Annotated in this window: 41 protein-coding genes and 6 tRNA genes (2 of these 47 cut by a window edge); 19 read left to right on the forward strand and 28 right to left on the reverse strand. The window is 34.4% G+C overall.

Annotated features, from left to right (window positions below):
- On the reverse strand, nucleotides 1–821 hold the 5' end (the start) of the coding sequence (locus IPO86_11655; GenBank protein MBK9728765.1) for a TonB-dependent receptor. It extends 1621 nt beyond the left edge of the window; the window shows 821 of its 2442 coding nt (coding positions 1–821); it begins with the start codon at nucleotides 819–821; its stop codon lies beyond the left edge, outside the window.
- Nucleotides 822–931: 110 nt separating this feature from the next.
- On the reverse strand, nucleotides 932–1465 hold the full coding sequence (locus tag IPO86_11660; protein MBK9728766.1) for an ATP-binding protein: 534 nt from the start codon (nucleotides 1463–1465) through the stop codon (nucleotides 932–934).
- Nucleotides 1466–1503: 38 nt separating this feature from the next.
- On the opposite strand from IPO86_11660, the gene IPO86_11665 reads away from it, so the two are divergent.
- Genes IPO86_11665 through IPO86_11695 form a run of 7 tightly spaced genes read left to right on the forward strand, consistent with a single transcriptional unit; the run spans nucleotide 1504 to nucleotide 9010 of the window.
- Nucleotides 1504–2061, forward strand: a complete 558-nt coding sequence (locus IPO86_11665; protein ID MBK9728767.1) for a hypothetical protein — start codon at nucleotides 1504–1506, stop codon at nucleotides 2059–2061.
- A gap of 4 nt (nucleotides 2062–2065) precedes the next feature.
- Entirely contained in the window at nucleotides 2066–2968 is a 903-nt protein-coding gene (era, locus tag IPO86_11670) for a GTPase Era (protein ID MBK9728768.1), read from the forward strand.
- The gene (gene der / locus IPO86_11675) at nucleotides 2965–4266 is read left to right on the forward strand and encodes a ribosome biogenesis GTPase Der (protein MBK9728769.1); all 1302 of its coding nucleotides are present in this window, start codon (nucleotides 2965–2967) and stop codon (nucleotides 4264–4266) included. Before era ends, der begins: the two co-directional genes overlap by 4 nt.
- A gap of 2 nt (nucleotides 4267–4268) precedes the next feature.
- Complete coding sequence (gene rfbC / locus IPO86_11680; protein ID MBK9728770.1) at nucleotides 4269–4814, forward strand: dTDP-4-dehydrorhamnose 3,5-epimerase; 546 nt, start codon at nucleotides 4269–4271, stop codon at nucleotides 4812–4814.
- A gap of 3 nt (nucleotides 4815–4817) precedes the next feature.
- Nucleotides 4818–5696 carry a dTDP-4-dehydrorhamnose reductase gene (rfbD, locus tag IPO86_11685; GenBank protein MBK9728771.1) on the forward strand — a complete coding sequence of 293 codons (879 nt, stop codon included), beginning with the start codon at nucleotides 4818–4820 and terminating at the stop codon, nucleotides 5694–5696.
- Between the two features lie 8 nt (nucleotides 5697–5704).
- Entirely contained in the window at nucleotides 5705–8419 is a 2715-nt protein-coding gene (locus IPO86_11690) for a gliding motility-associated C-terminal domain-containing protein (protein MBK9728772.1), read from the forward strand.
- 3 nt (nucleotides 8420–8422) lie between these two features.
- Nucleotides 8423–9010: a riboflavin synthase gene (locus tag IPO86_11695; GenBank protein MBK9728773.1), complete on the forward strand. Its 588-nt coding sequence runs from the start codon at nucleotides 8423–8425 to the stop codon at nucleotides 9008–9010.
- A 203-nt stretch (nucleotides 9011–9213) separates the two neighbouring features.
- Here IPO86_11695 and rpoC read toward each other — a convergent pair whose 3' ends face one another.
- The 22 genes from rpoC to IPO86_11805 all read right to left on the reverse strand — a co-directional run bounded on the left by rpoC (nucleotide 9214) and on the right by IPO86_11805 (nucleotide 31103).
- Nucleotides 9214–13485 (reverse strand): DNA-directed RNA polymerase subunit beta', encoded by a 4272-nt coding sequence (rpoC, locus tag IPO86_11700; GenBank protein MBK9728774.1) that lies wholly within the window; start codon nucleotides 13483–13485, stop codon nucleotides 9214–9216.
- 21 nt (nucleotides 13486–13506) lie between these two features.
- Nucleotides 13507–17325 carry a DNA-directed RNA polymerase subunit beta gene (gene rpoB, locus IPO86_11705; GenBank protein ID MBK9728775.1) on the reverse strand — a complete coding sequence of 1273 codons (3819 nt, stop codon included), beginning with the start codon at nucleotides 17323–17325 and terminating at the stop codon, nucleotides 13507–13509.
- Between the two features lie 147 nt (nucleotides 17326–17472).
- Nucleotides 17473–17844, reverse strand: a complete 372-nt coding sequence (gene rplL / locus IPO86_11710; GenBank protein ID MBK9728776.1) for a 50S ribosomal protein L7/L12 — start codon at nucleotides 17842–17844, stop codon at nucleotides 17473–17475.
- Between the two features lie 64 nt (nucleotides 17845–17908).
- Nucleotides 17909–18439 carry a 50S ribosomal protein L10 gene (locus IPO86_11715; GenBank protein ID MBK9728777.1) on the reverse strand — a complete coding sequence of 177 codons (531 nt, stop codon included), beginning with the start codon at nucleotides 18437–18439 and terminating at the stop codon, nucleotides 17909–17911.
- Between the two features lie 19 nt (nucleotides 18440–18458).
- Nucleotides 18459–19151, reverse strand: a complete 693-nt coding sequence (locus IPO86_11720) for a 50S ribosomal protein L1 (GenBank protein MBK9728778.1) — start codon at nucleotides 19149–19151, stop codon at nucleotides 18459–18461.
- A 59-nt stretch (nucleotides 19152–19210) separates the two neighbouring features.
- Nucleotides 19211–19654: a 50S ribosomal protein L11 gene (gene rplK, locus IPO86_11725; GenBank protein MBK9728779.1), complete on the reverse strand. Its 444-nt coding sequence runs from the start codon at nucleotides 19652–19654 to the stop codon at nucleotides 19211–19213.
- A gap of 10 nt (nucleotides 19655–19664) precedes the next feature.
- Entirely contained in the window at nucleotides 19665–20213 is a 549-nt protein-coding gene (gene nusG / locus IPO86_11730) for a transcription termination/antitermination factor NusG (GenBank protein MBK9728780.1), read from the reverse strand.
- Between the two features lie 10 nt (nucleotides 20214–20223).
- Nucleotides 20224–20412, reverse strand: coding sequence for a preprotein translocase subunit SecE (secE, locus tag IPO86_11735; protein MBK9728781.1), 189 nt, complete (start codon nucleotides 20410–20412; stop codon nucleotides 20224–20226).
- A gap of 19 nt (nucleotides 20413–20431) precedes the next feature.
- A tRNA-Trp gene (locus IPO86_11740) sits at nucleotides 20432–20504 on the reverse strand.
- Between the two features lie 62 nt (nucleotides 20505–20566).
- On the reverse strand, nucleotides 20567–21760 hold the full coding sequence (tuf, locus tag IPO86_11745; protein MBK9728782.1) for an elongation factor Tu: 1194 nt from the start codon (nucleotides 21758–21760) through the stop codon (nucleotides 20567–20569).
- Between the two features lie 49 nt (nucleotides 21761–21809).
- A tRNA-Thr gene (locus IPO86_11750) sits at nucleotides 21810–21881 on the reverse strand.
- 130 nt (nucleotides 21882–22011) lie between these two features.
- Nucleotides 22012–22084 (reverse strand) — tRNA-Gly (locus tag IPO86_11755).
- A gap of 193 nt (nucleotides 22085–22277) precedes the next feature.
- A tRNA-Tyr gene (locus tag IPO86_11760) sits at nucleotides 22278–22360 on the reverse strand.
- Nucleotides 22361–22374: 14 nt separating this feature from the next.
- Nucleotides 22375–22447, reverse strand: a tRNA-Thr gene (locus tag IPO86_11765).
- Between the two features lie 170 nt (nucleotides 22448–22617).
- Nucleotides 22618–22941, reverse strand: a complete 324-nt coding sequence (gene raiA / locus IPO86_11770; protein MBK9728783.1) for a ribosome-associated translation inhibitor RaiA — start codon at nucleotides 22939–22941, stop codon at nucleotides 22618–22620.
- Nucleotides 22942–22970: 29 nt separating this feature from the next.
- Complete coding sequence (locus tag IPO86_11775; GenBank protein MBK9728784.1) at nucleotides 22971–23903, reverse strand: tyrosine-type recombinase/integrase; 933 nt, start codon at nucleotides 23901–23903, stop codon at nucleotides 22971–22973.
- 57 nt (nucleotides 23904–23960) lie between these two features.
- A complete protein-coding gene (locus IPO86_11780) occupies nucleotides 23961–24152 on the reverse strand; it encodes a 30S ribosomal protein S21 (protein MBK9728785.1) in 192 nt (63 codons plus the stop codon).
- Nucleotides 24153–24244: 92 nt separating this feature from the next.
- Nucleotides 24245–24883, reverse strand: a complete 639-nt coding sequence (locus IPO86_11785) for a hypothetical protein (protein ID MBK9728786.1) — start codon at nucleotides 24881–24883, stop codon at nucleotides 24245–24247.
- Nucleotides 24884–24894: 11 nt separating this feature from the next.
- Nucleotides 24895–25530, reverse strand: a complete 636-nt coding sequence (locus IPO86_11790; GenBank protein ID MBK9728787.1) for a DUF5011 domain-containing protein — start codon at nucleotides 25528–25530, stop codon at nucleotides 24895–24897.
- Nucleotides 25531–25555: 25 nt separating this feature from the next.
- On the reverse strand, nucleotides 25556–27040 hold the full coding sequence (locus IPO86_11795; protein ID MBK9728788.1) for a SusD/RagB family nutrient-binding outer membrane lipoprotein: 1485 nt from the start codon (nucleotides 27038–27040) through the stop codon (nucleotides 25556–25558).
- Nucleotides 27041–27059: 19 nt separating this feature from the next.
- Nucleotides 27060–30188, reverse strand: coding sequence for a SusC/RagA family TonB-linked outer membrane protein (locus IPO86_11800; protein MBK9728789.1), 3129 nt, complete (start codon nucleotides 30186–30188; stop codon nucleotides 27060–27062).
- A 201-nt stretch (nucleotides 30189–30389) separates the two neighbouring features.
- Nucleotides 30390–31103 carry a pyridoxine 5'-phosphate synthase gene (locus IPO86_11805; GenBank protein MBK9728790.1) on the reverse strand — a complete coding sequence of 238 codons (714 nt, stop codon included), beginning with the start codon at nucleotides 31101–31103 and terminating at the stop codon, nucleotides 30390–30392.
- 23 nt (nucleotides 31104–31126) lie between these two features.
- Here IPO86_11805 and IPO86_11810 point away from each other — a divergent pair, with 23 nt between their 5' ends.
- From IPO86_11810 to IPO86_11820, 3 genes are read left to right on the forward strand one after another with little or no spacing between them, the layout of a single operon-like run.
- On the forward strand, nucleotides 31127–31999 hold the full coding sequence (locus tag IPO86_11810; protein MBK9728791.1) for a CPBP family intramembrane metalloprotease: 873 nt from the start codon (nucleotides 31127–31129) through the stop codon (nucleotides 31997–31999).
- Nucleotides 31992–32804 (forward strand): phosphatidate cytidylyltransferase, encoded by an 813-nt coding sequence (locus tag IPO86_11815; protein MBK9728792.1) that lies wholly within the window; start codon nucleotides 31992–31994, stop codon nucleotides 32802–32804. Before IPO86_11810 ends, IPO86_11815 begins: the two co-directional genes overlap by 8 nt.
- Nucleotides 32805–32816: 12 nt before the next feature.
- Complete coding sequence (locus IPO86_11820; protein MBK9728793.1) at nucleotides 32817–33467, forward strand: phosphatidylserine decarboxylase family protein; 651 nt, start codon at nucleotides 32817–32819, stop codon at nucleotides 33465–33467.
- A 135-nt stretch (nucleotides 33468–33602) separates the two neighbouring features.
- Here the strand turns inward: IPO86_11820 and lysS are convergent, their stop codons facing one another.
- Nucleotides 33603–35114: a lysine--tRNA ligase gene (lysS, locus tag IPO86_11825; GenBank protein ID MBK9728794.1), complete on the reverse strand. Its 1512-nt coding sequence runs from the start codon at nucleotides 35112–35114 to the stop codon at nucleotides 33603–33605.
- A gap of 715 nt (nucleotides 35115–35829) precedes the next feature.
- Between lysS and IPO86_11830 the strand changes: the two genes are divergently transcribed.
- Genes IPO86_11830 through IPO86_11840 form a run of 3 tightly spaced genes read left to right on the forward strand, consistent with a single transcriptional unit; the run spans nucleotide 35830 to nucleotide 41249 of the window.
- Nucleotides 35830–36897, forward strand: coding sequence for an efflux RND transporter periplasmic adaptor subunit (locus tag IPO86_11830; GenBank protein ID MBK9728795.1), 1068 nt, complete (start codon nucleotides 35830–35832; stop codon nucleotides 36895–36897).
- The gene (locus IPO86_11835; protein MBK9728796.1) at nucleotides 36890–39967 is read left to right on the forward strand and encodes an efflux RND transporter permease subunit; all 3078 of its coding nucleotides are present in this window, start codon (nucleotides 36890–36892) and stop codon (nucleotides 39965–39967) included. The genes IPO86_11830 and IPO86_11835 overlap by 8 nt, the downstream gene beginning before the upstream one ends.
- Nucleotides 39948–41249: a TolC family protein gene (locus tag IPO86_11840; protein MBK9728797.1), complete on the forward strand. Its 1302-nt coding sequence runs from the start codon at nucleotides 39948–39950 to the stop codon at nucleotides 41247–41249. Before IPO86_11835 ends, IPO86_11840 begins: the two co-directional genes overlap by 20 nt.
- Nucleotides 41250–41325: 76 nt before the next feature.
- Here the strand turns inward: IPO86_11840 and IPO86_11845 are convergent, their stop codons facing one another.
- Nucleotides 41326–43572, reverse strand: a complete 2247-nt coding sequence (locus IPO86_11845; GenBank protein MBK9728798.1) for a hypothetical protein — start codon at nucleotides 43570–43572, stop codon at nucleotides 41326–41328.
- 300 nt (nucleotides 43573–43872) lie between these two features.
- Between IPO86_11845 and IPO86_11850 the strand changes: the two genes are divergently transcribed.
- From IPO86_11850 to IPO86_11860, 3 genes are all read left to right on the forward strand, one after another.
- Entirely contained in the window at nucleotides 43873–48897 is a 5025-nt protein-coding gene (locus IPO86_11850) for a gliding motility-associated C-terminal domain-containing protein (protein MBK9728799.1), read from the forward strand.
- A gap of 210 nt (nucleotides 48898–49107) precedes the next feature.
- Nucleotides 49108–49932, forward strand: coding sequence for a hypothetical protein (locus IPO86_11855; protein ID MBK9728800.1), 825 nt, complete (start codon nucleotides 49108–49110; stop codon nucleotides 49930–49932).
- Between the two features lie 265 nt (nucleotides 49933–50197).
- The gene (locus IPO86_11860; protein ID MBK9728801.1) at nucleotides 50198–50695 is read left to right on the forward strand and encodes a heme-binding domain-containing protein; all 498 of its coding nucleotides are present in this window, start codon (nucleotides 50198–50200) and stop codon (nucleotides 50693–50695) included.
- 190 nt (nucleotides 50696–50885) lie between these two features.
- Here the strand turns inward: IPO86_11860 and IPO86_11865 are convergent, their stop codons facing one another.
- Entirely contained in the window at nucleotides 50886–54284 is a 3399-nt protein-coding gene (locus IPO86_11865) for a gliding motility-associated C-terminal domain-containing protein (GenBank protein MBK9728802.1), read from the reverse strand.
- 150 nt (nucleotides 54285–54434) lie between these two features.
- Here IPO86_11865 and IPO86_11870 point away from each other — a divergent pair, with 150 nt between their 5' ends.
- Complete coding sequence (locus IPO86_11870) at nucleotides 54435–54803, forward strand: DMT family protein (protein ID MBK9728803.1); 369 nt, start codon at nucleotides 54435–54437, stop codon at nucleotides 54801–54803.
- A 15-nt stretch (nucleotides 54804–54818) separates the two neighbouring features.
- A complete protein-coding gene (gene priA / locus IPO86_11875; protein ID MBK9728804.1) occupies nucleotides 54819–57272 on the forward strand; it encodes a primosomal protein N' in 2454 nt (817 codons plus the stop codon).
- 119 nt (nucleotides 57273–57391) lie between these two features.
- On the opposite strand, the gene IPO86_11880 is transcribed toward priA, so the two are convergent.
- Nucleotides 57392–57465: transfer RNA gene (locus tag IPO86_11880), tRNA-Ala, on the reverse strand.
- A gap of 124 nt (nucleotides 57466–57589) precedes the next feature.
- Between IPO86_11880 and IPO86_11885 the strand changes: the two genes are divergently transcribed.
- Nucleotides 57590–57671: the 5' end (the start) of a LysM peptidoglycan-binding domain-containing protein gene (locus IPO86_11885; protein MBK9728805.1), read on the forward strand. The gene runs 299 nt beyond the window's last position; only the first 82 of its 381 coding nucleotides appear in the window; its start codon is at nucleotides 57590–57592; its stop codon lies beyond the right edge, outside the window.

Raw genomic sequence — 57671 nt, forward strand, 5'->3', positions numbered from 1 at the left:
TCTGATTTCTGCCGTGACAGGCCAAATTCTAAACTGTACTTATTATCCAACAAACCAGAATTAGCCAGCACACTATATTTCCAGGTATTAAAAGAACCAAATTGAGTTGAAATTCTAAATCCTGAATTAAACTGTATTTTATTTGTGTTTAAGTCTAAAGCGGCTCCAAAAGAAGGGGTACCAGCTCGATTAGGTACATTTCCTTTAAGGACTGTCAGGACTTCAGTTTGTGACAAAATATCGGGTATGTCTACAAAATAACTTAAAGAAGATTCACAGTCGTTAAATGGAACTCCATTAAGATTTACCTGGACATGGGCAGGATCCATCCCGCGCAATCTCAAGCCGGTATAACCGACTCCATTCCCTGCATCAGATTGGACCATGACGCCAGAAACTCTTTTCAAAAGATAAGGTAGATCTTTATCAAAATTTTGAGATTTTATTTTCTCTTCAGTTAGGGTGCTGGCATTAGAATATTCAGCTACATCCAATTGATATGTTTTTATTAGAATTTCATCAAATTCAATTCTTCTCGTTAGCACTATATTAAAAACAGAATCACTAGCAGTAATTGGCACTGTAAAATACTGTTTATCATATCTATAATCCACTGATAAGGCATACGTTCCTTTCGGTAGATTTTCAAAAATATAAACTCCCTTCCTATCTGTCCAACATTCATGTCCTGTTTGTTCTATTCTTAATTTAATATGTTGATATGCTTGATTGGACTCATCTACCACTTGACCCGATAATTGGTTTTGGGCATGAAGTTTAGAAGTATAAAATAAGATCCATAAAAGAATTAGTCTATTCATAGTTGAGTATAGATTGCGGGTGATTCGAACAGACCTTTCCAGTCAGGCATTACCCTGTCAGGTTCAGTGGGTATAATCTCAGCCGGCTAAAAGCATATTCGGCACCCCAATTAGATAGCAAACTTACGAAATTCAGGAAATAAATTATTAATAAAGAAAGAAGCACAATTTAAGCGTATACCTCCAATCCCCGAAATAATCACAAAAGGCAAACTTAATTGCTGGAGATGATTCAAATAAATTTTAAACAAACGATCTCTATCCAAAGGATTCTCTCTTAAAGGATCGGATTGCCATAAAAGGTCTGGAGAACACAGAATATAAAGATTGGCGGCTTCCTTTCGGCTACAATTTTCTAAAATTGGTGATTTCTTAGAAAATTTCTCTTCTGCCCAAATAATTGAACTTATGGCGTCTGTATCACAAACAATAACGCCCTTGTTTTGGAAGTCCTTACGATTTCTTTCAAACTGTCCGACACCTATATTTTCGATATCCTGAAACGTATAGGCATGGTTAATATCATGCAAATAAGCCCTTGCAAATTCAGGGATCATTGTACCTTTATACCGTTCGGATAATTGGGTACAAAGAGTTGTTTTTCCGCTTGATTCCGGACCTGTAACAACTATTTTCAAAGGCATCTGTTTGATTTTTTAGATCTTATTCCCCCTACAAAGATATGCACGATATAGAACCATTTTATAACTGGAGGGAATTGTACAGTACATCGGAGGATTCCAAATCACCATTTTATGGTTTAAATAACGACAATTTTGAATATACAAATAAAATATACAATTACTTTATACACCCTGAATGGGATGAAATTGGATCCGAAACACTTTATATAAAAATTCTATATGCGGATTATGACGACGGTGTTAGTATTCTTGAGTTAATTGGTGAATGGAATGATTGTATTGCCAACGATATCATGTTTTTAAAAAGAGATATTATAGATAAAATGATTGAAGAAGGCATTTATAAATTTATATTATTATGCGAACATGTGTTTAATTTCCATGGTTCGGATGATTGTTATTATGAAGAATGGAAAGAAGATATTGCAGATCATGAAGGTTACATCGTATTTATAAATCTATTACCCCATGTTTTAGCTGAAATCAAATCATTTGGTATTCAACATTTTGTATATTTAGGAAATAATTTTCAAGACTTGAATTGGCGAAAAATGGATCCTATGAATTTAATAACGTTTATTGAGTCTAAACTTTAATATTATGGAAACAGTGTTTAGATCAGGTTTTGTAAACTTAGTAGGATTGCCGAATAGTGGTAAATCGACTTTAATAAATGCGCTCACCGGTGAAAAAATGGCGATTATTTCACCTAAACCACAAACCACAAGACAACGAATTTTAGGATTTGTAAATGATGACTTTTGTCAAATTATTTTTTCAGATACACCCGGATTTATAGACAATGCTGCCTATCCATTGCATCTTACCATGAACATGCAAGTAAAACTTGCATTAGAAGATGCGGATTTATTACTTCTTGTTATAGACTCGAGTAAAACCCTGGAATTACCTACACACTTTTTAGAATTATTAAATGAAATCAAGATACCGATTCTATTTTGTTTAAATAAAATTGATAAATCAAATTTTCAATTGGTGGATCAAATGGTAAATTATCTTCAATCTTTACATTTACCGATTCAATCAATTCATAAAATTTCAGCTTTAAATAATTTAGGATTGGATGTGCTCTATACTGAAATAAAATCCCTCCTTCCAAAGCATCCTGCCTATTTTCCTGATGACCTATTGAGCAATCGACCGTTGCGGTTTTTTTTATCAGAAATGATTCGCGAACAAATTTACAAATTGTATGATGCTGAAATTCCGTATCATTGCTTTGTCGTAATCGAGCGATGTAAAGGTGTAGATGACAAGAAAGATATGGCTGTAATTGATGCTCATATTTATGTAGGGAAACAATCCCAGGTGCCTATTTTAATTGGCAAAAATGGGTCCAAATTAAAAGAACTAGGAACCAAAGCCAGATTAGAAATAGAACACTATCTGAACCAAAAAGTATATTTAAGTTTAAGTGTAAAATTGAGAAAAGACTGGAGAGACAACACCGCTTTTCTGAATAAATCAAGTATTTTTCAATGAGTTATACAGTAGCAATTGTAGGTCGTCCAAATGTTGGTAAATCAACATTTTTCAATCGAATGATCGGTTATAAGCAATCCATTGTGGATGACATAAGTGGCGTAACAAGAGATCGTTTATATGGTGTAAGTGAGTGGAATGGAAAACATTTCACGGTTATTGATACCGGCGGTTTTGTGTCAAAAAGCAATGATATCTTCGAGCTCGAAATTAAAAAACAAGTACAATTAGCAATTGACGAAGCAAGTTGTATCGTCTTTATGGTTGATGCATCTTCAGGTATTACAGATCTGGATGTCAATGTTACGGATCTATTAAGACGCGTAAATAAAAAAATATTTTTAGCCGTTAATAAAGTGGACAACCCGGAACGATACCTGCTTGCCCAAGAATTTTGGGGACTAGGCTTCGAACAATTATATTGCGTCTCTTCAATTTCAGGAAGTGGTACTGGAGAATTATTGGATGCAATTTGTGCATTAATACCAGATGAGGAGGAAGAGAAAATCAATTTACCTAAATTCGCAGTTATAGGTCAGCCAAATGTTGGAAAATCATCCTTCTTAAATGCATTGTTAGATGAAGAGCGAAATCTTGTAACTGAAATTGCCGGAACTACAAGAGATCCTGTTCACAGTATTTATAAAAAATTTGGTAAAGAATTTATGCTTATAGATACAGCAGGCATTCGCAAAAAAGCTAAAGTTCATGAAGACTTAGAATTTTATTCTGTGATACGAGCTATTAAAGCTATAGAAGATTGCGACGTTTGTTACCTGATTATTGATGCAACGCTTGGCATTGAATCCCAGGATATGGAATTGGTTTCATTAGTGATAAAACGAAATAAAGGTTTGGTTATACTGGTAAACAAATGGGATTTAGTAGAAAAAACCACTAAAACTTCAAAGGATTATGAAACCGTAATTCGAGCAAAAATGGCACCCTTTAATGATGTTCCTATTTTATTTATTTCAGTATTAGAAAAACAACGAATTTTTCAAGCTGTTGAAAAAGGGCTGGAAGTATATGCAAATCGAAGTCAAGAAATAAAAACTTCTGATTTAAACGATAAAATGTTGGAAGCTATATCAAAAATTCCACCACCTTCTTATAGAAATCATTTGATTAAAATAAAATATATAACACAAATTAAAAAACCATATCCTGCATTTGCGTTTTTTACGAATTATCCAGATCAAATCAAAGGAAGTTATAAGCAATTTATTGAAAATCAAATGCGTGCATTATACAATTTTAATGGCACTCCTATACGTTTGTTATTTAAGGATAAGTAAACATGAAAATAACAGAAACTCATATTAAAGGGCTTTATATACTTGAGCCTAAAATCTTTAAAGATGAGAGAGGTTGCTTTTATGAAACGTTTAATTCTAAACAATTTATCCGAAATAATTTATCCTATTTTTTTGTACAAGACAATGAAGCGGAATCCAAATTTGGTGTAATCCGAGGATTACACTATCAGCATAGCACTATGGCACAAGCCAAGTTAGTAAGAGTGACTTTTGGCGAAGTGTTAGATGTAGTGGTTGATTTAAGAAAAGGAAGCCCCACTTTTAAATCTGTATTTTCAATTATCTTAAGTAACGAAAACAAAAAACAATTGCTGATTCCTCGTGGATTTGCTCACGGTTATTCGGTTCTCAGTCCAAGTTGCCTATTTCAATATAAATGCGACAATTATTATGCAGTCAGTCATGAAGCAGGGATTAACCCCTTGGATATGAGTCTGTCCATTGATTGGAAAATATCTGAACAAGACCGTATTATTTCATCAAAAGACGCCAACTTACCTTTTTTCAATAACGCCCGATTGGATTAAATTATGAAAATACTTGTAACGGGTGCCAACGGACAATTAGCTTGGGAGTTATCACAGATATATAATAAGGAAAAAAAATTTGAATTTAAATTTTATACCCGGGAGGACTGGGATATTTGCAATTTTGAACTTTCAACGTCCATTCTAAACCAAGAAAAAGCTGACTATCTAATAAATGCTGCAGCATATACATTCGTCGATAAAGCTGAAAGCGAACAAGAATTATGTTTTCAAATAAATTGCCATGCACCTATTTCATTAGCAAATATTTGTAAGAGAAATCAAACAAAATTTATATTTCTATCGACCGATTATGTTTTTAATAGTTCCGGAAATATTCCAATCCTTGAACAACAATCGAAAAATCCAAAAGGAGTCTATGCAAATTCCAAAAGCATAGCCGAAGATGAAATACTAAAGATCAATCCGGATGCTATCATTATAAGAACATCCTGGCTTTATAGTAGCCATGGTCAAAACTTTGTAAAATCCATGTTGCGACTTTCAGAAACAACATCAAGCTTACGAATCGTAAATGACCAAATTGGAAGTCCTACCTATGCGCGTGATTTAGCAATTACAATTCTTAAAATGATCCATTTCGAAGGTGAACATCCAACAAATAAATTAGCTGGATTTTATCATTATAGTAATGCGGGTCAATGTTCTTGGTTTGAATTTGCTACTGAAATTTTTAGCTATTTAAACATAAAAATTGCATTGCATAAAATCACAACGACAGAATTTAACGCTATTGCTCACCGACCTACTTTTAGTACTTTAGATTGCACTAAAATAAAAGAATTATTAAGATTGCATATTCCACCCTGGAAGTTAAGCTTGCATAATTGTTTGGACTTACTAACTAAAAATAACACATAAGTAGAACCATGAAAGCTGGATATCTATTAACGGGACTCATAATTTTAATTGCTGGCAATTTCCTATTTGCAACTCATAATCGTGCCGGAGAAATTAATTTCAACCAAATCTCTGAGCAAAAAATATTAGTAACCGTTACAACCTATACAAAAACCAGCAGCGTTTCGGCTGATAGAGACAGCATCTTGATTGAATGGGGAGATGGCACCAGTAGCAACATTTCGAGAACTAATGGCAATGGATTTCCACTCGCTAATAATGTAAAGAAAAACATATATCAATCTGAACATACTTACCCAGGCCGGGGTACTTATATTATCAGTGTACAAGATCCCAACAGAATCGATAATATTTTAAATATTGATCCACCAAATAGTGTAAACATTCCATTTTATATCCAAACTACTGTCACGCTTTTAAATTTGCAATTTCAAAGTCCAAATAATTCGGTGAAACTTTTACAAGCACCTATTGACTTTGCCTGTGTAGGTCATATTTTTATTCATAATCCATCTGCATACGATGAAGATGGTGATAGTCTTAGTTATGAATTGGCAGTCCCATTGATGGAAAAAAACACCCCTGTTCCAAATTATTATTTTCCAAATCAAATTCAATCTGGCCTTAATAATAATATTAGTTTAAATAGTAATAGCGGAACATTTATATGGGATTCTCCTCAAAAACCAGGAGAATATAATATTGTGATTGTTATTCATGAATTTCGCAAAGGTGTAAAAATTGCTACTACTATCCGGGATATGCAAATATTTGTTCGCAATGATTGTGCCCTGAATCAGACTCCATTTATAAATGCAATAAAAGATACTTGTATAGTAGCCGGGATGGTTTTAAATTTAGATATTTTAGCAATCGATAGAGACACTGCACTGAGAGGTTCAAAAATAAAAATCGAAGCAATTGGTGCTCCTTTTTTTACCACACCTTCTGCAAGTTTTAGTCCTTCAACTCAGTATATGAATTCTCCAATACAGGCTAAATTTCAATGGGTTACGGATTGCAGTTTAATTCAAAAAGAGTATTATACCCTAGTCATAAAAGTAACCGATAACTATCTAGATACTACAGGACTCTCCTATTTACATACCATAAGAATAAAAATTGTTGGCCCTGCACCTGAAAACTTAAATTCAGTTTCACAAAATAAATCTATCTTTTTAACCTGGAATAAGCCCTACCTCTGTGATACCAATACACTCTTATTTCGTGGCTTTTCAGTTTGGCGTAAAGAAAGATCTTCGCTATTAGTATTAGACACCTGCAATCCAGGTTTAGACAGATCAAACTATACAAGAATTGCTTATTTGGTGAATCAGAATAATGGCAACAATTATTTTTACCAGGATAGTCTAATTGAAAAAGGAACATTTTACTGCTATCGTGTATTAGCCGAATTTGCAAAACTGAGTAGCTCCAATTTTCCATACAACTTTGTTAGCAGCTTGCATTCAAATGAAACCTGCAATTCGATTGCCATTGAAAATCCCTTAATATTAAATGTAGATGTTAAAAAAACAGATGCTGTCAATGGTGAAATTTTTATAAGATGGTTAAAACCTGAGCCATTGCAATTTGATACCATTTTGAATAGAGGACCTTATCGAACGGCGATTTGGCAAAGTGATGATATGTTGAACTGGCAGGAAATAAATACTTCGATTCGGAATTACCCAAGTTTTAGTGCTATTCAAGATACGCAATTTTTGCATACCACAATTAATACGATTAACAAGCAATATAGTTATATAGTAAATATTAATGCTGTGAATGCAATTAATCACGCATCCGATACCGCTCAAAATATTTTTTTAAAAGTTTCGCCTACAGATCGAACAGCGCTGCTTCAATGGAATTCAAAAACACCCTGGACTAATTATTTATATACTATTTACAGATTTAATACTACTAGCCAACAGTTTGATTCCATTGGTTTTACTGATCAAAATTCTTACAAAGACATCGGCTTATTAAATGAAGTTGAATATTGTTATCTAATTAAATCTACAGGTGAATACGGTATTGATGCAATTGAGCATCCGTTGTTTAATAATTCAAACATTCGATGTACGGTTCCTGTTGATAATCGTGCACCATGTTGTCCTGATTTAACGATTAAAGGTCCCTGTGATGAAATCATAAGTTCAAATCCAGATAAAATAATTAATAAACTTTCGTGGAATAATCCTAACTCAACATGTTCAGATCAGGATGCAATAGGATATAGAATTTATACTTTACAGGCAGGCCAACTAACATTACTTCAAGAAATAAACAATATACTTCAAACTGAATTTGAACATACACTAAACGAAAATACACCAACCTGTTATAAAATTTCTGCTTTTGATAAATACAATAATGAATGTATAAATAGTGATTCCGTTTGTGTAAAATATTGCCCGTTTTATAAACTCCCGAATACATTTACTCCAAATGGAGATGGCCAAAATGATATTTTCAAACCATTTCCCTACAGATTTATTGATCGAGTACAAATTTCTATATTCAATCGCTGGGGAAATCTTGTATTTCAAACAACAGATCCAAATATAGAATGGACAGGTTTAAATATGGCTGGCAATAAGCTATCAGACGGGGTCTATTACTATCATTGCACCGTATATTATACCGGACCAACTGTTGAAGGAACGACCTCTGAAACACTTACAGGATTTATTGAATTACTTTCAGGTAAAAAATAGAATATGTTTACTGGCATTATAGAAACAACCGGTGTTCTCAAATCAATTTCAAAGCAAAAGAACAATTTATATCTTGAAATTCAATCTGAAATATCAAAGCAGCTTAAAGTCGATCAAAGTGTTTCACATAATGGAATCTGCTTAACAGTTGTTAAAAAAACCAATAAAACTCATTTTGTTACCGCTGTAAAAGAAACTATTGATAAATCAAATATTGGCGCATTACAGCTTGGAGATCTTATTAATTTAGAACGAGCATTGGTCTTGGGCGACCGATTAGACGGACATTTAGTATCAGGACATATTGATCGCAAATTAAAGATTATAAATCAACGAGATCAAAATGGAAGTACAGAATTCATTATTGAACTTGATCCTCATTTTAAAAAGTTTATTATTGAAAAAGGTTCAATAACAATAAATGGTATTAGTCTAACGGTATCTAAATTAAAAAATAAAACATTTTCTGTTTTTATTATACCCTATACACTTGAGCATACGAATCTTAAATTAATAAAGAAAGGGGATTTTGTAAATGTTGAATTTGATATCATAGGAAAATATATTCACAGAATGTATTCTCAAAAATAAGGATGTACTATCATCATTCTGAATGCCTATGATTTCAGAAAACCTTTCATGTTACAATATATACTTACGCAGTTTACTAGTTTCTTACTTTGATATTATCATTCAGATACTTGTTACATGGGAAAATGTAGCGAAACATTAAACGATAATTGAAAAATTTCTCATGTAAAAAAAAAGGCTTTCAAATTGAAAGCCTTTTGCTACTAAAAATTTTCTACATCAGCGAGATTTCTTCTGCTATTTGTGGAGCGCACAAATAACTCTTTAAACCTTCTTGAACCAGTTCCCGCTGGAATTTTCTTTCCAATAATTACATTTTCTTTTAATCCTGAAAGATCATCACTCTTTGCAGACATTGCTGCGGAGCTTAATACTTTCGTTGTTTCCTGGAATGAAGCTGCTGATATCCAACTGCTTGTTCCAAGAGACGCTCTCGTAATTCCTAATAACAAAGGACTTGCAGTTGCAGGACTTGCATCCCGGAATTCAACTAATTTTTTGTCGTTTCTTTTTAGAAATGAATTTTCTTCTCGTAGTTGACGAATACTGACTAATTGACCCGCTTTTAATTTTATCGAGTCGGCAGCTTCAGAAACTACTTTTTTATCAAATATTTCATCATTAGCTTCGATAAATTCCCAACGATCTACAGGTTCTCCTTCAAGTAAAGTAGTATCGCCTGGATCTTCAATTTGAACCCAACGCATCATTTGACGCACGATCACTTCAATATGTTTGTCATTGATATTAATACCCTGAGAACGATAGACCTCCTGAACTCCATTAACCAAATAAGATTGTACTGCAAACAAACCTTTAATCATCATGATATCTCTTGGCGCAATGGTACCATCTGATAATGGTGTACCAGCTCTTACAAAATCACCTTCTTGTACAAGAATATGTTTAGATAAACCAATTAAATATTTTCTTCTTTGGCTAGTTCGTTCATCTTCCACAAATATTTCCCGGTTTCCTCTTTTGATTTTACCATAATATACGATACCATCTATTTCAGAAACGACCGCTGGATTTGATGGATTCCGCGCTTCAAACAATTCTGTTACTCGCGGCAGACCACCCGTAATATCTGTAACTTTACTTACGTTTCTTGGTATTTTACCAATTTTCTGACCCGCGCTAATTTCACTGTTGTCTTCAATAGTAATATATGCACCTACTGGTAAGGAGTAATTTTTTAATTCTTCACCTGCTGCATTTACAATGGTAATTACAGGAATTTTCTTTTTATTTTTAGACTCAATAATAACTTTCTCAGAATAACCTGTTTGATCGTCTCGCTCCATTCGATAGGTAACCCCTTCTTCAATAGAATCGAATTTAATAATTCCTGAAAACTCAGAAATGATTAAAGCATTAAATGGATCCCAATTACAAATCAAATCTCCTTTTCCAATTTTTTGTTTCTCTTTAACATATAATATAGAACCATAAGGAATATGTGCACTTGTAAGAATCTTATTGGTATCTGCATCCAGAATTCTAATTTCTCCGGATCTTGAAATGACAATCATATTCCTGGTGCTCCCTTCAATCAAATCAGAAACTTTTAATCCATCATATTCAATGATTCCATCAAATTTTGAAATAATTTCTGATTCTTGTTTTGAAACCGCAGCAACCCCACCCACGTGAAACGTTCTCAAGGTTAACTGTGTTCCTGGCTCACCAATACTTTGGGCAGCAATAATACCTACTGCATCCCCTTCCTCCGTAATTCTACCAGTTGCTAAATTTTTACCATAACATTTTGTACAAACTCCTTTTTTAGCTTCACATGTTAAAACGGAACGGATTGTTACAGATTCTATTTCTAATTTTTCAATTAACTGTGCTGTTTTATCGTCTATATATTCTCCGAAATGAAGAATAATTTCATCTGTTATTGGATGAAAGATATTATGTAAGCTAAAACGACCTACAATTCTAGAAGACAAGTTTTCAATTACTTTATCATTATCAATCAGCGCGGTGGTTTCAATTCCTCTTAATGTATTACAATCTTCTTCTGAAATAACAACATCTTGAGATACATCCACTAACCTTCTGGTTAAGTAACCCGCATCTGCTGTTTTTAATGCAGTATCTGCCAAACCTTTCCGGGCACCATGCGTAGAAATAAAGTATTCCAATACACTTAATCCGTCCTGGAAATTTGAAAGAATTGGATTTTCAATAATCGCACTTCCTGTATCGCCAGACTTTCTAGGTTTTGCCATTAAGCCTCTTAATCCACACAACTGTTTAATCTGTTGTTTGGAACCTCTGGCTCCTGAATGCAGCATCATATACACAGAATTAAATCCACCTTTATGAGCGGCTAATTCCTTCATTAAATTATCGGTTACACGATTATCTGCATACGTCCATCTGTCAATGATTTGGTTATAACGTTCATTGTTTGTAATCAAACCCATATTATAACTATCCCAAATTTCTTCGACTTCTTTTTGTGCTTCATCTAGTGTTTTTTGTTTAATAGAAGGTGTAATTAAATCCCCTAAATTAAACGACAAACCAGCTTTAAATGCCCAATAAAAACCTAAATCTTTAATTGCATCTAAAAACTTAGCGGTTACTGCAAAACTAGTTCTGACAATAATATCACCGATAATTTGTTTAAGATTTTTCTTGGTTAATAATTCATTTAAAAATGGAACTTCTTCAGGAACAAATTCATTTAACAAAACGCGTCCTACGGTTGTGCGTATGAGTTTCATTTCAATGGTACCTTGTTCGTCTTCCACTTTTGCTTTTACCCGAACAGGGTCATGCAATTCGATTTTCTTTTCATTGAATGCAATTACAACTTCCTCTGCACTATAATAAATTTTTTCTTTTTGTTCTTTCGCAACTGCCCGTTCCTTCGTAAGATAATACAAACCAAGTACCATGTCCTGTGAGGGTAATGTCACTGGAGATCCATCCTGAGGATTTAACATGTTATGACTAGCCAACATTAATAGTTGTGCTTCCAGAATCGATGCATTACTCAATGGAACGTGAACTGCCATTTGATCACCGTCAAAATCGGCGTTGAAGGCACCACAAACTAAAGGGTGAAGCTGAATTGCTTTTCCCTCAATAAGGAGTGGTTGAAACGCTTGAATTGATAATCTGTGTAAGGTAGGTGCTCGATTCAATAATACCGGATGGCCTTTTAATATATTTTCAAGAATATCCCAAATAACAGAATCTTTTCTATCTACTAATTTCTTTGCTGATTTAACAGTTTTTACAACTCCACGTTCTATTAGCTTACGGATAATAAAAGGCTTAAACAACTCAGCTGCCATATTCTTTGGTAAACCGCATTCGTGTAATTTTAAAGTAGGACCTACTACAATAACTGAACGACCGCTATAATCTACCCTTTTTCCTAATAAGTTTTGACGGAAACGACCTTGTTTTCCTTTTAAGATATCGCTTAAAGATTTTAAAGCACGTCCACCTTCTGCTTTTACTGCATTCGATTTTCTTGAATTATCAAACAAGGAATCAACAGCTTCTTGCAACATCCTTTTCTCATTTCTAAGAATTACTTCAGGTGCTTTAATTTCCAATAATCTTTTCAGACGGTTGTTTCGAATAATTACCCTACGGTATAAATCATTTAAATCGGAGCTTGCAAAACGACCTCCATCTAATGGAACTAAAGGTCTTAATTCTGGTGGAATGACAGGCAAATATTGGATGATCATCCATTCTGGCTTATTATTCTTAGAATTTAAACCTTCTCTGAATGCTTCTGCAACTCTTAATCTTTTTAATGCTTCTGATTTTCTTTGTTGTGAAGATTCATTAGAAGCCTGATGTCTAAGATCATATGATAGATCATCTAATTTAAGACGGATCAATAATTCAAAAACAGCTTCGGCACCCATTTTAGCAATAAACTTATTTGGATCTTTATCATCCAACATTTGGTTTTCTTTTGGCAAAGAATCTAATACTTCAAAGTACTCTTCTTCTGTCAATAAGTCAAGATAACCACTCCCAGTTCCAGCTGCAACACCTGGTTGAATCACAACAAAACGCTCATAATAAATTATGGATTCGAGCTTTTTAGAAGACAAGCCTAATAAGTAACCAATTTTATTAGGTAAGGATTTAAAAAACCAAATATGTACTACCGGGACCACTAATTTAATGTGTCCCATTCGTTCCCGTCTTACTTTCTTCTCTGTTACTTCAACACCACAACGATCACAAACTATACCTCTGTATCGAATCCTTTTATATTTTCCACAATAACACTCATAATCTTTAACAGGACCAAAAATTCGCTCACAAAACAGACCATCTCTTTCTGGCTTATAAGATCTATAGTTTATCGTTTCAGGTTTTAATACCTCACCAAATGAACGCTCCAAAATATCATCTGGAGAGCTCAGACTGATTGTAATTTTATCAAATACCTGATCTTGTTTTGTTATTTTGTTTTTAAATGCCATAATTTTTATTTAATAGAGCGTTTATTCAAATTTTACATCCAATACCAATCCTCTTAATTCATGAATCAAAACATTAAATGATTCTGGAATATTTGGTTCCGGAAGATTATCACCTTTTACAATTGCTTCATAAGCTTTGGCACGACCAATGATATCATCTGATTTAATGGTTAACAATTCCCGCAAAATATTTGCAGCACCAAATGCTTCTAATGCCCAAACCTCCATCTCTCCAAATCGTTGTCCTCCAAATTGAGCTTTACCGCCTAATGGTTGTTGCGTAATTAAAGAGTATGGTCCGATTGAACGAGCATGCATTTTATCATCTACCATGTGTGATAATTTCAACATATAGATAACACCTACTGTAGCCTGCTGATGGAAACGGTCTCCAGTTTCGCCATCATATAAATAAGTTTGACCAAACTGAGGTAACTCTGCTTTTTCGATGTGTTGGTAAATATCGTGAATCGTTGCACCATCAAATATTGGTGTTGCAAAATGCAATCCCATTTTTTTACCAGCCCACCCAAGTACCGTTTCAAAAATCTGACCTAAGTTCATCCTTGAAGGTACCCCTAATGGATTTAAAACAATATCCACTTGAGATCCATCTTCTAAGAATGGCATATCTTCAACACGCACAATTTTTGAAACAATTCCTTTATTACCGTGACGGCCTGCTAACTTATCACCAACTTTTAGTTTTCGTTTTTTCGCAATATAAACTTTCGCTAATTTCAATACACCCGCAGGTAATTCATCTCCAATACTAATATTGAATTTCTCACGCTTATACTTTCCTACTTCTTCATTCACTTTAATATTATAATTGTGAAGAAGTTTAGCAACCAATTGATTTTTATCCGTTTCTTTAATCCAATTGAAATAATCCACTTTCGTGAAATCAATTTTCTTTAAAAGTGCATTTGTATATTTGGAACCTTTCGCAATCAATTCTTCACCATAGATACTTTTAACGCCACCTGAAACCTGATCTTTTATTAACTTCAAAAGTTTATCAATCAAAATCGTTTTCAGCTCATTTAAAGCAACACCATGTTTATCATCTAATCGGGTCAACAAATCTTTCTCTTGTACTTTCTGGAATTTATCCTTTTTTGCCCGAGCATACAATTGTTTATCAATTACGACCCCTTCGATGGATGGTGGTACTTTTAAAGAAGCATCTTTAACATCACCTGCTTTATCTCCAAAGATGGCACGTAATAATTTTTCTTCAGGAGTTGGATCTGTTTCTCCTTTCGGTGTAATTTTTCCAATTAAGATATCCCCTTCTTCTACATTTGCTCCAATTCTTATAATCCCATTTTCATCAAGATCTTTGGTAGCTTCTTCACTAACATTTGGGATATCATTCGTTAATTCTTCCTCCCCTAATTTTGTATCCCGCACTTCCAATTCAAAACTTTCGATATGGATGGAAGTAAAAATATCCTCTTGAATTACACGTTCTGAAATTACAATAGCATCTTCAAAATTATAACCTTTCCAAGGCATGAATGCAACTTGAAGATTCTGGCCTAATGCAAGTTCACCATTTTCTGTTGCATATCCATCTGAAAGGATCGTTCCTAAACTCACCCGCTCTCCTTTCATTACGATTGGCTGAAGATTGATACACGTAGCTTGGTTTGTTCTTGCAAATTTTGTTAGAGAATATTCCTTTACATTTTCTTCAAATGAAATTAAATTTTCCTCTTCTGTATGATCATAACGAATTACAATTTTTGTTGCATCGGCAAATTCTACTACACCTTCTCCTTCTGCTGTAATCAACATCCGGGAATCATGTGCAACCTTTGCTTCCAAACCAGTTCCGACGATAGGAGCATGTGGACGAATCAAAGGCACTGCCTGACGTTGCATGTTAGATCCCATCAAGGCTCTGTTTGCATCATCATTTTCAAGAAATGGAATCAGGGATGCTGAAACTCCTACAATTTGATTTGGAGCAACATCCATAAATTGCAATTCCATTGGTTCGAGTACAGGAAACTCTCCGTGTTCACGACCTTTCACTTTAGGTATTTGAAAATCTCCTTTTTTATCTACTGGAATATTTGCTTGCGCAATTTTTGCATAATCTTCTTCTTCGGCAGACAAATATTGAATACCATGTTTAATATTTACTTTACCGCCATCCACTTTCCAATAGGGCGTTTCTAAAAATCCCATGGAATTAATTTTGGCATGAACACACAGCGTTGAAATCAATCCAATATTGGGTCCTTCCGGTGTTTCAATTGTACATAAACGACCATAATGCGAGTAGTGAACATCTCGAACTTCAAAGCCTGCACGTTCTCTCGATAAACCTCCTGGTCCTAATGCAGATATTCTTCGCTTATGTGTAATTTCCGAAAGTGGATTTGTTTGATCCAGAAACTGCGACAATTGACTTGTTCCGAAAAATGAATTGATAACAGAAGAAAGGGTTCTTGCATTGATCAAATCAATCGGTGTAAAAACCTCGTTATCCCTTACGTTCATTCGCTCCCGGATGGTTCTCGCCATACGTGCTAAACCCACACCAAACTGAGCAAATAATTGTTCACCAACGGTACGAACTCTTCGATTACTTAGATGATCGATATCATCTAGTTCTGCTTTTTGATTGATTAATGAAATGAGATATTTAACAATTTCTGTAATATCTTCTTTTGTTAAAACTAAGGTATCATCCGAAGTTTTTTGATTTAATTTCTTATTGATTTTATATCGGCCTACATCTCCTAAATTGTATCTTTTATCAGAAAAAAACAATTTATCAATAATACCCCGTGCAGTATCATCATCCGGTGGATCGCTACCACGCAACTGACGGTAAATATGGATTACAGCCTCCATCTCCGAACTGGATGGATCTTTTTGAAGTGTATTATAAATAATAGAATAATCTTCTGTAATATCTTCTCTTTGAAGAATGATAGAATCTACAGAAGCATCTGCAATTAATTTCACATTATCTTCATCCAGAATAGTATCCCGTTCTAAGATGATTTCATTTCTTTCAACTGTTACTAATTCACCAGTATCTTCATCCACAAAATCTTCTGTCCATCTTTTAAGAACCCGAGCGGCTAATTTTCTACCAATCGCTTTTTTAAGATCTTTAGCAGTTGTTTTTATTTCTTCTGCAAGATTAAATAAGTGCAAAATATCTTTATCCGAAGTATAACCAATGGCTCTCAACAGAGTTGTCACTGGGAATTTCTTTTTCCGATCTATATAAGCATACATCACTAAGTTGATATCGGTTGCAAATTCCATCCAGGCTCCTTTAAATGGGATTACTCTGGCAGAAAATATCTTGGTACCATTAGGATGATATGTCTGGCTAAAAAATACACCAGGCGAACGATGCAACTGAGAAACGACAACCCGTTCAGCACCATTTATAACGAATGTACCTTTTGGAGTCATGTACGGGATGTTTCCTAAAAAAACATCTTGTTCAATCGTTTTAAAATCGACGTGTTCTTCATCATTACAAGACAAACGCAAACGCGCTTTCAAAGGAACTGAAAATGTCAATCCTCTTTGAACGCATTCATCAATTGTATAACGAGGTGGATCTACATAGTAATCCAAAAACTCCAAAACGAAGATGCTTCTTGCATCTGAAATTGGAAAATTCTCTTTAAATACTTTAAAGAGACCTTCATTGATTCTTTTATCAGGAGTTGTTTCCAATTGAAAAAACTCCTTAAATGATTTAAGTTGAATTTCCAAGAAATCTGGATAAGGTACATTCAAAGGTGCCTTACCAAAATTATGTCGGACTCTCAGTTGTGAATTTGTTGCGGTTGAAGCCATGTTTCTTTAGAATTTAATATATAACCCGTTTCCGTGTCTTATAAATTTAAACTATGAATGGCCTAGATCATAAATTCATATGATCTAAGCCAGGCATATATGTATTCCTTTTTTACCAAAGGTATACTGTGAGTGCTATCCGTAAAATTATTTTACTTCAATCTCAGCACCCGCAGCTGTTAATGTATCTTTCAAAGAGTTCGCCTCTTCTTTAGAAACACCTTGTTTTAAAGGAGATGGAGCACCGTCCACTAAGTCTTTTGCTTCTTTAAGACCTAAGTTCAATAAGTTTTTAACTTCTTTGATTACGTTTAATTTGTTGGCACCACCTGATTTCAGAATTACATCAAATTCAGTTTGTTCTGCAACTACAGCAGCAGCAGCAGGAGCAGCAGCAACTGCAACAGCAGCAGCAGCTGGTTCGATACCGTATTTGTCTTTTAGAACAGATGCCAATTCGTTTACGTCCTTAATGGTAAGGTTTACTAATTGGTCTGCTAAAGCGTTTACATCTACCATGATTCTTTTTTTGTTTACAATTGTTAAAAAATGTATGCGTCTATTACTTGGAAGCCTTAATTAATTATGCACTAGCGCGTTCTTCAAGTGCTTTTACTAATCCGGCAATCTTATGACTACCAGATTTCAATGCGCCAATAACGTTCGTTGCAGGTGACATTAACAACATCAACACATCTCCAATTAATTGTTCTTTTGATTTTAATGCAACCAGAACTTTCAATTGGTCATCCCCTGTGAATACTGCTGAGTCTATATAAGCAGCTTTTAATAAGGGTCTTTCATTTGTTTCCCTGAATTCCTTAATCAATTTTGCAGGGGCTGATGCGTTGTCTGTAAATAATATAGAAGAAGGGCCTTCAAAAGCTGAATATAATGCTTCGTATCCTTTATCTGCTTCTAATTCCTGAAGTGCTTTAATAGCTAAAGTGTTTTTAACCACTTTCATTTCTATCCCTTGTTCAAAGCACTTTCTACGAAACTGATTTACTTTCTCCACGGTGAGTGTAGATGCATCTGTTACATAGAAAAACTGTGCATTTGAAAATTTATCTTTTAGTTCCTGTATTGCTACTGATTTATCTTCTTTTGTCATGATCTTAAAGTTTTAGAAATTAATGAACCATTCTTGTGTCAATACCAATTCCTGGACTCATGGTAGATGCCATAGAAATGGTTCTAAAATACGCCCCTTTAACGGTGGATGGTTTTAATTTATTAATAGCATTAATAAGTTCACCTGCGTTTTCTTTTAATTTTTCAATTGAAAAAGAAACCCGCCCAACAGAGGAATGGATAATTCCAAATTTGTCCACACGAAATGCGATTTTACCACCTTTTACATCATTTACGGCACCTGCTAAATCCATTGTAACAGTTCCTGTTTTTGGATTTGGCATTAAACCCCGCGGACCTAAAATTTTACCAATTTTTCCTAATTTAGCCATTACGGTAGGCATTGCAATAATTACATCAATGTCTGTCCATCCAGCTTCTATCTTTTGAATAAATTCATCTAATCCAACAAAATCCGCACCTGCATTTGTTGCTTCTGCTTCTTTATCAGGTGTACATAACACAAGTACCCGCTTTGTCTTACCGGTTCCATTTGGTAATGTCACGGTACCGCGAATTGCTTGATCTGGTTTTCTAGGATCAACACCCAATCGGATGTGAAGATCAACGGAAGCATCAAATTTGGTAGTATTAACTTCTTTTACCAAAGAGCAGGCTTCATCCAAATTATAAAGTTTCTTAGGATCTACCTTTCCGTTAATTGATTTTCTTTTTTTTGTAATATGCGCCATTCTTAATGGGTTTTAGGTTTTAGCGTTTCGGTATTAGCGAAACTCCCTGTTAATAAATATTAATTCTGCCAAGGTGCACTTCCAGAAACGGTCAAACCCATACTTCTGGCAGTTCCTGCAATCATTTTCATAGCTGACTCCTTTGTAAATGCATTTAAGTCGGTCATTTTATCTTGTGCAATGGTTTCTACTTGTTCCCAGGAAACTGAACCTACTTTTTTACGGTTTGGTTCTGGTGAACCACCTTTTAATTTAGCTGCTTCTAAAAGTTGCACAGCTGCGGGAGGTGATTTAACTACAAAATCAAAAGATTTATCTTTAAATAGCGTAATTACTACAGGCAATAATTTTCCAGGTTGGTCTTGTGTTTTTGCATTAAAACGTTTACAAAACTCCATAATATTTACCCCTTTCGAACCTAAAGCAGGTCCGACAGGAGGTGCTGGATTGGCTGCGCCACCTTTTACTTGTAATTTTATATAACCTTCAATTTCTTTTGCCATAAAACTTCAATTAATTCGTTTTTTCAACTTGCATAAAATTTAATTCCACCTCTGTGCCTCGGCCAAATATTTTTACGATTACTTTGACTTTTTTCTTTTCCTCATTTACTTCTTTGATATCACCAACAAAGTCATTAAAAGGTCCATCAATAATCTTAATCGTTTCCCCAATGATAAATGGTTCGATCATTGTTTCACCAACCTCTTGAGATTCATCCACTTTCCCTAACATTCGATTGGCTTCAACCTGTGTCATGGGAATCGGATTATTCCTTCCAAGAAAATGAATAATGTCTGGCATATTGGTAATATGCTGTACAATTTCTCCACTGAGTTTACCTGTTACAGCTTCTACCAATAAGTAACCAGGAAGAATATTTCGTTCCATAATTACTTTTTTGCCATTTCTAATTTTATATACTTTCTCCGAAGGAACTATTACCTGTGTAACAAATTCAGACCATCCGGATCTAACAATTTCTACTTCTAATCGTTCGCGAATTTTTTTCTCCTTTCCGCTAATTACTCTTAATGAATACCATCTTTTATCATCACTCATTGGGCGTTCATTATAAGCTATAGATAAACGTAAGAACCTGGTTGACAGCAAAGTCCATAACAAAAACTATAATTGACAATATGACGGCAGAAATAACTACCACCTTCGCACTGTCGACTAAGTTTTGCCTGGTTGGCCAGGAAACTTTTTCCATCAACTCATTATAACTTTCTCTCAGATATAGTAATATCTTATCCATCGCTTTTAAGTTTCTTTTGCACGGGCAGAAGGACTTGAACCCTCAGCCTACGGTTTTGGAGACCGTCGCTCTGCCAGTTGAGCTATGCCCGTATATCTCAAATCAAGAATAACTAAAACCTTATTCCTGATTTGAGAAATACACAAAATTATTTTTAATCAAGAATTTCAGTTACCTGACCTGCACCAACGGTACGGCCACCTTCCCGAATCGCGAAACGAAGACCTTTCTCCATTGCAATTGGGTTTATCAACGCTACTTCTAAAGATATATTGTCTCCAGGCATAACCATTTCAACACCTTCAGGTAAAAATACTTCTCCTGTTACATCTGTGGTTCTAAAATAGAATTGTGGACGATATCCTTTAAAGAATGGTGTATGACGACCACCTTCATCTTTTGAAAGTACATAAACTTCACATTTGAATTTCATATGAGGCTTCACAGATCCTGGCGCACAAATAACCATGCCTCTACGAATATCATCTTTCTCTATACCTCTTAATAAAATCCCTGCATTATCACCAGCTTCTCCACGATCCAATAATTTACGGAACATTTCAACACCTGTACAAGTAGATGATAAAGGTTTGGTTCCTGCTGGCATCATTCCTATGATCTCAACGTTTTCACCAACTTTAATCACACCTCTTTCTATTCTACCCGTAGCTACTGTTCCACGACCTGTAATAGAAAATACGTCTTCTACTGGCATCAAAAATGGTTGATCTACTAAACGTATTGGTTCTGGAATTTCTTTATCTACAGCATCCATTAAATCATGGATTGCTTGTTTACCTGCTGGATCACCTTCTAATGCTTTTAAAGCAGATCCTTTAATAATAGATATATCCCCTTTATATTCATATTTATCTAACAACTCACGAACTTCCATTTCTACAAGATCCAACATTTCAGGATCATCAACAAGGTCTACCTTATTCATAAAAACTACTACTCTAGGTACACCAACCTGACGTGCTAAAAGAATATGTTCCCGAGTTTGTGGCATTGGACCATCTGTTGCAGCTACCACCAGAATTGCACCATCCATTTGAGCAGCACCCGTAACCATGTTTTTAACATAATCCGCGTGACCCGGGCAATCTACGTGTGCATAATGCCTGTTTTTTGTTTCATATTCAACGTGTGCGGTATTAATCGTAATACCTCTCTCCTTTTCCTCCGGAGCGTTGTCAATCGAATCGTAATCTTTTTTCTGAGCTAGACCCTGCTCTGAAAGAACAGAAGTAATTGCCGAGGTCAAGGTCGTTTTACCGTGGTCAACGTGACCGATGGTACCTATGTTGACGTGAGGTTTTGACCGATTAAATGTTTCCTTTGCCATTGGTGACTAATTTTACTTTTATGTTTAAATGAAAATTTCTACTCTTTTGAGCCAATGAAGGGAATTGAACCCTTGACCCCTTCCTTACCATGGAAGTGCTCTACCCCTGAGCTACATTGGCTGGAATTAATAGGATCTGGTTTATAACCTTCCTTGATTCTTTTAAAATTCAAGATTCTACCGTTGTAAAATCTGTTTGTTTGTTTCATACTTTATTTAAAATAGATAAATAAAGATTCCATATTCTATTGAGCGGGAGACGAGACTCGAACCCGCGACCCTTAGCTTGGAAGGCTAATGCTCTACCAACTGAGCTACTCCCGCAATGCTGCGTGTGTGTGAATGTGTGTGTGTGTGTGTGTTGATCTTTAAATATACTTAATTTAACAATCTTTATGCTAAACCATTTAATGCAGAATTTGAATCTTGGAGCACTCTTAGTTTTTGATACCTAATAAACACCTTTGTGTGTTACTATTTTCATTCCCTATTTCACGCTCACACTCATTCTGAATTGTGGGGGTGATTGGACTCGAACCCATTCAGTCATAGACACCAGATTTACAGTCTGGCCCGGCTCTCCAACTCCGGCGCACCCCCTACACAATTTATAGAGCCAGTGGACGGACTCGAACCCCCGACCAGCTGATTACAAGTCAGCTGCTCTACCAACTGAGCTACACTGGCCTCTATTACTAATCTAAAGGACATACGACTATACCCTTCAAAAAAGAGATTGCAAAGATATAACTATTTGAAAAAATAGAATGAAAAAAATATCAAGTATTTGTTAATCCGAAGCTTAAATTATAATTGATTGATTTTCATATATTTAGAGAAATGAAATAAATTAAAATTCACTGTTTGAATGAATCTTTGTGCTTTTCTTGAATACGCTCCTTGTATCTTGTCAACTGTTTTTTGAGCGTGGCCATTACATCAGAGAGTGCTTCTTCAAAGCTCTTACGAGTACTTTTTACGACCATAGGTTGACCTGGTAGGTTTATAATAACTTCAATAATTTTATCCTGTATTTTTCCAACGTGCTCCAATTTAAGGATCACTCTCGCCTCAATAGCCATATCTTGAACATAATGAGCCAGACGTGCTATTTTTTCCTCAATCAATGAAATGAGTTTCAAATCAGCATCAAAATGAATGGATTGAATTCTAGTTACCATAGTTTTAGAATATTTAGTGAATAAATGATTTACCTTCTGATTACAAGTGAATCCTCCATAGAATTGTTGGATCTAAAAGCCCGAGGATGTGCTTGCGAATATGCCTTTCTTAATTGTTCAATAGAATTGTGGGTATACACTTGCGTTGCAGCAAGTGAGGAATGTCCTAAAAGTTCTTTAATTGCATAAATATCTGCACCGTGATCTGCTAAATGGGTTGCAAAACTGTGTCTCAATATATGAGGACTCTTTTTAGAGCTGTTTGAACGATACTTAAGCCATTGACTTACTAATAAATATACCATTTTAGGATATAACTTCTTTCCATTCTTCATTACAAAAAAATTCTCCACATCTACCAATTTTATATCCTCTCGTCTTATTATGTAACGCTCAAAATTTTGCCTTAGTTCATTACCAAAAGGAATTATTCGCTCCTTCCCCCCTTTTCCCATAACTTTCAATTGCCCTTGATCCAATTTAACATTTTTGTATTTTAGATCGATAAGCTCTGATCGCCGAATACCTAAGCTATAAAACGATTTTACGATAAGATCCGTCAACATTTCTTTATAATCGTCCGGATCATCGTTTTTATCTGAATCTAAAAATATCATTTCAGACTCTTTGACAATAATTGGCAAGCGTTTCTTTATTTTAGGAGCTATTATTTTTGCTAAAGGATTACTTGTTGCCAATTCACGCTTTAGAAGAAAGCGATAAAATGTATTTAAACTGGAACATTTTCTTCGAATGGATCGGGTATCGATACCTCTTTCATTCATTTTAGCCAACCAGGAACGAATATGAATACTTAAAACTTCCTGAAATGAATGAAAGTTATATTGATTCTTAATAAAATCTTGAAATTGCCTGACATCGAGCATGTAGGCTTCACAGGTATGCAAAGAATATCGCTTTTCAGCACTTAGAAAACGATGAAATAATAAAACACTATCCATAACTTAGATCAAAGCTAAGTCATAGATTACAAACAATATAAATATTAAAGATAAATATTATATGTTACGAGAAATATATTCTTCCCGGTAGACTGCTTTTAACACTTCTGATCTTCTTTCAATAGAAGGCTTTGTGAAATGTTTACGATTCCGAAGTTGACGCAAGGTTTGAGACTGCTCAAATTTCTTTTTATACTTTTTGAGGGCCCTGTCAATGGATTCTGAGTCTTTTACATCAATAATGAGCATAAATTTTAAATATTTAGGAACGCAAAGGTAAGCAATAATTTTTAATAAAAAAGCCAGGATTTTCCTGGCTTTTTTATTAATTAAATTAAAATTTAATGTTCATCTTCTAAAAATCCAGTCCGTCTGTATCCAGAAATAGCATATGGACCATCATCTGCAGTCAGTGTGCTCACTAATTTCCAAACAACGGTGGTATCTACCCCATTAATTTGGTAAGTATCTGCCATATAGTTAAATTGGGAATAAACTCCAGTCATTAACATATACAAAGAATCCGTTGTTGTTTTTGAAGGTGGCCTTGCAGCATTTTTCAAAATTTTTCCATTTGTGATTTTAATCTTAGCTGGCGTTGCAGAAAGAACAGTTTTTACAGTTCCGATGGCCACAACTGGTTTGCCAGTTGGCGCTTTATGAGTAGCATCATACAATAAATTATCATCATCTGAACTAAAGCTTAGATCATTAATATTTACAGATAATTTATTTTGAGTGGAGAAAAAATGATCGTGATCGAAAAACCACATTTTGTCTGCTGTATTCGCGGCTGTATTGGATGTTGTACACATACTATAATCAACATACAAAGTGCCATCCGTTGCATCTGCTAATTGCAAGAACCACTCTCCTGCCATGCTCTGCACAGCGGTTCCGGTAATTGCCGGCTCATCTGTAAGATCACAACTTTGAAATGTAATAAGAAATAAGAATACTAAATATTTTATACTTTTCATAAATTCAATATTTAAAGTTTAACAAAGGTTCTAACAGCTGGTCCATATCCAGAGTTAATGACTCTCCAGGAATATTTTACCCCGAGTTCAAAATTCGTCATATCACAATAAAAAGGTGAGCCAGCTACTAATTGCAGAGGAACTCCTAATTTCTTAGTCTGATAATGATAGAAATAAACAGTAGTAGCAGGTCCAGGTGCAGCAACACCGCCTACATTATCACTGGAATAAAAGTTATCCGATATTTTTTTGACCGTACTTACGCCCAGTGCACCTGCATTTCGTTTATATTGACCTGACATATCAACACCTTCAACTTCTGGAGCGATAACACCAATATATCTGTATTCTGTTGCAGAATAACCATCTTTATTGACAGCTGTATAGGTAATGGTATATACGCCGGGTACATTCGTATCTACCTGATCCCCACCAACAGCTAAGGTAATTTCGGTTTCACCTTCAAAAGCTTTCGCTCCCGGATCAGTCCATGAACCACCTTGCTTTACCGTATTCCATTGCTGACCAGTTAAGGTTATTATTGGAAAGTACGTGATTCTGGATACATTATCTGTTGTTTCTTCTTCACAAGATGATAATAGAAAAAAACTAGATACTAAAAGATATAATAAGCTATAATTTTTCATTTTAAAAGTTTTTATTTAATAATAATTATTTTGCCCACCACACTTTTGTAGTAATTGGAGTAAAAGCTGGAGTATTTGGATTCACCCTTCTGGAAATATCTGGATAGATTAATCGTTTTGGAAATGCACCTCCGGTTACCCCTTGAATTGAATAGGTAAACTGACCCGGAATATAACTGGGATTTACTTCACCATTCGGATTATATGCCGGAACACTTGATATTCTTGGGTAGCCTGTCCTATTGTGATCAAAATAAGATTCGTGACCTTGATTAACACTTCCTGCCCATTTCTGAACAATAATTGCTTCTAATTTTTGATCAAACGTACCACCAGAAGGATATTTATAGTCACCATCTAATAAGGATTGTGGTGCTGTTAAACCAAATTTATTAAATGCTGCCTTGACACCATCGTAATAATTTGATTCATCAGAACTATTACCAGCCCTCAAATTTGCTTCTGCTAACATAAAATGAATTTCATCTAATGAAAACAAATAAACGGGCGTTGTTGGAGAAAAATTGGCTTTGGAAGTTTTGTCACCTGGGGTAACTGAAGTCAATTCATTAAAATCTCCTTGAGCCAATGCAAAATGACCTGTAGCACCTGTAGTAAAATAAGCATCTAACCTTGGATCTGCATGCAATTGTAAAAATGAAAGAAAAGTAAAACTTGCTCTTAAATTCGTAGCAACATTTAATTGTCTCACATTGTTTTCATACAAAGGATTTGACCGATTTGCTTCATCAATAAACACATCAATTGTCGCTGCTTCCTGCAAAAAATTATTAGTCGCTAATAAGTCTTTAATTTTAACAAGAGCATCTGCTTTTCTTGCACTTTCAGTTTGACGAAGATAAATTTTCAATTTTAATGTATTTGCAAATCTTACCCAGCTATTGATTTGAGCAGTTCTATTCGTTCCACCAAAAACAAAATCTGTAGTCAATGCCGTATTTGTGGCTGCTGAAAAATCTTTTGATAAAGCCTCGTTTAAAGCGGATATCATTCCATCATAAACAACTTCACCATCATCCCATTTTGGTTTAGAAAGGCTTTCCCCCTTTAACGCTTCCGTGTATGGAATTTTATCATAAAAATCAGCTAATAACTGAAATCCATAGGTCTGCATACACACTGCTTGTAAATATGCATTCCAATTACCAGATGCCGATGCTTGTCTCTTGATTTCTTCAAAATCAACTAAACCATCACTAAACATTTCTGTCCATGCAATTTCTAAATCTTTATCTGTTAAATCATAGGAGTCAATGTCTTTATACTGAGATGCAATATGACTTTGCGTCCAGTGCTGTGACCATAATCCTCCTAAAAGTGCATAATCACCTGCCATCGCCGATGCTATCTGCATTTGAGCGTTTGGCAAAATCAAATCTAAGCTAACCTGTGAAGGATTATTTGGATCTGTATTTACATCTAACCAGTCATTACAAGATCCAAATAGTATTATACAAAGAACAATATTTAATTTTAATATATTTTTCATACTTAAATAAATTAATAAATTAATATTTAAAATTTACAGTAATCCCGTAACTTGAACTAGATGGAGCAGAGGAGAACTCTCCAAGCTGACGATCTAATGAAGTACCGAATGTATTTGATTCAGGATCCACAAAATGATTATCAGATGGCGTCCATATAGCTAAATTTCTTCCCCAAACTGAGATTGAATTCAAATGAAACATAGAGCCTTTAACAAGGTTAAAATTAGGGCTCCAAGTCAAGGAAACATTTCTCAATTTAAAGAAGGTTTTATCTAATACGTGATTGTACTCATAAGATGGTGTTGCTCCATAATATGTAAATACATCTGCTCTTGATATCGGTGTTGTATTTTCTGAAAATGTTCCATCCCCATTATCAATTACAGAATTTGGTACAATCCAAGGTTCTCTGTCATTGTATTGTGTATTATAAGCATTCCCAACAAAATAATTTAATCTTGCGGTATAAGAATAAAAAAGTCCTCCTTTTCTATAATCACAATTTGCACCTAATGTCCATGACTTATAACGTAAACTTGTACCTATGCCTGTGATAAAGTCAGGATTTATGGTACCTCTATATACTTTTTCTTCACTTTGCAATGGCAAGCCAGTGGCACCATTTACAATAATATTGCCGTTTGGATCTCTTTTTACGTCAGGCGTATAAATGGTACCAACAGGTTTACCAATTTCCGCTCTTAATTCCGTATTATAAACATCATTCAATAATAAACTGGTAGATGTATCAACTCCTAATGACAATACTTTATTTGTGTTTTTAGAGTAATTCCAACTTACTGACCATTCAAAATTCTTTGTACGAATAGGAACTAAATCTAGTAAAAGTTCGATTCCAGTATTTTGGATTTCACCTAGGTTTACAACTTGAAATCTGTAACCTGATGTTGGATCAATATCTATTTCAATAATTTGATCATTTGTTCTTTTATCATACCAAGAGAAATCTACTCCAATTCTTTTTGAAAATAAATTTGCTTCAACTCCAAATTCAAGTTCATCTGTTATTTCTGGCTTTAAATTAGGGTTACCAATACGATCTCCTACTTCAAACGAGTTTACGCCACCAATTGGAAAATTTACAAATCCAAAACCACCAGCTCTTGATTGTGCTCCCGCGTAAACAGGGTTAATTCTGTATGGCTTTGCATCATTGCCTGTAAAAGCATATCCTGCTCTGAGTTTAAGATAATTAAACATGGTAGGTAAGGTAAATCCTTCAGATAAAACAGCTCCTACTGTAAAGCCTGGGTAGAAAAATGAATTATTCTCTTTTGGCAAGGTACTAGACCAGTCATTCCGAGCTTGTGCGCCTAAATATAACCAATTATTAAAACCTAAAGTCGCCGTACCATAAACACCAATGAGTCTCCGTTTTTCATAAATTGTATTCGTAACGGGCTGTGTAGTTGTATTTGACAAATTGTAAAATCCTGGTATTGACAAATTGGTAACTTCTGTTGAAAATGAACGGAAATCAGATTGGTTTGCATTATGGCCCGCCAATAAACTTAAATCCCATGAGGAATTTAATGGAATGTCATAGGTAAGAAAGAAATCTGAATTTAATTGCTTATTTGTAATGTTAGCTTCTGCCACTTTACCAACCACATCATTTGCAGGATCATTAGGAGATCCAGCTGTAATTCTAGCTACGTTTCCATATTCTAATATAGTTGCATTCCCATAATCACCTCCAACTCTCCAATTTACTTTAAAATTTTTAAATAAATCGTAGGTAAATTGCATATTACCTATTACCCTATTTTCATTAAAATTATTACCTGTTTCATTTAAAATGAAATATGGATTCTGTGCGTATAAAGTATGGAAATTATCTAAGTTATAAAACTTATTCTTATAATCCGCATAATCCAAAATTGAATGATCTCTTGGCACTTGAATAATTTCTTGCCAAATAACTTTTCCTGCACCAGCATCATCTCCTTGACCACTTGCTACTGCATCCAAGTTTTTAACGATAAAATTAACACCAGTGCTAATCGTTAACTTTTTAAAGGAAGTACCTCCATTAAAAGAGAAGCTGTTTCTAACCAATTTATCTTTATCAAGTGGTATAATTCCATCAGAATTTAAATAAGAATAGCCGAGTCTAAAACTTGAGGATTCATTTCCACCACTAATTCCGAAGGAATGATCTTGCGTTTGACCAACTTCTAAAAAATCTTTTTGATTATCTTCAAGTACAACAAATGGCTTTAGCAGTTGTGAATTATCTACGACATTACCCCATAAGCGATCTCTACCATCTGCTCTAGGTCCCCAACTTCCATTTTCTTCATAGGCAAATAAACCACTCCATCCTTGTCCATAAGAATTTTGCAAATGTGGAACTCTCAAAACCCTGGATTGGGAATAGGAGCCACTATATTCAACTGATAGTTTCTCGTTTTTCTTTCCAGATTTTGTAGTCACTAAAATTACACCTGCAGCGCCCCGGCTTCCATATAAAGCTGTTGCAGCACTACCTCTCAAAATGGATACATTTTCAATATCATTCGGATTCAAATCACTAAATTGATTACCATAATCTGCAGATCTATTAAAATCATCTGAAGAATTATTTGTGTTTGTAATCCCATTATTGGTTCTATTGTTAACTGGAACTCCATCAACAACCATTAACGGCTCTGTCCGGCCTGTGACGCTGGCAAATCCACGAATGGATATCGAAGATGATGCTCCTGGGGAACCAGAATTGGTTTGAATCGTCAACCCAGGAACCCTCCCGGAGAGTGCATCCAAAACATTTGAATTTCGAGTTTGCGTAATCGTTGCATTATTTACGCTTGATGATGCATAACCGAGTGTTTTCTTTTCCTTAGAAATACCAAGGGCTGTAACCACTGCTTCTTCTAACAACACGCCTTCTTCCAATGACACATCAATTAAATTTGATGTAGCCAATGAAATTTCTTGAGAATTATATCCTATGTAGCTAATAACTACGACGTTTACCCCACTGGGTAAGCTTAAGGAATAATTCCCATTAATGTCTGTAACAGTTCCTGCATCGGTGCCTTTACCCAACACATTGGCCCCTATTAAGGGATTTCCACCTTTATCAGTAATAGTTCCTTTAATCATCCGTTGGGCATGTGCCATTTGCAGGATGATGAAAAGGGACAGAAAAACGAATAAAACTTTCTTCATAATTTGCTAAGTTTTAGTTTGCTTAATTTATTGTTAACCCCCAAAGATACTAGTCTTTGTAAATTCCAAAAGAAATTGGTTAAGAAAATCTTAAGTTTTTTTCAATAAATTATACATTATTTATAACCATATTTATAAATATCTATATAACAACTATTTAAGACATTTTAAGTACATTGGAATCACATTTTCCAAACCCAAATAAATAGCATCACAGACCAAAGAATGACCGATTGACACCTCCAAAAGATTGCTTAATTGCTGTTTATAGTATTTTAAATTCTGTAAATTAAGATCATGACCAGCATTTATACCTATACCTAATTCAGCCGCTCTATCCGCTACCAAAATGTGATTTTTAACTGCCACTTCCTGGTCTGATTCATAGGTCTTGGCATAATCCCCGGTATATAATTCAATACGATCTGCTTCCACTTCTTTAGCCCAAATTAGCATCTCTGGATCTGGATCCATAAAAAGAGAAACCCGAATGCCTATGTCTTTAAACCGCTTGATAATAGGAATCAGGAATTCTCTATGAGTCTCGATATCCCAACCTTGATCAGAGGTTAATACATTCGGTGCATCGGGCACTAAAGTTACCTGGGCCGGTTTGTTTTTACAAACTAAGTCAATAAATTCAGGAGTTGGAAAACCCTCGATATTAAATTCTGTTTTTAAAACAGCTTTAAGGAGCGGAATATCAGAATACCGAATATGACGTTGGTCTGGTCTTGGATGTACGGTTATGCCTTCCGCTCCAAAACGCTCACAATCAAGGGCCACTTTTATTAAATCCGGAAGATTCCCGCCTCTTGAATTTCTTATTAATGCAATTTTATTGATATTTACGCTCAGTCTGGTCATAAAATTCCGGGTTTATTAAATAAATGGTCAAAAATAATGGGATCTCGTTGCTTTTTTTTGTTGGATTTGTAATCCTTGGGTTATTAGCCAGCAATCTGTTGGTTTTAGGGTCCTATCTACTAAAAGGTGGAACCTTTGCTATAGCCTTGCAATCTTCAGATGCAATTCTACAATCTATGAATGCATCAGAGTTACTCATATCTCAACTTTGCAGTCAGGTGTTTTCTCTTATTTTACCTGCTTTTCTTTATGCGAAGTTTAATCAAAATTTCAAAAAGGACTTAAATCATCAAATTTTTCGAATAGATTCCTTCATTCTGTTTTTAATCTTTTTCATAAGCTGTATTCCATTGGTAGGATTTAGCGCTTATCTTAATCAGTTAATCACTTTTCCAGAATGGATGAGTACTAATGAAAACCGTTTAAATGAGTTCATTCTTAAAATGCTTGACTTTAAATCTATTGGTGATTTAATTATAGGAATCATTGTAATTGCATTAATTCCTGCTATTGCTGAAGAATGGGTTTTTCGTGGAATTTTACAGAATCAATTCATTCGATGGACTCATAAACGATGGCTGAGTATAATCATTGGTGCTATAATTTTTTCAGCCATTCATATGCAATTTCAAGGGTTTTTACCCAGATTTGTTTTAGGTTTCGCTCTTGGATTTGTTTATTTATTTAGTGGAAATCTATGGTATTCAATACTTCTTCATTTTCTAAATAATGGAATTCAGGTAGTTGCTGCTTATTTATATAAAGAGGAATTAACAAAACAAATGGAAGCTAAACCAGAGATGCCAAATTTATTAGGATTGAATATTAGTTTATTCATAATGCTCTTTACTGCTTATCTTATTATTTCAAAATACAATTTAAACAAACATGTTTAAAAGGAGCATTACCGGTGCAATCCTCGGACTTACTATAATAATAGGTCTGCTATACACATTCTGGTCGGCTGCATGTATCTTTTTAATAATTCTCTTATTTTCTACCCTTGAGTGGTTTGTACATTTTACAAAAAAACAAGGAGTATTTCAGTCTGCTTTTTTTGTAAGCATTCAAGCAATCATTGGCTTACTCCTATTGAATCTTATCCTTGTCCACGAAGTTACTTTTCCTTATGATTTAATTCTTAAATTGAATGTAATTGTAGTTTTTATATTATTTTTATTTGGATATTCTTTATTCTTAAAAACAGAATACTCGTTTTATTATGCCTGGTATGCTGGAATTTTTTATATAGGATTACCAATTCTGGTGGGAATCGCATTTTTATATCAAGACTATAATGCTCATAAGTATATTATATTAGGCCTTATAATTCTGAATTGGAGCAATGATACCTTTGCTTATATTACTGGAAGATGGATCGGCAAAACACTCATGGCACCTGATATTTCTCCAAAAAAAACCATCGAAGGAGCTTTTGGAGGATTGTGCGCAGCCATCCTTGCGGCATGGATTGTAAATGAGTATTTATTTATCCATTCGTTTCCCTTTATTAAGATACTATTTTTAGGAATTGGGGTTTGGCTTTCTGGGACTATTGGGGATCTATATGAATCTAAAATGAAACGTCTTGCAGGTATCAAAGACAGTGGCAATCTATTACCAGGACATGGTGGATTTCTAGATCGATTCGATAGTTTTTTTTATATAATACCAGTAGGTATTTTTATTTTGTTATTTTAATTATTAATAAATATGTACATTCATAAGGAAGGTAAAATCTGGGTTTTGAGCTCATTGATTTTATATGTTATTTTGATTCAGATCGTTCAACATTTTGTTGCTATTTTATTCTGGCCAATAGTAATTCTGTATGGTATTTTCTTTTGTCTTATTCTGAATTTTTTCAGAAATCCAATTCGCAAAATTCCTGAAATTAATGATTCCATTGTTTATGCACCTGCAGATGGTAAAGTTGTTGTTATTGAAGAAGTAATGGAAACAGAATATTTTAAAGACAAACGTAAATTGGTTAGTATTTTTATGAACCCTCTTAATGTTCATAGTAATCGGTATCCAATTTCTGGAGTTGTGAAATATTCTAAATATCATCCCGGAAAATATCTTGTTGCCTGGCATCCAAAATCTTCAACCGAAAACGAACGCACAACTGTAGTTGTAGAGCGAAAAGATGGAGTGCAAATTTTAATGCGTCAAATTGCAGGTGCACTAGCCCGTAGAATTTGCTGCTATGCTAAAGCCGGTGAAACCGCTGTACAAGGTGAAGACTTTGGTTTTATTAAATTCGGCTCAAGAGTGGATCTCTATTTACCATTGCAGGCTGAAATTAAAGTCACATTAAATCAGGTTGTAAAAGGTAATTTAGATGTGATTGCTAAAATTTAAAACCAGACCTGTTAAGTTTTATTAGGCTATCTACCGTATCCAACTTTAGTTTAGACTAGCAAAATTTATAAACTAGCAGAACCCTTTTAGAAAACAACTTCTACTATTTACTAGCTAACAAACGCTATCAGGCTCTTATATTTTAATTGGCTTCATTTGTGGGAAAAGCAAGACTTCCTGAATAGCTTCCTGACCGGTGAGCATCATGGTAAGTCTATCAATTCCAATGCCCAATCCAGATGTTGGTGGCATTCCATATTCCAATGATAAAAGAAAATCTTCATCCATGGCCATCGCTTCTTCATCACCGCGTGCTGCTAATTGTAATTGATCTTCAAAACGCTGACGTTGGTCTATTGGATCATTTAATTCTGTGTATGCATTCGCAATTTCTTTTGAATTAACATACAATTCAAATCGCTCCACTAATCTTGCTTTTGTTCTATGCTTTTTGGCTAGCGGAGTCATTTCAATAGGATAATCAATAATATAGGTGGGCTGAATTAAAACATGTTCTACCAATTCAGAAAAGATTACATCAATTAATTTACCAGAACCCATGGATTCATCAATTTCCAGATGTTTGGATTTACAAAATGCTTTTAATTCAGATTCTGATTTACCTTCAACATCAAATCCTGCATACTCATTAATTGCATCATACATGCTTAATCTGCGGAAAGGCTTTTTGAAATCTATTTCATAGTCCCCTATCATCACTGTTGTTTTCTCATTTACGGCTAAAACAACTTTTTCCAACATGGTTTCCACCATTTCCATCATCCAGATATAATCTTTGTATGCAACATATATTTCCATGGAAGTAAACTCCGGATTATGGGTTCGATCCATGCCTTCATTTCGGAACATTTTACCAAATTCATAAACTCCATCAAAACCACCAACAATCAAACGCTTTAAATATAATTCATTAGCAATTCTTAGAAATAGAGGTATATCTAATGCATTGTGATGTGTTTTAAAAGGTCTTGCAGCTGCACCTCCATGAATACTTTGCAAAACAGGTGTTTCTACTTCCAACCAACCTTGCGTATTAAAATAATTACGCATCTCCTGAATAATATGTGTGCGCTTTAAAAAAATTGAACGAACATGGGGGTTGACTATTAAATCTACATAACGATGGCGATACCGCTGCTCTGGATCTGTAAATGCATCATGCTTATTGCCTTCTGCATCCACTTTAACAATCGGCAATGGATGTAAAGATTTACTTAATAGCTTGAATTCAGAAACATGTACAGAAATTTCTCCTACTTTAGTCCGAAATACATATCCAGAAATTCCAATAAAATCTCCAATATCAATTAATTTCTTAAATAAGACATCATAAATCGTTTTGTCTTCATCAGGACAAACCTCATCCCGCTTTATATAAAATTGAATTTTACCTTCACTATCTTGCAATTCGGCAAAACACGCTTTGCCCATATCTCTAACCATCATTAATCTTCCCGCTAATCGCACCTCCTTAAATGCGTCTGGATGCGTATCGAAATTCTTTTTTATATGAAGTGAAAAGGCATTCACATCATATGCTTCAGGTGGATATGGATTAATCCCTAAATTTCTTATTTCCGCCAAAGAATTCCTGCGGATAATTTCTTGCTCACTAAGATTCTGCATATTGAATATTGAATCTGCAAATATAAACCGAAATCTTTAAAAACAAAGGAGCTTCCGATGCCCTTATCTCTAATTGATTCACAGGATCCCTTTATTGCATGGATGTTTCGTGCATTTCTTGTTTGCATACATGGTGGGATTTGCAAAGTTCTATTTAAGCTAGAATCCTTGTAAACTATTCTTAATTTTATTTCTATTTCAGAAACTGTAAGTTTTATAATTTATTGCAGCGCTTTTGTAGTGGTAATTTTAAGCCTCCTTCTAAAAAATAAATCCAATATTCCTGGAATATTGATTGGTGCTATAATTAATATAGCAGGATTGTTGATTACTTTATATGCATCTGGAAGCTTACCAACAGTTTTTGAACATATGTTAATCATACTAGGTATCTGCATGGTTTCAATGGCGATTAATACTATGGCACTATTGCGCGTCCAGGGAACTAAAAACAATTTTGAATTTGGAATATTTTTCAGAATTTTCTTTATCTGGATATTTAATGAGTCTCATTTTACATAGTTCACGGCATGTTCTAAATACTTGCATATACATGCTATTCTTATTGACCGCTCTATTTATTTATAAATCTTTCAGATTTTATAAAACCGGAACGCCTTTTAATTGTTTCTAACATTTATTAAGCATAGCCGGGCATTCCATAAATGAAAGTCCAGGTCTCGAATATGTGATTTAAATCTTTTTTATAAAAAAAATGAAAAAATTAGCAATTATTATTATACTTATAATAGCAGTTCTTGCCTGTATAAAGTATTTTATTATCGATGGCAGTTCATCACAAATGAAGGCAATAAAACCAGGAGGAGGTCAAGCTGCAATGAATATTCAAGCGCTCATCACTAAATCTGAGATTGTTAAAAATTCACTTTTTTCAACAGGAACCATACTTGCAAATGAGTCGGTTCAATTGGTGCCGGAAACTTCAGGCAAGATTATGAAACTAAATTTACCAGAAGGCAAGAATATCCAAAAAGGCGAATTATTGTTGAAAATTAATGATTCTGAACTTCAGGCTCAATTAAGAAAACTAAAAACTGAAGAGCTTCTTGCAATTGAAAAAGAATCTCGTCAAAAGAAACTTTTTGAAATTAATAGTGTCAGTAAAGATGAATATGAATCGGCACTCAACAATCTTCAATTGATTCGTGCAGATCAGGAAATAATTAAAACACAAATTGCAAAAACTGAATTAAGAGCACCCTTTAACGGTAGATTAGGTTTCAAAAACGTAAGTGAGGGATCCTATGTATCTACTGCTGTCGTAGTTGCCAATTTACACCAATTGGATCCGGTAAAAATTGATTTTTCAATTCCTGAGCGTTATGCTAAGTTAGTACAATTAGGGCGTTCTATTTACTTTAAAAGTGATGTTTCGGATAAAATGACAGAAGCCAAAATAATAGCCATTGAACCTGTAATAAATGAATCCACCAGAAGTTTAAAAATAAGAGCGCAATGTCCAAATAAACAAAACATGCTACTTGCAGGATCTTTTGTTCGGATTGAAATCAATCTGTTAGATCAAGAAAAAAGTATTCTGATTCCAACGGAAGCATTAATTCCAATACTAAAAGCCTATAAGGTATTTGTTTATAAAAGTGGCAAGGCTGCGGAAGTAAAAGTAATTACTGGCTTAAGAACGGAAACGCAAGTTCAGATTACAGAAGGATTACAGGAAGGAGATACACTTATAACAAGTGGAATTATGCAACTTAAAGCAGGGAGTCCTGTAAAAATAGTATCAATTACAGACCATGAGTAATTTTTCACACATTTTCATAAAAAGGCCTGTTTTAGCAATTGTAGTAAATTTGATCATCGTGTTATTTGGTGCGATTGGATATAGCTTTTTAGGTATCCGTGAGTTTCCATCAATTGATCCCCCTGTAATTACCGTGCGTACGAATTATGCTGGTGCAAATGCAGATATCATTGAATCTCAGATTTCGGAACCACTGGAAAAAGCGATCAATGGTATTGAAGGGATTCGATCGATATCATCATCAAGCAGTCAGGGAATGAGCAGCATTACTGTTGAATTTGAATTAAGTTCAAATATGGAAGCAGCTGCAAATGATGTGCGCGATAAGGTTTCTCAAGCAGTAAGACAATTACCAGCCGATATTGATGGCTTGCCTACGGTTACTAAATCTGATGCCAGCTCAGATGCCATAATATCCATGACGATTCGAAGTGATTCCCGGAGTCATTTAGAAATAAGTGATTATGCTGAAAATGTATTAGCGCAACGATTTATTACAATTCCCGGGGTAAGCAATGTGCAAATTTGGGGTCAAAAAAAATATGCGATGCGGATTTGGATGGATCCAAATAAACTTGCATCTTTTAAACTTACACCACTCGATGTCCAACAAGCAATAAGTCGGGAAAATGTTGAATTACCATCTGGTAAAATTTCTGGAAACCAAACTGAACTAACCGTAAAAACCTCCGGTAAGCTTAGTAAAGAAGTTGAATTTAATAAGCTTATTATCAAAAGTATTGAAGGAAATAACATTCGTTTAAGAGATATTGGGTATGCACAATTGGGTCCAGAAAACGAAGAAACAATTTTGCGGGAAAGTAATGTGCCGATGATTGGAATTGGGGTGATTCCTCAACCGGGTTCTAATTATATTGACATTGCGGATGCATTTTATAAACGGATGGATCAAATCCGTACAGAACTTCCAAAAGATTATTCTTTGAATATTTCTTTGGATAATACAAAGTTTATTAAACAGTCTGTGACGGAAGTTGCAGAAACTATCCTAATAGCGATTCTTCTCGTCATTTTAATAATTTATTTATTTTTCAGAGACTGGTTAGTTTCATTTCGACCTTTGATTGACATTCCTGTTTCCTTAATTGGGGCATTTTTCATAATGTACCTTTTAGGATTTTCCGTTAATATTTTAACATTGCTTGCAATTGTTTTAGCTACCGGACTTGTAGTTGATGATGGCATTGTAGTCACTGAAAATATTTATAAAAAAGTAGAGAAAGGCCTATCCCCTATGCAAGCAGCATTTCAGGGATCGTCTGAAATCTTTTTTGCTGTGATTTCTACATCGATTACACTGGCTGTAGTATTTCTTCCAGTAATTTTTATGGAAGGATTTGTCGGCCGTTTATTTCGAGAATTTGGAATTGTAATTGCTGGTGCTGTATTAATATCGGCTTTCGTCTCCTTGACTTTAACGCCTATGTTAAATGCCCGATTGATTCGAAAACATAATAAAAAAAGCCGTTTTTATGAATGGTCTGAACCTTTTTACCAAAAGATGGAAAATGGATTTAAGAATTCTTTAGCTGGCTTTTTAACAAAACGATATATTGCGGTTATTGTGATTTTAACTTGTATCAGTTTAATCTATTTTATTGGAAAATCCATCCCATCAGAATTAGCTCCATTAGAAGACCGAAGTTGGTTGCGTTTACAAGTTTCAGCTCCTGAAGGTTCGTCTTATGAATATACGGATCATTTTATGAAACAATTATCTGATTTTATAAGTGATTCTATACCAGAAAAACAAGTGTGTTTAACGGTAACGGCACCTGGATTTACAGGATCAGGAGCCGTTAATTCAGGATTTGTGAGATTGCGATTATTTGACCCTGATGATCGTCAACGATCACAACAGCAGATTGCAGCATATCTTACAAAAATGACATCCAATTTTACAGCTGCCCGAACCTTTGTTATACAAGAACAAACCATCTCTACAGGTGGTGGTGGCCCCAGAGGTGGTTTACCAGTACAGTTTGTTTTGCAAGCTCCAAACTTTGAGAAACTGAAAGAAGTGATCCCGAAATTTATGGAGGAAGCTAATAAAAGTAAAATATTTCAAGGCACCGATGTAAATCTTAAATTTAATCGCCCGGAAATCTCTATAAATATTGATAAAGAAAAAGCAAGAGCTTTGGGAGTATCGACTTTAGATATTGCACAAACTTTACAAATGGCTTATAGCGGACAACGTTTTGGTTATTTTCCTATCAATGGAAAACAGTATCAGATTATAGGCCAGGTGACTCGTGAAAACAGAGATGAACCCATTGATCTCAAATCATATTTTATCCGAAATTCAACAGGTCAATTAATTCAATTGGATAATATTGCAACATTGGAAGAGAATAGTAATCCGCCACAACTATATCATTACAATAGATATATGTCTGCCACAGTATCCGCAGGATTAGCACCAGGTTTTACAATTGCTGATGGAATCACAGAAATGAAACGAATTGCAGCTACTCAATTGGATGATAGTTTTTCAACTGCATTAACGGGCGCCTCCAGAGATTTTGATGAAAGTTCGTCGAATGTTTGGTTTGCTTTTATTTTGGCTTTAGTATTAATCTACTTAGTTCTATCAGCACAATTTGAAAGCTTTATTGATCCTTTTATTATTATGATAACGGTGCCTCTTGCAATCGCTGGAGCCTTATTAAGTTTATGGTATTTTAATCAGACGCTTAATATTTTTAGTCAGATTGGAATTATTATGTTGATAGGTTTAGTTACAAAAAATGGAATCTTAATTGTGGAATTTGCAAATCAATTACAAAGACAAGGCAAATCCAAGGCAGAAGCTATACAAGAAGCTGCCGTCATGCGCTTACGTCCAATCCTAATGACTAGTATTGCAACGGCCTTAGGAGCGATGCCGATTGCTCTTGCATTAGGCGCTGGAGCAAAAAGCAGAATGGGAATGGGTATTGTTGTAGTAGGCGGTGTGTTGTTTTCACTTATTTTAAGCTTGTATGTTATTCCAGCGATTTATTCATATTTATCAAAGTCGAAAAAGCATGATGAAGTTTTCATTTAGTTTATTGTTTTTGTTTTTTATATTCGACTGCACTGGACAAGAAATTTTAACTATAAAACAGGCCATCGCAATTGGATTAGAAAACAATTACAGCATTCGAATGATTCGCAATGAATCTGAAATTGCTAAAAATAATAATAGTCGTGGTAATGCTGGAATGCTTCCTGAACTTAGCTTCAATAGTGGGTTGAATTATTCTGGAAATAATACTAAACAAGAATTTGTAACAGGAAATGAAGTTGATAAAAAAGGCGCGCAGTCCAACAATATAAATGCCGGTATTAATTTAAATTGGACTGTATTTGATGGCATGAAAATGTTTATCACCCGCAACAAACTTAAAGAACTAGAAAACTTAAGCAATCTGAATGTAAAAATACAATTAGAAAACACAGTTGCTGCTATTATCAGTGCCTATTATAGTATTGTCAAACAAAAACAATTGTATCTGAATAATAATTCCTTACTTAGTATTTACGAAGAGCGAAGTAAAATAGCTAAAACAAAATGGGAAATTGGAAGCGCAGCCAAAACTGATTTCTTACAAGCGCAGTTAGATTTAAACGAACAAAAAGCTTTCAGATTGAGCTTACAAACGGAATTAAAAAATTTGAAATTGAAGCTTAATATAATTCTTGCCAGAAATCCTATTACCGATTTTGATGTGATTGATAGTATAGAAGTAAATACAGCTATAACACTTTCGACAATAAATATTGATGTGCCAAAAACGAATACCACCGTTTCATATTATCAAACGAATATTTCTGTTGCAGAATATCTTATTAATGAAAATCAAGCTTTACGTTATCCAAATTTAAGTTTTAATGCAACTTATAACTTTAATAGAACAAAGAATCAGGCGGGCTTTTTATTATATAACCAAAATCTCGGATGGAGCACTGGCTTCAATGCAAGCTGGAATTTATTTAATGGCAATTATGTAAACCGAAATATTCAAAACGCTAAGGTGTCTCTTAAAAATGCTCAAATTTATTTGGAGAACACTTTGGTTGAATTAAAAAACAATATTCAAAATGCATATAATAACTATTCAACAGCAATAGAATCCATGAAATTAGAAGTCGAGAATGCTATTCTTGCTGAAGAAAACATGAATTTGATGTTGGGTCGTTTTCGAGCTGGTAGTGCAAGTTCTTTAGAATTAAAAGAAGCTCAAAAAACTTTTGAAGACGTCCAAACAAGATTATTACAAGCAAAGTTTGATGCTAAAATAGCGGAAACAGAATTGTTAAAACTCAATGGTGAATTGGTTAAATAAAAAGACTTTAAGCCTGTCGGTATCAATTTTTAAAATACCCACTTCGTAAATTTTACATATCAGATTTTATTCGCCTTTAATTTTCAATTACGCAAATTTTTCTGGCGACATAATCGGTTCCTTGTTCGAAAATCAAGAAATACAATCCAGTATGTTTTGGAGAATTCAAAGTATATTTTTGAACACCCGGCTCCATGTAAATAGTATTTTGATAAATCTGTTTTCCGTAGATATCAATCCATCGATATTGAATTGTTGAATGAGACTCCACTATATTTTCAAAACCAATAAACGAGTTGGCCGTTGAACGAATTAAATTTGGTGTAAACAAATGAGCTAGTATATTAGATTGATCCATTGAAAATTCAAAATCAGAATCCGTACGATCTTCTAAGCGCTTTGTTGGTGGGACCCAAATTTTAAAAAAATCAGCACAAACGGTATCCTTAAAAATACATGTTGAATCGTTTACAGACCACTCAAAACAATAATATCCATATTGACTTACCTTTACTTTTGATTTTGGGTCAGTTTGTTTATATATAAATGCATTTGCGGGACCAGAGATCAACTTCCAAAAACTATTTTTATATGGAATCGCATTTAAACTGGCAGTTAAGCCTAATTTTTTAAAATCCCTACCTGCATTAAAAATAGGTAGCGAAATGGTAATACATTTTTCACAACTTATACCACAATCGGTTTCATAGAAATAACAAATTTTACCCGTATCTTTTGGGTTCAATAGCCATTTCACAATAACTGCATTGGAGTCAGGTCGGGATGTTATGATACCGCCATCTACAGTCCAGGTAAATAAAACAGGTTTGGTACCATGTACAAAACTGTCTAGCCAATAAATACCTGGTTCTTCAAAGCAATTTATTGTATTTCCGATTAAAGGATAGCATATAGGTTTTAAATCTTCTTCTTTAAATGTTTCACAAAATGTTTTCGAACATAAAGCAAACGAACCGAAAAGATCTACCTTGACATTCACTTCCACACAATAATCTTGTGTTATTGAATATACCAAAAGCCTTTCATCCGTGCTTATGGTCTTTTTGTTAATATCGTTTTTATTATACCACCTGTAATCAAAAGCATAGCTTTCTCCTACATTACAGGGCAGTAGAATACTAATATTTGGAGATATTTCAACCATTCCTCCTAAGCATTGCACTCTCCAATTGGGTGCAAAATCCACATTGATAGCTGTTAATAAAATGGAGCTATCGCATTTATATTTTTCGGTTGTATTTGGTAAATTAATTTGAAAATGATCCTTACAAGGTGCTTGAGCATTCCCATTGGGATCAATATAAGCTTTATTATCACAGCTTATATAAAATACATCCGCTGGTATTGGTGCATCCAAAACCACATAGGTTCCTGATTCTATTTGTTTACAGCAAGTTGAATCTACAAATTCACAACGGTAGGTTCCATCTGGTTTATACACACAGCTGGAATCTTTTGTAGAATTTCCATTCAAAACTTCCCAACATACATAGCGAATCTGATTTGTTTTTTCGACAAAATTCCTAACTTTAACTTTTATACATTGCGGGCCTTCTGCAGAACAAATAGAACCACTTTGAGTATTTCCAATAAAAGCTGATACACAAATATTAAAATCTCCAACATTAGGAAAGTCCAAATTCAATTTATTTGAATTTCCCCCTACTTCATTACCTTCCAAAGTCCAAACATAATTAGGATTACATCCTCCAGGTTGAGGATCAACATAAAATGGGTAATTGCAAGCACCTGCACATATAGAATCAATTAATTTTGAAGGTAGATTATTAATAAAGCCAATTGGTTTTAGCACTGGTGGACCACCGCCTGAGGTATTAAATGTAAAGTCACAAATATCTCCGCTACAACCATCCAGCCATATATAATAGTTCTTACAAGGTACAAGCGTAGCCTGAATAGTTGTAGAGCTACCCGGCGGCACACAGGGAATAGATACACATGCAACTTCTTCACCGCAATTGCAGTCACCCCAAATTCCAAATTGCAATCCTTGGTTGGTGGTGCAAGCTCCAATATTTAGTGTTACAGTAATCATCCCACCTTGGGTTACAAATCCCCACCAACTCGTATTATGCCCAACCCCACCCATAGAACACAACGGATTACAAGGGCTCGGTACCGTGCTTGGATTATTGCATGCATAACCATTTAATTCATCCAGTGAACACAGAACACTTGACCACTCACACTCTTCTGCAGCTGGAGGTGTACATTGGGATTTAGTTGTATTTAAAAATAAAAATTGAAAGCCTAAAAGCAGAAAAACAGCAATTCTAAGCATGGTTTATGTTTTAAAGTAGATATCAAATCTAATGAAATTGCTGCCTACATGCTAATAATAATTCAAATAATTTAATTTTAAGCATTTCTTGTCTACCACATTCATGATAAGTTCAAATTATTCTGACGATATACAATCCCAGCATCAAAGCACTTGTTTTTTGCAACAAGCATCTCCACAAAATACAATACGACCACCTGTTTTTCAATTTTAAATCAATATTAATTCGAATTCCTGTGCTACCCAAAATCCATTGAATCACTATCTTTGTGTAACTTACAACAGTTTAATTTAACCAGCTTGAGAGTAGTATACATACTTCTGTTATGTTCATTCCACCTATTTTGCATTGCGCAATGCCCTGATATAACAGAAACGAATACAATACCCAATTGCATTCCATCTTGTGAATTGTGTTCCGGTGGCAAAATTACAATCAGCTTAAAAGGAGGTGACCTCCCACATAATGGTAAGATCGATTACTTTGCCGACATAAACGCAGGATTTAACCCTTATAATGGTCAGGGTGTTAAAATTGGAAGTGCTAATATTCTTACACCAAATCCTAAATGTCGGGTATGCCCTGTTTTATTAGGCTTTATGATCGATGCTTGTGGAACTGAAGCCAAAAATGAGTTTATGATTATTTGGACTGGAAGTGGGCTAAATACTTCAGATTTTAATTTTGACTTTGCACCCCAAAACAATACCGGTGGAGGCTCAAATGCTGATATTGGTCCGGGAGGTTGTGGAATTGCATCCGGCAATCCAGGTCTGGTTGGCGGTTGCTCGCCAATCGCAGTGGGTGCTAATTTTGACCTGCCAGCAAATGCAATTTGGGTTGTCTTCACCAGCGCTACTGCATTCACAAATTATGACTTTACCTCCGTGTGCGGACTCACCTGTAAAATCTACGTGTCAGCAAGTACCTGTGACCGTACAATTGGTGCCTTTTCAAATTTTGATGCCACTCCGGGGAATCGAACTCAAGTTATGACCATCACGGGTTGTGCTTGCTCTACAAATGCTAGCTTTGATATACCCGGTTCATTAACTGGGAATGGTGACTTTTGGGCAGAAGGAAGTATTGTAAATAACGGTTGCGCTACCCCATCTTTTAATCAACCTAATTACACTCCTGCAACAAGTACCGTTGACCCGTTTATGTATACAATTCCTGCAAGTTGGTGTGATAAAACATACGAAATTGTTGGAATTGTAAATCCAAAACCAGATGTTCTTTGCTGTATGGAAGAATTTACGGAACGGATCACCGTCGTTGTAAAATGTCCAAAAGCAAATCCTGCAAGCATAGAAAGTTGCGAGACAATGAATGGTCAAAGCATCTTTATTTTGGAAGATGCAAATACAGATGTGTTAGGAGGTTCAAATGGCACCGTTGAATATTATAAAGATATGGCGGGCACCATGCGAATTAACTCTCCCTATACTTCCGGGAATACTACCATTTATGCAAAAATTGTGGATGGAACTTGTAACTCAAATCTTGTTGCAGTAAATTTAAAAGTCCTCCTCTTACCAATTGCAAAAGCTGCATCTGATGAAGCTTGTGATGATGGTAGTGGATTTGCTAGTTTTGATTTAAATAATCTGGAACGAATAATTCAAAATGGAAATACTGCATCTACAGTACAATTCTATTTAGATGTGAATAAGAATATTCCTATTAGCTCTCCCTTTCTAACAACAAGTACAACAATTTATGCTACACTGTTTGATGGCAAATGCGAATCTAAACCAGTTGCTATCATTTTAACTGTGCTCAAAACACCCACTGCGGATACAGCAGTAGCAAATGCTTGTCCTGAAGCAGATGGTAAAGCAACTTTTACACTTTTAGATTTAATCCCAAAAATTATTAATGGCCAAACAGGAGTGACCGTTGTATTTTATGAAGATGATATTACCACAAAGAAAATCATTCCTCCATATCACAGTGGAACAGATACAATTTATGTAGTTGTGTCTAATGCCAAATGCAGCTCTGAAGTGTTGCCGATTTACTTAAATGTTAATGCATTAACCGGCATACCAAACTTAACTGATAAAACCTGTGCCAATAGCAATGGTTTGGCAATATTCGATCTAATCAATATATCCAATCTTCTTAAAAAAGGGGATACCACTATTTCAATAAAATGGTATGATGATACACTACAAACAAACCAATTAATACCACCCGTTACAATTAGCGGAAAAGATACTATATATGCATTTTTAAATAAAGACTCCTGTAAATCAAAAGCAATTCCAATCCTTCTGGAAGCTGTAAAACGACCCACAGCAAATTCTGCGAGCATGACATTGTGCGTTGATACTAGTGGAAAAACAAATTTCGATTTGCGTATTTTAATTGATAGTATTAATGCTGGGAGTGGGTTACCTGTAATCTTTGCAAAAGATAGTTTCTTTACAAATATTGTTTCGAGTCCTTATTTTAGTAATCAGGATACTTTATATGCAATCACATCCGATGGAAACTGCAATAGTTTGGCTGTAATTGTTTATTTAAATACGATAAAATCCCCTTTATATAGTAAACCTAATGATACCATCGTTTGCAACTATTTTGTTTTAGAACCATTTAATGGATTTCAACTAACTGCCCAGGCATCCTACTTTTCAAGCTATGGAAATCAAGGGCCTGTATTATATGCAGGTGATACTATCTTTAAAAATACGCTCATCTATTTTTATGATCAACAAGGAAATTGTATAGAGCAAGATAGTTTTAAAGTGGATATCATAAACGGCCCATATGCTGGACTCGATCAAATGATTTCGGTTTGTGAAGGAAGCCAGGTAGATCTCCTGAATTATTTGATTCAGGGGCAAGCCGGAGGAAACTTTATTGACCTTGCAAATTCTGGTAGTTTGAATGGAACTATTTTTAATACATCCGGACACAATGGAAAAACATTTAATTTTCAATACATATTAAATGGGAATTCATTTTGTGCTGGAGATACTGCAATCATTCAAGTAAGTATAGTTCAAAAATTAAGTGCTGGATTAGATACCACTTTAACGATTTGTGAAGACGAAGTGATAGATCTCAGTACCTTGTTGCGAAATTATAATGCTGGAGGAATATTTTCAGATTTAAAAAACACCGGTGCATTGTCCACCCGATTTTGGGATGCACAAATTTCTAGTACCGGACAATACATCATAAACTATGAAACTGGCGATGGTATAACCTGTCCGAAAGATCTTGCACAGATCACCCTTGATGTACTGCCTAAAATTACCATTGATACCATCCTTGGGCATTCACTACAAGGCTGTGATTATGTAATACTTCCACCCATTACAGGAAAAAACACAGCAACGAGAACTTCCTATTTTAGTGGACCGTTTGGCACAAAAACGCAATACAATCCTGGAGACACTATTCGCCAAAGTATGTGGATGTTTGTTTATGGAAATGACACTGCATTTTGCAGTGACCACACCTACTTCATCATTGCCATAAATTTAATTCCAACTGCCTCAAAAAACACCTTTGTTTTATGTCCTGGTGATAGTTTGAAAATTCAAAATACAATTTACAATAATTTAAATCCTTCTGGAACAGAAAGATTTCCAAATGCTGCTACAAATGGATGCGACAGTCTTGCAGATATTGAAGTGCGTTTTTATCCAGATGCAAGAAGTATTATAAATCAACAATTATGTGAGACGGAAGCCATAACCATTAATAATAGAATATACGATCAAAACAATCCAAAAGGTCAGGAAATTATTATAGGTGGAAGTATGAATGGCTGCGATAGTATCATCGATATTGATTTGAAATTCATCCCAACAAGTAATTTTAATTATTTCGGATCTCTATGTGAAAGTCAATCGGTAATCGTAAATGGTAAAGCATATAATGCCCTCAATTTAACTGGAACCGATACATTAAAAAATGCATCCGTTCTTGGTTGTGATAGTATCGTCCAAATTTTATTTCAATTAAATAAAACATCTACTTTCATTTACAGGAATACAATTTGTAAAAATGATAGCATCGTATTAGCAGGCACGGTTTTCAATAAAAATCGACAAGCAATTCTTGATACCTTACCAAGTCAATCTTATAATGGTTGTGATAGTATTCGGGACATACAAATTCAGTTTTTTCAAGATGCGGTCGGTTCTTATCAAACCACATTGTGCAGCAATCAAAGCGTAACGATTAATGGTACTGTTTATAGTAAAAACAAATCCAGTGGACAAGAAATTATTAAAAATGGATCCGTTAACGGATGTGATAGCATGGTTAATGTGCTCCTGTTTTTTAAATCTGTGGTAAGTTCCATTTCTACAAGTTCCATCTGTGAAAATGAAAGTATTCAAATTAATGGCAAGACATACAATCAAGCAAATGCTTCTGGTATTGATACATTATATGGTCAGGCTCTGGGTGGCTGTGACAGTATCGTGCGTATCAATATAATTTTCAAACATGGAAGTTCAGGATTCTATCAAGCTACGATTTGTGAAAATGATACCATTTACCTAAATGGCAAACCATATTATAAGAACATTAGTTCTGCTATTGATACTTTAAAGGGTTTCGCCACAAATGGATGTGATTCGATATTAACGATTCAGTTATTATTAAATCCAAATAAGCAAGGTTTTATAAAAGATACCTTGTGTCCAGACGAATCCATTTTAATCAACGGCAAGACTTATAATGCAAACAATAAAAAAGGAATTGAATATTTGTCAACATCCTCTGGTTGCGATTCGATTATAAATATAGATTTACAATTTTCAAATTTGGAATTAATTTATGAGTCAGAACTTATAATTCCACCGGGTTCCAGTTATACAATCTCTATTAATCCTAACTTTTCACCAGCAAAAATTGTTTGGTCCCCAGTTCTAGGTTTAAGTTGTAGCGATTGTTTGAACCCAATTATAAATCCATCTGCAAACACAATTTACGTGGTTGAAATTACAGATGAAAATGGTTGCATTGTACTTGCTCAAATAAGTGTTAAAATTGAAATTGATGATAACAGTTGGGTCCCCAATGTTTTTTCGCCAAATGGAGACAACATTAATGATCTTTTTAAAGTAATAAGTTCAAATCCAGCGATACAAATTCAGGATTTTGCAATTTTTGATCGTTGGGGAAATCAAGTATATTATGAACACAATAAGACAATCGCAGATCATCGTGGCTGGGATGGAAATTCTTTAAGCCAAGAAAAATTAAATCCTGGAGTTTTTGTTTATTATATTAGACTATTAATTCCTGGTGGACATGAAAAAATATTATATGGGGATATTAATTTAATTAAATAATAAAATCCTTACACAGCCTTGATTCTTTAAATTCTGGGAAATTTACTTCTCTACTCTGAATCCCTAATGCTAGCTTAACCACAAACATTCATTGAGTTAACTAACACCTTAGTTTTAAAATTTAAGAGGATGCCGTTTAAACGGAACGTATAAGTTATAGTCTATATACTTGTGCGAAAATTTACTCGTTCAATAAAAAATTTAAATTTTATGAAACACAATTTAAAATTTGGCTTCTGCCTCATGATGGCTTTAATATTTTTGAGCGCTTGCAAGAAAGATGATGACTTCGTAATTAGTGAATTTATAGTTATTTCTGAAGATCTTACAACACAACAAGAGCTCCTAGAAGACAATGAATTAGAAATAACAGAACAAATCGAAACTGGTTTGCAATCTTTAATGACTCGTGGATTTCCAACCCGAAGCTGGTCAAATACAAAAGGAACGTATCCAAATATACTTACTATTGACTATGGAACAGCAGGTGTAACCAGCAATAATGGACGCATAAGAAAAGGTAAAATAATAGTCCAACTTTCTGCGCCTATTACTTCAACAGGAGCTGAAAGGATTGTAAGTCATGAAGATTTTTTTATTGACGATGTCAAAATAACAGGAATGGTGATTTTAACAAATCAAGGGCAAAATGCGCTATCACAGAATCTGTTCCTTCGGACTGTAACTGGGAGAGTATTATCATTTCCAACAGGTAAAACAATTCGTTGGAATGCTTTACAAACTTTAACTCAACTAGAAGGAAGCAATACTCCTAATCTAAAAAGTGATGATGAATGGTCCATCCTGGGAACTTCTTCTGGTGTGACTCGTTCCGGAAAAATTTTCAATACAAGTACAACTGTAGCATTAATTAGTAGATTTTCCTGTCCTTGGATTGTAAAAGGAATTAGCAACTTAACTTTTGAATCAAATGCTTTTAGTATAGATTTTGGCGATGGGACTTGCAATAATGCAGCTACATTGATTCTTCCAAATGGGTATACAAAAGAATTCTATTTCAGAAGATGGTGGTAGCCCACTATATAAAATACTTTAAAAACAACATTCAAACTTCTATCTTTATATTTCAAATACTGAGCTAAGGATTATATAATTATTCCTTAACTGAATTTAGAATATACTTAAAACTAAAGTAGTATCTTTGAAATATTGTATTTACAGCTTTATCCAACAGGCGCTAAATTTATCTATTATTTTCAAACAAAATAATTTGATAAAACGTTGCAATTAGAGTTGTAGATATTAGCTCGTATAAAATGATAAAGTTAAAACCATCAGCATGTTAAAAAAAATTGGAATCGGATTAGCAATTGCATTACTATTAATACAATTTATTCAAATTGATAAAACAATTATAGCCGATGAGACGTACCACATGAATACAAAATACCAAATACCAGAAGATGTTTCCAAAATCTTAAAAAATGCATGTAATAATTGCCATAGTAATTCTGCTAATTATCCTTGGTATAGTTATATACAACCAGTTGGATGGTGGCTTCAAAATCATATTAATGAAGGTCGACAGAAACTCAATTTTTCCAAATTTACCAATGCATCTATAGCTAGACAAAATCATAAATTTGAAGAAATCATAGAAATGGTAAAAGAAAAAGAAATGCCTTTACCTTCCTATACATATTTAGGCTTACACCCAGAAGCAAAAATGACAGATGCACAACGCGTAACTATAACTAGCTGGGCACAATCACAAATGGAGTATTTGGCAACTCAATTTCCTCCCGACAGTTTGTTGTTAAAAAAACGAATTCAATAAAGAATTTTAATATTGTGCATTCAGTCGGCTTTAGCTGTATACTGTAATACTCCCGAAATTTAAAAGGGTCAAAATTTACTTCAAGATAAATGTCAAAGGTCTTTAATTTTCGATAAACATTGCACTTATGAGCATCCTATCAAGAAATGAATGTTTGCTATAATTAATTGCATGTAATATGGCAAAAAGCTTATCTAAGCAAGGTAAGATCTCCACTCAATTTATGAGGCCTGCCGGCTTTATCCTTAAATAAAAAAAGAAACACATACACTCCAGGTATTGCTTTTAGATTGCCTACTTCTCCATTCCAAGCACCTTCCGTGCCATTGGGAGGAAAGTTTTTTGATTCATATACCTGATTACCCCAACGATCGTAGATCCGGAGTATTTCAATATTATCTATACTGCGATCGGCAAACATATTAAAATAATCATTGATCGCATCTCCATTTGGTGTAAACACATTCGGTACATAATAATTTTGTTTACTTTGTACAAAAACAGACGATTCATAAACACAACCATTTACATCCGTAATCATTACCTTAAAAACACCTTGTTCCTGCGTAATAAAAGCAGAAGTACGCAAACAATTTTTACATGTTATTATACCCGGTCCGGTCCAAATTATACTTATAATAGAATCTATGTCCCTTACAAATAATTCTAACCAAACCGAATCTCCTAATATTACTGATAAAGAATCAGGATTCAAACTTGTTGAACCTCTGAATGGAGGATCAATTTGAAGATTTTCAATCTGCTCACATCCATTTGAATCTCTCAGAATTATTTGATGCTTTCCTATTGAAATTATTTCTTCAACATTAATTACAGTGCGCGATTGTCCATCTATAGTCAAAGTATAGGGTTTAATGCCACCTTGCAAATTGTTAATTAATAGTTTTCCATTTTCAGGTTCAAGACAATTTGCATCTTTAGTTTCAATTTCTAAGAGCAATGGAGATGGTGAATTCAATAGTACTTCATGCTCTATAAAACAATTCCGATTATCAAAAACAGTATATTTATACAAACCTGCTGAAAGTCTGACTCTGCTTGAATTTGAATTCCCATCCGACCATTTGAAGGTATACGGATTTGCATTGCCTTTAACCTGGAGTTGAATAAAACCATCCGACAATCCAAAACAACTGATATCCTTTTTCTCTATTTCAATATTTGGAATCAACGACTTCTTTATCGAAACCCTAATTACACTATCGCAACCATTCATTGCAAAATAATGTTGTTGAAACAAAGTATCTCTGTCTATTGTATTTCCATTAATAGCAATACTTCCATTAAAACAAATCACGGTATCTATATTGGTATTATAAACTGGCTTCACATCTAAATTTAATACAATACTACTATCACAACCAAAGTTAGACTTAAGATCCGCACGATAAATTCCAGTACTATTGCGCACGATATTATTAAATAAAAAGGTATTTCCACTGCAAATTGCTGTATCTATAATCGTTTGGTATGTTTTGTTTTGAATTAAATGAATCCGAACTAAACTATCACATTGATATCTGTTTACATAAGTTTGATCATAGGTGCCGGCTTGCATATAATCAATCCCTCCAAGCCGCAACTTTCCTCCATCACAAAATGCCGTATCAACATTTGTAAAAGACTTTGAATGTACCGTAAGGCCCAATTTAAAAATACTATCGCAACCAAACTGATTCTTACTAATCACCGTATAATTTCCAGTTTGATTAAAAGTTGTACTCCCAATATTTAATGATTCGCCTTCACAGATTGCGGTATCGAATTGCAATTGATGTGTAGGAAATACATTCAAGCTAATTTGAAAATTACTATCGCAACCTTGAAAAGAATTTAAGGACAGAAAATAGTTACCTGTATTATTATAGATTTTATTACCAATTTGAATTTGATTGCCTTCGCAAAAACTTGTATCGATCTTCGTAAAATAAATTGGTTTCATATTCAAATTTAAGGTCACCAAACTGTCGCATCCATCCGCCTTTTTTAAATGCAAAGCATAGTTTCCAGCCACATCATAAAGCACACCTCCAGATTGAATAGATTGACCTTGACAAATTGAAGTATCTATAACTTGCGATATTGGTTTGTTGACAAGAAGATGTAAGGTCATTGTACTATCACAACCGAACTGCGATTTGTAAAGCAGTGGATAATCGCCAGATACTGTAAAAGAATCCAAAGCAATTCTATACACTTCACCTTCACAAATGGAAGCTTCTGTAATTGTTTGAATAGGCTTAACAACATTTAACTTCAAAATACTTAGACTATCACAACCCTGGGCAGTTTGACTAATAATCTGATATTCTCCCGTTGAGTCATAACTAACACCTTGAATATCGATCACTTGATTTTCACAGATGCTTGTATCGAGTAAAGCTTGTCCGGGCGTATTAACTGTTAAATCTAAATGTACAATACTATCACAACCAAATACTGAAGGAATCACCACACGGTAAATTCCTGTTTTATCAAAAACATTAGTTCCAATTTTTATGGACTCCCCAAAGCAGATTTGTTGGGTAAGAAAGGATGATAAGGTATCAATATTATAAGTATAAACATTGCTCAATTCACAGTCAGCTCCATCCGATGCACGCAAAGTATATTTACCTTCCTGACCCTTTGGAATTTGAAAATTTTGTGTAACGGCCCCAGGAATTGCAGCGCCATTAAAATACCATTGATACTTTATTCTTGTAATTTTAGTTGGCGGCGAAGACAGCTGGACGGAATCAATACAAGGATTTCCTTGAATTCCTAAATAAATAGAATCAAATTTGGCAGATTCTTCCAAAATTAAATCATCGATAAAATAATAATATTGTCCATCTGCCCGGGTGCATTGTGGTCCAACTACGATTGCTTCAACGGTTCTTGTAGGTTTTAATTTTACGGTTACTTTAACCCATTTTTTAGAGCCACTTGTTGTAACTCTTGTAAGTTCAAACCAATTAGGATATGCTGTAGGGCATAACCAACCATTGTTTCCTCCAAAAGGAAGGTTACCACAAGCAGAAGTCCCATAGATCCCTAAGGTCGTACTAAAGCGAGGTCCATAGGAATTTCCAGGATTACCAAAGCCTATCCAAAAAGAAAGGGTATAATCTTTACCTGCCAACATGGTACTTGTAAGACAAGCACCAACATACTCTTTATAGGTAGCGTTTCTAGCAGGATGTGTCTGAAGGTCTAAAAAGCCAACATAACCATTTCCTGCAGGCAATGGCAGTGGAGGACTGCCCCGCATTGGATCCTGTCTAAATCCACAGGTATGAAAATAATCAGACGTTGCAGAAGATGCTTGAATCCAACTTTTAGAACAAAATAACTGAGCTAATCCAGAAGGGCAGCAATTAAAATCTTCAAAAGAAGGATTTGGTATCAAGGAAGAAGGTACAAACAAGGTGTCTTTAATTCCTTTGCATTTACAATCTGAATCATTGAGATCAATAAATCCATCTCCGTCATCGTCCAGTCCATTAGCACAATCTTCCAAGGTTGGTTGACCCCAAGCATAAATGCTAAAAAAAGTCATACAAACGATAAGAAATTGATTTTTCATTATTGGTGAAGAGATAGCCCTTGTAGGCTGACAAAACTAAGAAAAACCTATCAGATTCTCGTTAAAAACTTCGAATTAATTGAATTCATGATAAAAAAGCTGAAAAATATATTAGCCCTTAGTTTAATATATTTGCAAAAAATCAAATTTGTGAAAATTCTAAATACCATCCTCTTGCTAATTTCAGCGAATCTATTTATGACATTAGCATGGTATGGACATTTAAAATTTAAAGATTCTTCCTGGAGTCAAAATTTTGGACTATTTCAAATTATTATAATTAGTTGGGGTATTGCATTTTTTGAATACTGCATTCAGGTTCCAGCGAACCGGTTAGGCTATATTGGAAATGATGGACCCTTTAGTTTAATTCAATTAAAAGTTTTACAGGAAGCAATAACATTAGTTGTATTCTTTGTTTTTGCATTTCTCTTTTTTAAACAAGAAACCTTTCGATTGAATCATTTAATAAGTGCTGTGTTTTTAATTGCTGCTGTATTTTTTGCTTTTAAAAAATAAAAGATAAATCATTCCATGGATTCCACTACCCCTAAAACATATGCCGAACTGATATTACCTCTTTCGTTAGCAGGGACATTTACCTATGAAATTCCTGAAATATTCAAAGATCAAATTAAAATTGGATGTCGTGTTGAGGTAGAATTTGGAAAACGAAAACATTACGCTGCTTTAGTTAAAGCCATTCATGATAAAACACATTGGTCAAAAACAAAAACTATTATTTCCATCATCGATCAGGAACCCATCATCACTTCAAAACAATTTGAATTTTGGGATTGGATGAGTTCATATTATGTCTGCAATCTTGGGGATGTAATGTCTGCAGCATTGCCGGCTAGTTTCAAATTGCAAAGTGAAACCATGCTTTATAAGATCCTGGAAGAATCAAATTATCCTATGGATCTGGATGATGACTGTTATATGATATTAGAAGCCTTGGAAATTCGCAACGAATTAAGTATTTCAGAAGTCCAAACCATATTACAAAAAAAATCTGTTTTGAAATTAATAAATCAGATGGTTAACCATAGGTGGATTGCTGTTCGGGAAAGACTTGAAGACAAAGCTAGCATCGCTACAACTTCCTGGATCCGGATCCATAGCAATCATCACGTTAATAAAATATCTTTTCATGAAGTTCTAGATCAGGTTCAGCGATCAGAAAAACAAACACGCTCATTATTAACTTATTTACAACAAAAAAAAGATTTTAGCTGGATACAACGTAAAGATTTACAAAAAATAAGTACTACTGAAACGAGTGTAACCGATGCAATGCTTAAAAAAGGCATTTATGAAGAATGTGTTTTAGATCGTTATGAATATCCCAATATTTCTTCAGAAGTCCCAACAATTCAATTAAGTCGAGAACAGGAAATCAGTTATCAGGAAATTAAAACTTTTTGGAAAAAGCAATCCACTGTTTTGTTTCATGGCATTACTGGAAGTGGTAAAACTATCATTTATTTAAAATTAATAAAAGATTGCCTCCAACAAAATAAACAAGTACTTTATCTTGTACCAGAGATTGCATTAACTTCCCAATTAGTATTGCGAATTAAAAAATATCTTGGTGATAATTTATTAGAATACCATTCTGATTTAAGTATAAAATCTAAGGCTGCAGTATGGAATGCAGCGCTCACACAGAATCGAGTTTTTATAGGGGCCCGGTCTTCCATTTTTTTGCCATTTTGTAATATCGGCTTAATAATTATTGATGAAGAACATGATGTTTCATACAAGCAAACGGATCCAGCACCCAGATATCAGGCAAGAGATGCAAGCATGGTCTTGTCAAAATTATTTAAGGCTAATGTTTTATTAGGATCTGCAACGCCTTCGTTAGAATCCTATTATAATGCACAACAAGGAAAATACGAAATCTGTAAATTGGAAAGCAGATTTGGGGATAGTGTGTTGCCGGAAATGATCCCGGTATCCATGAAAGAAGCCAGCCAGTTTGGCAAGTTAAAAGGTTTTTTTACACAACAATTATTGGATGCAATCAAAGTACAACTCGAACTTAAAAAACAAATTATCATTTTCCGAAATCGAAGAGGTTATAGTCCATTAATTCAATGCAGTAATTGCAGTTGGGAAGCTACCTGTGATCGTTGTGACGTTCGAATGACTTTACATAAACTACAAGACATAATTAAATGTCATATCTGCGGTAATCAAAAACCGATTCCAACACGGTGCCCAGATTGCGGGCAGTCAACCTTGCGAATTCTGGGTTTTGGAACTGAAAAAATTGAAGAAGAATTGCACATTTTTTTTCCTGAAATTGTCATTAAAAGATTAGATTTAGACATTGCCCGGAGTCGAAAAATTCAACAAAATATTATTGAATCATTTCAAGAAAAGGAAATTGACATTTTAGTAGGAACACAAATGATTACGAAAGGATTAGATTTTGATCATGTGGGCCTTGTCGGAATATTGCAAGCCGACCAGATTCTAATGTATCCTGATTTTAGAGCTCAAGAACGGGCCTTTCAGTTATTTACTCAGGTTAGTGGAAGAGCTGGCCGAAGAAAAGATCGAGGGCTTGTTTTAATACAAGGTTATAATATTTATCATCCGGTGATTCAACAAGTAATCCAACATGATCATCAAAGTTTTTATCAATCTGAGTTATTTGAACGAAAAAAATTTAAATATCCTCCGTATGTCCGTTTGATTAAAATTCAAATTTTGCATCTTAAGATCCAAGTACTTGAAGATGGTATAGAATGGATGGCCAAGGAATTACGCAACACATATGGAAAGCGGATTATTGGACCTGCGGAACCTCATTTATCAAGAATTAAAGGTTCTTATGTAAGAGAATTATTAATTAAGATTGAAAAAGATTCTGGATTTATACATCAGGTAAAATCCGATATTTTAAGACTTAGTCAAGAGTTAAAATCCAAGCAAGGATTTGGGTCATTAAGAATCCAAATAGACGTTGACCCCTAATGAATCCAATTTCAATATTACTGATTGGTACAAATCTAGTGTTGGCTTAAGATTAATTTATCAAATTTGTTGCAATCTAATTCCACAACAAGATAACTAAAGATAATCGGTAATTTAAGTGGAGATAAGGGGACTCGAACCCCTGACCCCTTGCATGCCATGCAAGTGCTCTAGCCAACTGAGCTACATCCCCAATTTAGTTTGATTTGGACTGCAAATATAGATTCATAAAACATATTTGACTTGAATTGAACTTTTTATTTGATTTTTGCATTATAAACTTGTTACTTTTTTTTCTTTCACTAAAATCAAATAAAATGAGTTTACAAGACAAATATCGTTCAGTTTTAGATTTAGGGGAATCATTGGGCATAAAAGGAGGCAATGTTTCCGAAGCAG

The sequence above is a fragment of the Saprospiraceae bacterium genome (genome assembly GCA_016717265.1).
Taxonomy (GTDB): Bacteria; Bacteroidota; Bacteroidia; order Chitinophagales; family Saprospiraceae; genus Vicinibacter.

Coding starts and splice junctions, on each gene's coding strand:
- IPO86_11810 (MBK9728791.1), top strand. CDS start 31,127: ATGGTCAAAAATAATGGGATCTCGTTGCTTTTTTTTGTTGGATTTGTA.
- nusG (MBK9728780.1), bottom strand. CDS start 20,213: ATGAGTGATGATAAAAGATGGTATTCATTAAGAGTAATTAGCGGAAAG.
- IPO86_11780 (MBK9728785.1), bottom strand. CDS start 24,152: ATGCTCATTATTGATGTAAAAGACTCAGAATCCATTGACAGGGCCCTC.
- IPO86_11690 (MBK9728772.1), top strand. CDS start 5,705: ATGAAAGCTGGATATCTATTAACGGGACTCATAATTTTAATTGCTGGC.
- era (MBK9728768.1), top strand. CDS start 2,066: ATGGAAACAGTGTTTAGATCAGGTTTTGTAAACTTAGTAGGATTGCCG.
- IPO86_11835 (MBK9728796.1), top strand. CDS start 36,890: ATGAGTAATTTTTCACACATTTTCATAAAAAGGCCTGTTTTAGCAATT.
- IPO86_11665 (MBK9728767.1), top strand. CDS start 1,504: ATGCACGATATAGAACCATTTTATAACTGGAGGGAATTGTACAGTACA.
- der (MBK9728769.1), top strand. CDS start 2,965: ATGAGTTATACAGTAGCAATTGTAGGTCGTCCAAATGTTGGTAAATCA.
- IPO86_11865 (MBK9728802.1), bottom strand. CDS start 54,284: ATGAAAAATCAATTTCTTATCGTTTGTATGACTTTTTTTAGCATTTAT.
- IPO86_11830 (MBK9728795.1), top strand. CDS start 35,830: ATGAAAAAATTAGCAATTATTATTATACTTATAATAGCAGTTCTTGCC.
- IPO86_11695 (MBK9728773.1), top strand. CDS start 8,423: ATGTTTACTGGCATTATAGAAACAACCGGTGTTCTCAAATCAATTTCA.
- IPO86_11660 (MBK9728766.1), bottom strand. CDS start 1,465: ATGCCTTTGAAAATAGTTGTTACAGGTCCGGAATCAAGCGGAAAAACA.
- lysS (MBK9728794.1), bottom strand. CDS start 35,114: ATGCAGAATCTTAGTGAGCAAGAAATTATCCGCAGGAATTCTTTGGCG.
- IPO86_11860 (MBK9728801.1), top strand. CDS start 50,198: ATGTTAAAAAAAATTGGAATCGGATTAGCAATTGCATTACTATTAATA.
- IPO86_11840 (MBK9728797.1), top strand. CDS start 39,948: ATGATGAAGTTTTCATTTAGTTTATTGTTTTTGTTTTTTATATTCGAC.
- priA (MBK9728804.1), top strand. CDS start 54,819: ATGGATTCCACTACCCCTAAAACATATGCCGAACTGATATTACCTCTT.
- IPO86_11800 (MBK9728789.1), bottom strand. CDS start 30,188: ATGGCACATGCCCAACGGATGATTAAAGGAACTATTACTGATAAAGGT.
- rplK (MBK9728779.1), bottom strand. CDS start 19,654: ATGGCAAAAGAAATTGAAGGTTATATAAAATTACAAGTAAAAGGTGGC.
- secE (MBK9728781.1), bottom strand. CDS start 20,412: ATGGATAAGATATTACTATATCTGAGAGAAAGTTATAATGAGTTGATG.
- rfbD (MBK9728771.1), top strand. CDS start 4,818: ATGAAAATACTTGTAACGGGTGCCAACGGACAATTAGCTTGGGAGTTA.
- IPO86_11795 (MBK9728788.1), bottom strand. CDS start 27,040: ATGAAAAATATATTAAAATTAAATATTGTTCTTTGTATAATACTATTT.
- raiA (MBK9728783.1), bottom strand. CDS start 22,941: ATGGTAACTAGAATTCAATCCATTCATTTTGATGCTGATTTGAAACTC.
- IPO86_11805 (MBK9728790.1), bottom strand. CDS start 31,103: ATGACCAGACTGAGCGTAAATATCAATAAAATTGCATTAATAAGAAAT.
- rpoB (MBK9728775.1), bottom strand. CDS start 17,325: ATGGCTTCAACCGCAACAAATTCACAACTGAGAGTCCGACATAATTTT.
- IPO86_11790 (MBK9728787.1), bottom strand. CDS start 25,530: ATGAAAAATTATAGCTTATTATATCTTTTAGTATCTAGTTTTTTTCTA.
- IPO86_11715 (MBK9728777.1), bottom strand. CDS start 18,439: ATGACAAAAGAAGATAAATCAGTAGCAATACAGGAACTAAAAGATAAA.
- IPO86_11785 (MBK9728786.1), bottom strand. CDS start 24,883: ATGAAAAGTATAAAATATTTAGTATTCTTATTTCTTATTACATTTCAA.
- rpoC (MBK9728774.1), bottom strand. CDS start 13,485: ATGGCATTTAAAAACAAAATAACAAAACAAGATCAGGTATTTGATAAA.
- IPO86_11820 (MBK9728793.1), top strand. CDS start 32,817: ATGTACATTCATAAGGAAGGTAAAATCTGGGTTTTGAGCTCATTGATT.
- tuf (MBK9728782.1), bottom strand. CDS start 21,760: ATGGCAAAGGAAACATTTAATCGGTCAAAACCTCACGTCAACATAGGT.
- IPO86_11855 (MBK9728800.1), top strand. CDS start 49,108: ATGAAACACAATTTAAAATTTGGCTTCTGCCTCATGATGGCTTTAATA.
- rfbC (MBK9728770.1), top strand. CDS start 4,269: ATGAAAATAACAGAAACTCATATTAAAGGGCTTTATATACTTGAGCCT.
- IPO86_11845 (MBK9728798.1), bottom strand. CDS start 43,572: ATGCTTAGAATTGCTGTTTTTCTGCTTTTAGGCTTTCAATTTTTATTT.
- rplL (MBK9728776.1), bottom strand. CDS start 17,844: ATGGTAGATGTAAACGCTTTAGCAGACCAATTAGTAAACCTTACCATT.
- IPO86_11720 (MBK9728778.1), bottom strand. CDS start 19,151: ATGGCGCATATTACAAAAAAAAGAAAATCAATTAACGGAAAGGTAGAT.
- IPO86_11775 (MBK9728784.1), bottom strand. CDS start 23,903: ATGGATAGTGTTTTATTATTTCATCGTTTTCTAAGTGCTGAAAAGCGA.
- IPO86_11815 (MBK9728792.1), top strand. CDS start 31,992: ATGTTTAAAAGGAGCATTACCGGTGCAATCCTCGGACTTACTATAATA.